Origin of the sequence: Thalassotalea sp. PS06, assembly GCF_007197775.1 — a bacterium.
Classification (GTDB): domain Bacteria; phylum Pseudomonadota; class Gammaproteobacteria; order Enterobacterales; family Alteromonadaceae; genus Thalassotalea_A.
In genome coordinates this window covers 1-57,671 of the sequence record NZ_CP041638.1, presented here as the reverse complement: position 1 = coordinate 57,671, position 57,671 = coordinate 1, and the positions used below count along the sequence as shown (strand labels likewise).

Here is a 57,671-nt window from a genome sequence, read left to right as displayed (position 1 = left end):
AAGGTTTCGTTATTCTCTAACGCCAGCAGCTCTTGCTCTAATTCCTGATGGTTATCGACCACACGAATTGCAGCGATAGCTGGCTCTTGCTTTGACGGCTTCGGCTCAGGTTTAGGATGAGAAACTTGTTCGACGCCCAATGCAATTGGCTTCTTGCTACCCAAACGCGGATCGCGATTACCACCGGAAGATTGAGACTTGGATGACTTATTGGCATCTAGCGCCTGGCGGGTACCAGGCTTGTTACCCGTTTTTTTACGGATACGTTTTTCTTTTTCAACTTTAGGCGTGCGTTTCGGCAAAATTGCCTTCATTAACGCGCCTTCTTTGCGAGATTTTTTTGAGCGAGCCATATCGATAGATAAATAATGTAAAGTGCTCTTATTTTAATGCAAAGCGCCTGAAAACCCCAGACTATCCTTTGCTTAGCTTCGCATTTACCTAATTTCAGGCGAAAAAAAAGCGATAGGGTTAACTATCGCTTTTCCAAAGCTCTTAACAAGCTCTTTTTCTTGTTGGCACTCCAGCCTGAATATATCCCTATCAACTATCCATATATTCGTATCGTTTCCATACATTATTTTTTCTTTTCGGTCGTCCTGACGCCTTATAGGCTATCCATAACCTCAAAGAGGCAACATTGCTATTCCTAAGCAAGTAAGCCATCCATGCTTAACGGGTAATCCTTACCTGAGTGTCCATCCAGCATCCTTACTGAAATTCCATAATTTGATTTCTAATTTAGCCACTCCGTGTAGCTGTTATTAAGTGTACTAGGGTTACACTTGGTTACAATCGAGAAATCAGCGTTTGTCATAGAGCTTAGATCACAAAAACCATTAATCAACTGTTTTTATTGAGTTTTTTAATTTTAATGTACGAAATTATCCGTTTTAACCGCAACTACCAATGGTCAATGTCTCACACAGGAGGAGAAAAAATGGACAGTTCTTCGATTACATTCTCCTGCTATTACAGGGGTGCAGCGGCATTTATCGTGGAAAGAGCTAGTTAATGGCTTGTAAAAGTTACTACCATTCTATTTCGATTGGGGTTCCGACTTCGACCAAAGCCATAAATTCATCCATTTCTTCATTGGTCAGGGCAATACAGCCATCGGTCCAGTTATATCGTTGAGTAATCGGGGCGAGATCTTCCATACCGTTTTTTTGGCCATGAACCATGATAAATCCGCCGGCTGATACACCTCGAGCCTTGGCATTTGCCAGGTCTTCATCATTGGGGTAACTGATATGCATGGCCCTATAAAAAGACGAGTCTTCTTTTTTGTAATCTAAGTAATATCTGCCTTCAGGCGTACGCTCGTCGCCTTGTTGCTGTTTATGTCCTTTGGGGTTTTCACCAAGAGCAATATGATATTGACGGACAACGTCGCCTTGCCAAAGTAAGAACATGAGGTTTTCGGACTTATCGACTCTCACCAAATCAACATTGGCAAAACAGCTAAACGGTAAGAATAAAAAGCAGATAAAAAAGCGCATTTGACTGGCCTCTTCGATTATTGTTATTGGTATTCCAAAACCGCAAGAAACCAGATGAAGCAAACATGAATTTGCTTGAATATCTATTAAGACTAGTAGATGTTGAGAGAAATTCTGCTGTTACTTACTGATCATTTTGTTCAACAATCCAAAGACACCGCGAACAAAGGTTGCGCTGGTCAACATCTTCACAATTGCGGACGCCGAAGAAGATGATTTTTTGGTTGTCGCAGGTTTATTATCTTCACGTTGTTTCGCCGTTGCTGCGGCATTCGCAAGTTTTTCATTGAGGATTTCATAGGCGCTTTCGCGGTTGAGTTTCTCATTATACTTATCGCTAATTGGCGACTGGGAAACCAAAGTGCTTACCTCGGTATCGGTAAGCACTCCCATTCTGCTTTGGGGAGCACGTAGTAATGTGGTTACCAAGGGTGTGGGCACACTTTTTTTATCCAAAGCGGTAACGATAGCCTCGCCAACTCCCAGGTTGGTTAACGCATCCGTCGCGTCATAAAACTCTGAATCCGGCAGGTTTTCTACTGATTGCTTTAAGGCTTTTCTATCTTTGGCGGTAAAGGCACGAACCGCATGCTGTATTTTCAATCCTAGCTGCGACAATACGCCGGGAGAAATATCGGTCGCATTCTGGGTAACAAAAAATAAGCCAACCCCTTTCGAACGAATTAACTTCACCATGGATTCTAACTGACTTGCCAACTCTGGCGACTGGCCAGAAAAAATCAAATGGGCTTCATCAATGAAAATCACCAGCTTCGGCTTATCAACCTCACCAACTTCGGGAAACCATTGATAAGCTTCGCCCAGCAGCTGCAGCATAAAAGTAGAGAACAACATAGGTTTTGACTGGATATCCGCTAGGCGCAATATGGAAACTAATCCGGCATTCGAATTTGCAGACAATAAATCTTCAATAGCAAATGAACGCTCTGCAAAGCAACGATCAGCGCCTTGTTGCTCTAGCGCAATCAGTTTTCTTAAAATGGCGCCAGTAGACGCGTTAGAAAAACGTCCGTACTCGCTACTGAATTCCTCTTTACCTTCATTGGATATGTATTGCAGTAGCTTTTTCAGGTCATCCAGGTCGACCACCGGATATTGCTTATCGTCACAATACTGAAATAGCATCGCCAGCAGGCCTTTTTGCGCATCGCTCAGGGTCAATATTCTGGCAAGTAAATCAGGACCGAACTCGGCTACCGTTGCCTTTAGCTGAATGCCAAGCTCGCTGGATAAGGTTAACAGTGAAACCGGATAGGGTTTTGCAGCAAAGTCCAAACCGATTTGTTGGTGCCTTTTATTTATCGATTCATTTGCCTCGCCAGGCATGCCAAGGCCACTCAAATCGCCTTTCATATCCATCAGCAGCACATTTACGCCCTGCTCGCTTAATTGCTCCGCCAGCACCTGGATGGTTTTGGTTTTACCAGTACCGGTTGCGCCGGTAATCAGACCGTGGCGAGATAAGGAAGATAGGGATAAGTGTATGGGTAAATCCGCGAATACCTGGTCGGCAAGCTTTGCGGCGCCAATAGTCATTGAAGGCCCGTCAACGCTATAGCCTTCTACCATAAGCTGCTTAAATTTATCTAGATTCGCTTCTGACATACATACCCTCAAAGATACAAAATAAGCTTTGCACAGAAATGGAAAATTGGTACTTAGAAACGTAAAAAACCGCTATGCGGTTAAGCGATAGCGGTTTGGGGAGAGTTAGGTATCGTTAGTTTTAAACGGTTAAAAGCTTTTAAAGGCCTCTTTAGGCACGATGGCTCCTGGGTGCTGAATTACTTCACCAGCAACGCTTGCCGCGAGCCTGGTGGCATCTGGCAGAGATTTTCCAGCAATTCTCGCCCCTAAATAAGCACCGTTAAAGGAATCGCCCGCCGAAGTAGTATCAACAACATTAGTGACAGGTTGCACGTCAATTTCATGACTCTCGTCTGGCGTCATAACGATAATGTTTTTCTCGCCATTTTTAATCACTAGCTCGGTGTATTCATATTCCTGGAAAAATTCGATTACCGTATGTACTGGCTCCATTGCATCATTGCATAAGGATGGATACATTTGCTGAAAGTCATCAACACCAGGAATTAAGATATCGGCAACCCGATAAGCATTGGCAAACTGCTGCTGCGCATCTTCAAGAGTTGACCATAATCGCGCACGGTAATTAAGATCGAAAGCAATTTTTACACCTTGCTGTTTTAAGTCGTTTACTAACGACCAGAATTTTTCACGATGGGATTTTTCCAGGATAGCCAAAGATATCCCGGTGAAGAAAAACACATCGCCAGCACTTAGATTTAGCGTCTCGCTACCGTCAACAAATTGCATAACCTGACGAGCAGCAGCGCTTTCACGCCAATATAAGAATGAGCGCTCCCCCTGATCGTCAGTTTGTACCAGGTAAATGCCAGGCAAACGCTCAGCATCGCGAAACACCAAGGGATTATTTAAGCCTTCACTGCTAAATGTCGAGAGCATGGCATCACTCATACTGTCGGTGCCAATTGCGGTTAATAACTGGGTATCAATGTTAGGAAACAAACGCTTTAAATAAACCGCAGAATTATAGACATCGCCAGCAAACGATTGACCGGCAATCTGACCGGTCTGCTTGTTTTGCAGCAGTTCAATCATACATTCGCCCATTAATACGATTTTATTCATTTGAAACAATTTCCTTCAGGAGTAGATAAACGATTATCGGTAACTAAGATGCGGGACAAGCTAATATGTCCCGCGTTAGATTTATTGTTGCAGCAGTTAATTATTCGAAGATTACTGTTGCGACAGTAGCGCATACTGGCCACTAAATTTGTATTGCTGACCTTGATAAGAGAACTGATACTCTTGCTCTGTTTTACCTTCCGGCGCAAACGCAAGGATCATCGCTGGTGAGCCCTGCAGCTTAAAGCTAACGACCTGCACATCACCCTCTGTGGTGTAATCAAGACCTTCAAGCTGGGAATGCGCTTCTAAGGTGAATTCTTTGCTCGGGTTGTACTCACCATGCACCTCTAACAAGCTGACAAAATCAACGTCTTTGGCTTTATCCAAGCGGTAAATAAAGGCTTTGTCTTCGCGCAGATTGAAATCCGGATCATTAGCACCAGTGCGGGTGAATAACAGCTTCATACCATCGAGCGTTTTTGTGCTCATGGTGTAGAAGCGATCATCATTCAACCATGTTACTTTACTTAGCGGTTGCTCAGGCTTAGCTTCTGCAGTTAACCACAAATGTTGGTAACCATCTCTGCTACCAAGTGGTGCCAATGACGTTGTATTGGATTTCAATGTTGCCGTCGTATCCATTAAATGGCCGTTGAAGTGAAGCGGCAGATCATATTGACGCTTTTTATCACCACGTACGTTAAACACATCAATCACTACCGGCAAGTCACGCCCTTCAACAGAAACTAAGGCTTGTGTACGGCGCATCGCCACCCCTTTATAAGCGGTATCAATGAATGCCGAAGAAATCGAAAGATTTTCATCGGTATCAAACAAGGTCACCTCAGGTGAATACTGGTTACCTCGTTTGGTGTTGCCTTTAAAGTGACTGCGCTCAGCAACTACTAGTGTGTTATGGGCAATTGTCTGTTTCGCGTAGCTCTTGTTTTCTTTTAAGTAGTGACCACCATATTTGGCTTCTACATTAAGGAAACGGGCAGCACCGTAATCACTAACAACTTCATGACCATTGTCGTAGAAAATCCAATTGAGTTTGTCGAAATGGCCGTGGCCCATACCTTGAGCGGTGGCTTTGAAAACTACAGCCTGATGCTTCTCAGGTGCGGTTTTATCATCTTGATTGGCGCGCATGACAACAAGCGCTCCCTGCTTGCCATCCTGGCCGTCACCAAACTCTTTACTGGCAAAGTGATATGGCTGTGCTTTACCAGCATCAATCGCCTGAGCGACATTTAGCCCGTCACCGGTTAGCAATACCTGGTCCTGTTGCTTAGCGATATCCAGCAATTGCGCATTGTTAGTCAAGCCATAAGCGATAGTAACGCCGTAAACCAGTTCAACGGTATCGATACCTTTGTCTTTGATTGCATCATTAATCGGGAAGAACAAACGGTCATAACTAAGTTGGATGGTGGTATCGATAGCTTTTAGCAAAATGCTATCGCGATATTCGAAAATCTTACGTTCCGGCTGATTTACCTCAACAGATTTTGCAAACAGCACAAAAGGCATTAGCGCATAACGTTGATAATAAGGACCTTCTGTGTAATAGCCTTGCGGAGAAAACAGCTCGTCCAGCTGACGCATGAAACCGCCAGTACCGGATTTATCCAATCCATAAAGTGCTTGTTCAACCCACTCATCTTCACCAAGAACCAGGCCAGTCATACCAACGGCGGCAGTTGCCCAGGTACCATGGTTGTGGATCTTATCGAAGGTTTGTGGTGAATCAGAAGACAGGAACTTCGCGATTGGGCGAAACAGGCCATTTTCAATGGTTTCACGCTGCGCTTTGCTCGCATAATCATATACGAAATCATAACCCTGGATGGTATAAACCAAAAATACCGCTTCGTTCAGGCTTTGCCAGAATAAACGCCCTGGCGCCTGCTCTTTTTGCTTTGGATGCAATGGCAAATCCGGATACATCTTCGCGTAGCCTTCCAACATCGCGATGGCATGGTCGGCGTATTTTTTGTCCTGAGTTAACTGAAATAAGATCCCCGCATCATGCATCAAACGATAGTTGCGCTTGTGCTGTTCGTGGGTAAAACCACCACCGGCATCGTTTGGGACCGGGATATTGATAGCGTGTTGTAGCTGACTATCAACCTGAGATTTTAATGCGGTAAAGGCCTGTTGAAAGCTACCCGCCTGCTCAATCGCTTTTTGCATCTGAGGGACATCCGATGCACTGACCACAAGCCTCGGATGAGCATTGTTATCGGCGGCTTTTGCAACGCCCTGAACACTCATAAAAACTGCCAATACGGCGAACAGGCCAATCCCTTTGGCACCTTTAATACTGGCACCTTTAATAAGACGGCCAATCGATTGAAAACTAGATAACAAACGGGAATACAACACTTTCTTTATTCCTTATTTCTTGGCCGCAGCCTGATAATGATTATCTTCCAGGGTGGCAGTAATTTCTCCCGGGAAGTTTAACTCTTCAACACTTACTTTTGGTGTCGCGGTAAAGTTATTGGATTTAACCAAGGTTTGCGGTTCACCAACGGTATGTTCGATACGGATACCTGCACTTTGAGAAAACTCATTTTCTTCGATATCACTTACCTGCACACCATGTAAATAAAGGGAAGCTTTGTACTTATTACGCTTACCTTTGCCGGTGTTAATCACCTGGTTATTGTTGAAGGTAAAATGTGGGCCAAAAGTACTTTCATCAGTACCACCACGGTACAACTTGATAACCGCACCCTGAATAGAATCAAAGATATTCTCATTCAGTGTCACGTACTCTGCATTGTAAATACCTAAGTCATCCATCTCTTTATCCAGACGAAGGATGTCACCGGTAACCTTGCTAAAGTGGCTATTGGTGATGGAAATTTCGTTGGCAAATGAACGATTGCCGGCATCAAAAAAGTGGAATGAATGATTGATATCAAGATTGCTCACTTTAAGCTTGCTAGCGACAAATCGATAGTTGGCCAGCATTGGAATTTTCGAGGTGCGAATGACTGCATTACCAGCACTATCCGGCGCATATTCGCCGTCAATTACAAGGTTTTCCAGCTTCAGATTACCACCGTCATGAATATCAAAGGTAGTTGAGCGAGATACTTTTAATACCGCTGGGTTTGCACTTTCCTCGGAAACGAAAGTAATGGTTTTGGATAGAGGAATAATTTTATCAAGAATGTATTCACCCGGAGCCAGGCTGATCACGTCAGATGATGCTGAGTTTTCAATCGCAACATACAGACTCTTGGCATCTGCTACTTTATGGGTTTTGCCTTGATCAAAATCGACAACGCGGCCCGGCTTTTGGTACCAGGAAACACCGGTGTCGGCTTTATCTAGAACCTTAAGATCTTTACTTACACCAACATTGGCAGCAGCGTCTTTTGCATATAACAAGCCATTAGACGCTTTTGCTAAGCCTACCTTTTTATCAGTAAAGCCATCGGTTAACGCTGGCTCATACACTTTCGAGCGAAGGTTATTACGAAACTCAATACCCGAAACATCGTCAAATACACTGAAATTATCTTTATCGGTGTCATTAACAATTAGATTGTTGGCGAACACAGAATCAACCGGTACCGCTTGTCGCTCTTTATCACTGCCAGCCGCCAGATGGATGTGATCAACATTGATCAGGGTATTATTTTCAATCAATGCATTTTCAACCTGATGGTAACGATTGATAGGTGAGTTAATCACCCCGTTCATAACCGTAAAGCCGCTACCGAAACGATAACCGGTCAAACCTTCCAGGTAGTTATTGCGAATTGTCTGGTCGCCATTGATAACGCGAATACCACCGGTGTGATCAACGCCATTACCGAAAAACACATTATTCTCTACCAGGTTACCGCTGCCGTGGCGCAGGGTTAAAGTACCGCGAGACTCAAAAAATACATTTCCACGGAATTCATTTTTACCGGACTTGTTGGAGATAATTTCAACTTCGCCGTTACAACGGTCGAAATAATTGTTCTCAACGATGGTAAATGAATCGGTTAAAGAATAGTGACTGGTGCCAATGCGCAGGGTTTCGCCGCCGTTGGAGCCTAAAATTGGGCGTGGGCCAAAATAGTTGTGGTCAATTCGATGATGATTTTCCTGGCTAGCCTCAGTATTTAAGCGCACCGCCATGGTAACACCAGCATTGCTCTTACCGACAAGATGAGAGTGATCGAAGCGATTGTGCTTACCATACATCACCACCCATTTATCCGATTCAAACTTGTCCGGATTGCTGTAATGGTCAATAACGACTTCGGTCACCCGAGTATGGGACGCAAGATCGTCTTTATTACGACGAAATGAGATAACTTCACCGGTTGGCGAATAGCCGTCTTTAAATACTAAGCCTTTTACGATGAGGTATTCACCGGCAATGCGCAGATTAGATTGACCGGAAAGAACCGTCTTTCCTGAGGTTTGGGCTTGTAAGGTAATCGGTTTATCTTTAGTACCCTTGGCTTTGAATACAATTTCAAAATCCTGCCAAACCTTATCGGCGAGGATGATGCTGTCGCCCGGCTGAACCTGTTTAAGCGCTTTTGAATACTGTTCCTGAGAAGAAACTTTGAATTGCTTGGCAGCAACCGCATTGCTTAACAATGACAGGCTTATCGCTACCAGAGGGAGAAACGTTTTGACTAGTTTTAACTTACGAACCATGTTGTCACTCATTTTTCCGTTGTCTAGAAAAGGGTGAAGCTCTCTAATATGTGCAGTAAAAGAGAGCTTCAGGAAATCCTAATGTTTGGGAGTTACATCAGGACCAATTGGCCCCGAAGGGCCAAATTTCTTTCTAAAGTTGCTAAACCTTAGAATTTCGCTTTAACACCTAAGTAGAACTTGGCGCCTGAACGAGAGTAATCGGCGATAGTCGTATCATTACCACGCGTCATAACCTGAGGTTCATCAAGCAAGTTCAAGGCTTTAAGCGAAACCGAAACGTTTTTGGCAATCTTGTACTTAGCAGCAAAGTCTAAGTAATCCTGATCCTGTACGTAACGGTGTGAACGTGTTGGGAACGGTAAGTTGTTCGGCTGGAAGTACTTAGAACGGTACTTATAAAGCACGCGCACCGAGAACTTATCGCCTTCCCAGTAAACAGACGCAGAACCTACGTTGTTTGAGAAACCAAATAGGTTGGCGTCTGGCACTAAGCCTGGGCTACCTACTTCTTCGGTTACGAAATCAGAATCCGCATAGTTATACGCAACACTCGCACCTAAACCGTTAAACGGGTAAGGAAGCATTGAGAAATGCTGATTCGCAGTAAATTCAATACCGGTAATAGTTGATTCATCATCAGCCGTTTGTACAGCACTGTGCGAAACATTCGGATAAACCGTATCTACACCATCAAGATTTACAATAATGTCACGGTCTTCAAATACATCTTCGTAACCGCCAGTAAAGTCTTTGTAGTATGCCGCTAGCGTCAATGCTGAATCTTCACTTGGATAGTATTCCAATGATAAATCATAGTTGGTCGACATATAAGGATTCATGTGGTTACCATTAGCACGACCACTCTGCACTACCTGCGAGTAATCGGTATTGGTGTTTTCATCACACTGACTTTCATCATCAACGTCTTCACAGATTTCATAGCTTACACCGGCAGACATTGCATTCAGCTGAAAACGAGACATCGCACGATATGCTGCGGCACGAAGGTATAACTCGTTACCCAAATCAAAGCGTAAGTTTAAGCTTGGTAGGTACTTGGTATAACTTGAGTCTAGTGTTACGCGCTCAATTTCATCCGTAGGGTTAACGTCAGCGCTGAATGTGCCATCTGCATTTGAGGTAATATAAACCTTGTCACCCCAGCCACGAGAATGGGTTTTGGTTTTAACTGCACGAACACCAATATTACCGGTTACTGGAATATCACCAAACTCGGTATCGATAGTCGCCATCACGTAAGCCGCTAGGATATCTTCGTCGACATCACGGTCAGCACCGTCACGACCGTCCATACGTTCGCCGATATCGTAGAATTCTGTGCTGCCATTGTTACCCGCAATTTGCCCTTGCATCTGGCCAATAAAACACTTGGCATCATAGGTAACAAACTGTCCTGAACCACCACCTTCTTGATTGAATAGGTTACCGTTGTAATGGCCATTCAGACAGTTATTAACAATACCCTGAGTTAGCATCATGTGAGCTTCTGGGTTTTCGTCATCCCAGTCAAAATCAGCGGTATCTGTTGCAGTCGTTCTTTCTTCACCAGCAAATGTGGTTGATACATCATTGGTTTGATAATCAAGAAGATGTTCCATTGAGTAACGAACACCAGCTTTAACAGAGCTGAAGAATTCGTTGTCCAACACGTATTCTGCATCAAGTTTCAATGCCCAGATATCATCTTCACGTTCTTCGTGAGTACGACGATACTCTGCATAAGCAACGCCATCATGGATAAAGGAGTTGATATCGTTAGAGTCAAAAGCTTGATCTGCGTTAAAACCGGCATCCATTGGACCGTTACGATCATCATCTAACCAGGTTAACGTTGGTACATTGTTACCACGATAATCTAATGCGTATTGATATCGGTCGTCAGAGCGGAACTTAGAACGATGACGCAAGCGATAGCGGTAAGAGCGAGAGTAAGATAGATCAGAGGTAATTGTTAAATCGTCATTTGGCGTGAATTCCAGATTTAGACCAAAACCATCATAATCATCCACCTGGTTACGATCTTCACCTAGTAATTGCGGGCGCGCTTCACCTTTTGCATATAGCAAGGTGTAATCGTCGCCAATAATATGGTCAGACAATGCACGTCGGCGTGAATCCAGGCCCAACTCCATACGTTTTTCGGTATATTCAAGGCGAGAATATTCGTAGTCGAAGTTGAAGTTTAACTCGTCGTTAGGAATCCATTGGAAAGTACCTACGATACTGGTACGGGTATCTTCATCTTCACCGGTACGCCAGTAGGCATCGTTAGGAACATAGAAAATCGAAGACTGGTCGTAGATAGATACATCAAAATCTTCATCATCGGTGCGAGGGTTACGACCTACACGACCAGCACTAATCGCCTGCTCATTTGAGCTGCTAGTGCTAGTACAGTCACCACCATTGTCAGACAATGGCGTACCATCGGCTAAACGTGTTGCACAGATACCCATTTGTGAACTACCACCGTAGTTTTCTTCTGGGTTAGAATCATCTGAATGCACAAGACCTAAGGTAAAACCAAAATCGCCCATGTTGTCGGTTTCAAAGTTTTGCACCGTCGAAGCGGTAATTTTTGCGCCCCAAGGTGACACGTCGTCGCCATCAACGTCACTGTAGTAATCGTTGTAAATACCCGTTACTTCGATTCTTGATTCATCTTTGCCGTAATCAACAGCGCGTAAGGAAGATACTTCAATCGTACCAGACGTACCACCTTCTACCAGATCAGCAGATTGTGATTTATAAATGAAAACGCCATCGACTAACTCGGACGGGAACTTTTTAAAATTAACCGCACGGCCAGGGCCGGCATTGGTAATCGTACGACCATTAAATGTTGCATAGCCCCAGTAAGATCCAAGGCCACGTATAGAAATTTCGTTTTGGCTACCTTTAAATCGGTGGCCAGAAGCACCAGCGATATTTTCAATAACGTCAGATAATGATAGACCTGGTAATTCACCAAAGTCTGCTGCAGAAATACCATCACCAATAACCGTTGCGGTTTTCTTGATATCCAGGGATTTGGTCATAGTACGACGGTTAGTACCGACGACTTCAATAACTTCTACATCTTGCTGGGCAGCTTGTTGAGCCTGTGTCGCTTCTTCTTCCGCTAGCGCAGGCGCAGATAGCAGTCCCATAAATGCTGACGCGCAAACCAGCGAAGAAGTACGTTTGGCTTTTTTGCTATTAAGAAGTGCCAACGCAATCTTATTGAGTTTTATTGTTGTGAACATTATTGTTTTCTCACTTGGTTTTATTATTTTGTTGCAATGCTTAAATTCATACCAATTCCATTAAATTTTTTTGCAACTCAGAGTTAGGGCGTTTATCCTGCGTTGCTGATTTTGACAATGGAGTAAACCGTTCTCTGCAATCAAAGCCTTGCCTAAAAGCCTTTAAATTCTCACTGAGTGGGAAAACACTTAGTGGCATTGGTATCTATTCATGTACAGACAATTTAATGTAACCAATACCGCAGACAATTGTCAAACACTAACCAGCAGAATTGCCAATTTTGTTATTACCAATTGTAAGACAATTCTGTCACCATATATTACCAATTTGACAGCATCGGAAAACTTGGGATAGAATGATTTTTGGCCTAATTTAAATACAGGCCTTAATTAGACTGAGGTTTGACCTCAACACCACAAATAAACTTTGTGTTATATAGGAAATACAACATGAAAAATCGTCGATTGTTTTGGCAAATCGTGGATCAGATTGAAGAACAGATTGATGCCGGAGCCTACCCTGTCGGTAGTCGTTTACCGCCAGAGCGTGTGCTTGCTGAAACTTTTAGCGTAAGTCGCCCCACCATTCGTGAAGCCATTATCGCTTTAGAGGTAAGAGGCAGAGTGGAAGTTAAAACCAGTTCTGGTGTCTATGTTCTGGAAAGTCGTAATGACAAACACGACGGACCAAACATCAGTGCTTTCGAATTGACACAAGCTCGCGCGCTTGTTGAAGGTGAAGCAGCAGCATTAGCAGCATCAACCATAACCGATGAAGAACTCGATCGTCTTAATCAAACTCTTATCCAAATGGGTTCAGGTGACAACCCAGAACAAGCGGATAAGGAATTCCATGTGATTATTTCCAGTGCAACCCGCAACAATGCGTTGCAGCTGACGATTGCCGGACTTTGGGAGCAAAGAGAAACAAATCTTGATATTCAGGCAGCCTACAAGGGGGTTTGTAGTCAAAGTGATGCGGAACGTTTGCGGGAACACACGAGTATTTATCAAGCGCTTAAAAATCGTGACTCACAAGGTGCAAGAGCGGCAATGCATGAGCACTTTAATCGCTTAATCAACTCTCTGTTTGAAGCAAGTGAGGCAAGAGCTTTGGAAGAAGTTCGCCGTAAAACCAGCGAGACTCGTGATTTGTATTCATTAAACCACTTGGTGAAGAGTTAATCTGGCAATTCACCAGATTAACTCTCTTTTAAAGATTAGCGAATCGTTAAGCGTATCGATTTACACATTTTAAGTCTGCAAAAGCCTGTTCGAGGCGTTTAACCATCGAGGTTTCCCCCTCGCGCAACCAGACCCTAGGGTCGTAGTACTTCTTATTCGGCTTATCATTTCCTTCAGGATTACCAATCTGGCTCTGCAGGTAACCCTTATTTTCCTGTTGATAACGGTTAACGCCATCCCACATTGCCCATTGAGTATCGGTGTCGATATTCATTTTAACCGCGCCATAATCGATAGCCCGATGAATATCATCCAATTCAGAACCAGAACCGCCATGGAATACAAAGTTTACTGGCTTATCTGATAACGAAAACTCTTCTGCCACATGCTCTTGCGAGCGTTTCAGAATCTCGGGTGTCAATTGAACGTTACCCGGTTTATAAACACCGTGAACATTGCCAAAAGAAGCGGCAATGGTGAATCTTGGGCTGATAGCTGATAACTGTTTCCAGGCCAGAGCTACGTCTTCTGGCTGGGTATAAAGCATGCTGTTGTCGAGATGAGAGTTATCGATACCGTCTTCCTCGCCACCAGTACAACCTAACTCTATCTCCAACGTCATATCCATCTCGGCCATTTCGCGTAGGTAGTTACAGCAAATATCCAGGTTCTTTTGCAGTGGCTCTGCGGATAAATCAATCATATGGGAGCTAAAAAGCGGATTACCGGTAATAGACATATGTTCTTTAGAAGCGGCAAGCATGCCATCAATCCATGGAAGCAAAGGCAGATTGGCATGATCAGTGTGCAAAATTACTGGTACCTGATAATGCTCGGCTACCTGATTTACATAGGTAGCTGCAGCGATCGCGCCTTGAATTGACTGCTGCATTTTTTCTAATGGCGAGCCCTTACCAATGAAAAAACCGGCTCCGCCGTGGGATAATTGAATAATCACCGGCGAGTTTAACTTATTGGCAGCTTCCAGTGCAGCATTTACTGATTGCGTTCCAGTCACGTTTATTGCAGGAATGGCATAGCCATTATTCCTGGCATGATCTAAAAGTTCAGTAACCTGATTGCCGAAAACAACGCCTGGCTTAATTGATTGTTTTAATCCGCTCATGGTGTTTAAGACCTATTGATTTGCTTCGATACAGGCATCAGTTATCTTTTGCCATTCTCCGTTTGCCACCCATTCTGGTTTTGCCATCCAAGTGCCGCCAACAGCAAATACATTAGGCAAATTTAGGTAATCATCTTTGTTTCCAGCATGGATGCCGCCGGTTGGACAAAAACTAATTCCTGCGAAAACCGACGAAATCGATTTAATAAATGGTGCACCACCTTTTTGTTCTGCCGGGAAAAACTTAAGTTCGCTAAAACCATGCTCTCTTGCCATTAACACTTCTGATCCTGATGCAACACCAGGCAACGCAGGGATATTGGATTCAGCCAGGGCTTTTAAAAGCTTTGGCGTGCTCGCCGGGGTAACAATGAAATCTGCACCCGCCTTGATAACGGCATCTATCATGCCTTCGTCTAACACGGTACCTGCGCCGACCTTAAGATCAGGAAGCTGTTCTTTAATTGCCGTTATCGTAGCTAACGCTTGTTCTGTGCGAAGAACGACTTCAACTGCTTTTAAGTTTGCAGCTTGCATGGCTTTGGCGATTTCAACGCCCTGTTCCGGTGTATTGGCCTGAACGATAGGTAAAATGGTTTGATCACCCATCATTGAAGAGAAAGTTGGCATGTTTAGCCCCTTGTTGATTGTCCTCAAGGTTTAAAAGAAAACTGATGACACTAAAGTTAATATCCATTCAGCGAGCGGGTTAAATATTACCAAAAAAGATCGTTTTGTAAACCAATTATATTACATTTGGTATTACAATTAGGTTTAGGGTGTAAAAAAACCACTCCAGTGAGTGGTTTTTTATTTAATCGATGCTGTTAGCTTATGAGAACAATAAGCCACCGTTGATGTCGACATTATTACCTGTCATATACGATGAAGCATCACTAGCCAGGAAAGTTACCAGTTTAGCAACCTCTTCTGACGTACCTTCACGCTTTGCACAGGTAGCACCTGCAACATTTTTACGTACCTGGTCGGCAGTAAAGGTATCGTGAAATCCTGTTGCTATCATGCCAGGGCAAACACTGTTAACGCGAATGTCAGGGCCAAGCTCTTTGGCTAAGCCACGAGTAAAGGTCATAACCGCACCTTTTGAAGCTGCATACGCAACCGCACCAGGGCCACCTCCGTCTCGACCCGCCTGAGAGGCGAATGTAACAATTGTGCTGCCTGTCGACATATGAGGGATCACTTCATGACACATCATAAACAAAGACGTCAGGTTAACGTCCATTACTTTATTCCAGTGGCTCATCGACATCTCAGAAATCTTCACCCGATCGACTAGACCGCCAGAAACATGCACCAAGCAATCTATCTTTCCCATAGATTCAATGGCTTTATTTACCACCATTGACACCTGAACCTGGTCAGTAAGATCGGCCTTAATCGCTATCGCTTTGACACCTAAAGCTTCAATTTCTTTTACAGCACTTTGCGCGGTTTCTTCGCTTGAATGGTATGTAAGGACAATATTAGCCCCTTTACTCGCTAAATCTAATGCGCATGCACGGCCGATATCCCTGCCCCCACCAGCAACAATAGCTACTTTATCTTTCATTGACATAAACTATCTCCAAAAGTCCTATTTTTTAATTTTTAGAAGGTTAGTATCTGATCCCGCACAACCAAGTAGCTAACTTTTAAAAAATTAACCAACGCAACCAACATTGTCAACCTAATTGTCTGACCAAAACGACTTATCAAAAAATTTTAGATTATTTTCAAATTTTTTTAGAGGGAGTTAAGGCAAGCCTTAAAGGTTTTGGTCATGGATGACCTAGGGATGAGGATTGCATCGGTGAAGACGTTGTCGAAGGCAGCGTTGCCGTAGTGTTATAAAGAGCATTTTGTGAAGATGTTATCAAACTTTCGACGGAGTCCTCAGCGAATAGGGTTTCCTATTCGTCACCCAAAAATACGACGCAGGGAGTATTTTATCCACCTTCGTAAGACTCCCTCAAACGCAAAAAGCCCGCTCGTTAGAGCGGGCTTTTCAACTTAATGATGGTGGAGGGAGGTGGATGATAAAATACCTCCATGTATTTAACCCTAAAGGGACGCTAGAGCGTTCAAAATAGTTCCCTACTATTTTGTCGAACCACGGTTCTCTTCCACTCCCTGTAGAAAACAAAAAAGCCTGCACGTAGCAGGCTTTTGTAATGATGGTGGAGGGAGGTGGATTCGAACCACCGAAGGCAGAGCCGTCAGATTTACAGTCTGATCCCTTTGGCCACTCGGGAACCCCTCCAGACGAAAAACCCGCGATTAGCGGGTTTTCCTTTAATTAGGAGCCTAGCGATGACCTACTCTCACATGGGAACTCCCACACTACCATCGGCGCTATTGCGTTTCACTTCTGAGTTCGGCATGGGATCAGGTGGTTCCACAACGCTATTGTCGCTAGACAAAAATCGTACGCTAGAAGATTTTTGCCCCGTTGGCGAACGGGGCCTCCTGATGCGTTCTGAGTGTTGTTTACTCCGCTATCAAGACGCTTCTAACTTTAATTCGAAAAGCTGTATCAATATAAATTCTTACTCTATCTATTTGACTGCGTAGCATGTCAAACAACACAATTTTCTTTGGTGTTGTATGGTTAAGCCTCACGGGCAATTAGTATCAGTTAGCTCAATGCCTCGCAGCACTTACACACCTGACCTATCAACGTTGTAGTCTCCAACGACCCTTTAGGGAGCTTAAAGCTCCAGTGAGAACTCATCTCAAAGCCTGCTTCCCGCTTAGATGCTTTCAGCGGTTATCAGTTCCGAACATAGCTACCCGGCAATGCCACTGGCGTGACAACCGGAACACCAGAGGTTCGTCCACTCCGGTCCTCTCGTACTAGGAGCAGCCCTCTTCAATTCTCAAACGCCCACGGCAGATAGGGACCGAACTGTCTCACGACGTTCTAAACCCAGCTCGCGTACCACTTTAAATGGCGAACAGCCATACCCTTGGGACCGACTTCAGCCCCAGGATGTGATGAGCCGACATCGAGGTGCCAAACACCGCCGTCGATATGAACTCTTGGGCGGTATCAGCCTGTTATCCCCGGAGTACCTTTTATCCGTTGAGCGATGGCCCTTCCATACAGAACCACCGGATCACTATGACCTACTTTCGTACCTGCTCGACGTGTCTGTCTCGCAGTTAAGCTGGCTTATGCCATTGCACTAACCGTATGATGTCCGACCATACTTAGCCAACCTTCGTGCTCCTCCGTTACGCTTTGGGAGGAGACCGCCCCAGTCAAACTACCCACCAGACAGTGTCCCCAAGCCCGATTAGGGCCCCAGGTTAGAACATCACGCATACAAGGGTGGTATTTCAAGATTGGCTCCACTCTATCTGGCGACAAAGTTTCAAAGCCTCCCACCTATCCTACACATGTAGGAGCAATGTTCACTGTCAAGCTATAGTAAAGGTTCACGGGGTCTTTCCGTCTAGCCGCGGGTATACGGCATCTTAACCGCAAATTCAATTTCACTGAGTCTCGGGTGGAGACAGTGTGGCCATGATTACGCCATTCGTGCAGGTCGGAACTTACCCGACAAGGAATTTCGCTACCTTAGGACCGTTATAGTTACGGCCGCCGTTTACCGGGGCTTCGATCATGAGCTTCGCTTACGCTAACCCAATCAATTAACCTTCCGGCACCGGGCAGGCGTCACACCGTATACGTCATCTTTCGATTTTGCACAGTGCTGTGTTTTTAATAAACAGTTCCAGCCACCTGGTTACTTCGACCGACCGAGGCTTAGAGAGCAAGTCTCATCACCCTAGCCGGCGTACCTTCTCCCGAAGTTACGGTACTATTTTGCCTAGTTCCTTCACCCGAGTTCTCTCAAGCGCCTTAGTATTCTCTACCTAACCACCTGTGTCGGTTTGGGGTACGGTTCCTTATAATCTGATGCTTAGAAGCTTTTCCTGGAAGTAGGGCATCAACAACTTCAGCTCCGTAGAGCCTCGTCTCGTATCTCAGCCTTAAGAAGAACCGGATTTACCTAATTCTTCAGCCTACATACTTTCACATGGACAACCAACGCCATGCTTGCCTAGCCTGCTCCGTCCCTCCTTCGCAATTATAAGAAGTACAGAAATATTAATCTGTTTCCCATCGACTACGCGTTTCCGCCTCGCCTTAGGGGCCGACTTACCCTGCCCTGATTAACATGGGACAGGAAACCTTGGTCTTTCGGCGTGGGGGTTTTTCACCCCCATTATCGTTACTCATGTCAGCATTCGCACTTCTGATACCTCCAGCAAACTTCTCAGTTCACCTTCAACGGCTTACAGAACGCTCCCCTACCACTGGAGCATATCCTAAAATCATCTCTATCCGCACAGCCCATCGACTGTTTGGGGACGCTTGAGTGTTTTCTCTTCATTTATCAAAAAGAAGAAAACACAGAAGTCGTTCAAATAACTTTAGTGATATGCTCCAATCCGCAGCTTCGGTGCATAGTTTAGCCCCGTTACATCTTCCGCGCAGACCGACTCGACTAGTGAGCTATTACGCTTTCTTTAAAGGGTGGCTGCTTCTAAGCCAACCTCCTAGCTGTCTATGCCTTTCCACATCGTTTCCCACTTAACTATGACTTTGGGACCTTAGCTGGCGGTCTGGGTTGTTTCCCTTTCCACTATGGACGTTAGCACCCATAGTGTGTCTCCCGGATAGCACTCATTGGTATTCGGAGTTTGCAAAGGGTTGGTAAGTCGGGATGACCCCCTAGCCTTAACAGTGCTCTACCCCCAATGGTGTTCGTCCGAGGCTCTACCTAAATAGATTTCGGGGAGAACCAGCTATCTCCCGGCTTGATTAGCCTTTCACTCCGACCCACAGGTCATCACCGCATTTTTCAACATACGTGTGTTCGGTCCTCCAGTTGATGTTACTCAACCTTCAACCTGCCCATGGGTAGATCGCCGGGTTTCGGGTCTATGCCCTGCAACTAAACGCGCAGTTAACACTCGCTTTCGCTACGGCTCCCCTATTCGGTTAACCTAGCTACAGAACATAAGTCGCTGACCCATTATACAAAAGGTACGCAGTCACCCCGAAGGGCTTCCACTGCTTGTACGTATGCGGTTTCAGGTTCTATTTCACTCCCCTCACAGGGGTTCTTTTCGCCTTTCCCTCACGGTACTGGTTCACTATCGGTCAGTTAGGAGTATTTAGCCTTGGAGGATGGTCCCCCCATATTCAGTCAAGATTTCTCGTGTCCCGACCTACTCGATTTCACGGTAAGTTCATTTTCGTGTACGGGGCTATCACCCTGTATCGCTGAGCTTTCCAGCTCATTCCACTAACTTACAAACCGCTTAAGGGCTAATTCCCGTTCGCTCGCCGCTACTAAGGAAATCTCGGTTGATTTCTTTTCCTCGGGGTACTTAGATGTTTCAGTTCTCCCGGTTCGCCTCGTTAAGCTATGAATTCACTTAACGATACCCGCCTGATGACGGGTGGGTTTCCCCATTCGGACATCTGAGCCTATAACGCCTTTTATCGGCTTAACTCAGCTTTTCGCAGATTAACACGTCCTTCATCGCCTCTAACTGCCAAGGCATCCACCACATACGCTTAGTCACTTAACCATACAACCCAAAGAAAACTCACGAAGAAGTATCTTCAAGACGACAGATGGCAGAATTCAGAAAGCAGAATCTGCTTGCTGTGCTCTGTGCACTGTTGTCTTTCGTTGTATGTCTGACATTTCCCTGATTTTGTTCCAGACAAAATTCAGGATACACCCCATCCTTGGAGATAACGCAATCTAATAGATTACTTGAGTAAGAATTAATAATCATAAAGATTATTAGCCGGATAACTTACGTTATCCGTTTTGGTATTTATATTTGGCCAACACCTCGCGCGACACGAGTTGTTGAATATAAACACCGGGTTTAATATCAGCTTTCCAAATTGTTAAAGAACAGGTTTCTAAAGATAGAAACTAAAGATAAAAACTCGCCAATTAAGCTTAGCTCTTATCTTTAATTTCTTGATGACAATGTAATTTCGGTTTTATCAAGGCGTTTTGACGCGACGTTTATTTTTCAATAAACGAGTGGCAAAACAACGCAGAGAAAATCGAAATTGGTAGGTCTGAGTAGACTTGAACTACCGACCTCACCCTTATCAGGGGTGCGCTCTAACCAGCTGAGCTACAGACCTACAGTATTTTCAAACCTGTCAGTCGTAAAATGGTGGAGCTAAGCAGGATCGAACTGCTGACCTCCTGCGTGCAAGGCAGGCGCTCTCCCAGCTGAGCTATAGCCCCATAATTCTGACGTACAGGGTCATCGTCTTTATTCGTTATCAAAGCAATTTGTGTGAACACTCAAGAAAGTTGTTTTACTTAAGGTAAGGAGGTGATCCAACCCCAGGTTCCCCTAGGGTTACCTTGTTACGACTTCACCCCAGTCATGAATCACAAAGTGGTAACCGTCCCCCCGAAGGTTAAACTAGCTACTTCTTTTGCAACCCACTCCCATGGTGTGACGGGCGGTGTGTACAAGGCCCGGGAACGTATTCACCGTGGCATTCTGATCCACGATTACTAGCGATTCCGACTTCATGGAGTCGAGTTGCAGACTCCAATCCGGACTACGACAGACTTTGTGGGATTCGCTCCACCTCGCGGTCTCGCTGCCCTCTGTATCTGCCATTGTAGCACGTGTGTAGCCCATCCCGTAAGGGCCATGATGACTTGACGTCGTCCCCACCTTCCTCCGGTTTATCACCGGCAGTCTCCTTAAAGTTCCCGCCATAACGCGCTGGCAAATAAGGATAGGGGTTGCGCTCGTTGCGGGACTTAACCCAACATTTCACAACACGAGCTGACGACAGCCATGCAGCACCTGTCTCAGAGTTCCCGAAGGCACTAATCTATCTCTAGAAAATTCTCTGGATGTCAAGGGATGGTAAGGTTCTTCGCGTTGCATCGAATTAAACCACATGCTCCACCGCTTGTGCGGGCCCCCGTCAATTCATTTGAGTTTTAACCTTGCGGCCGTACTCCCCAGGCGGTCAACTTAGTGCGTTAGCTGCGCTACCCACGGATCAAGTCCACAGACAGCTAGTTGACATCGTTTACGGCGTGGACTACCAGGGTATCTAATCCTGTTTGCTCCCCACGCTTTCGTGCCTCAGCGTCAGTTTTTGTCCAGGTGGCCGCCTTCGCCACTGATGTTCCTTCCAATCTCTACGCATTTCACCGCTACACTGGAAATTCCACCACCCTCTACAAAACTCTAGTCATACAGTTCGAAATGCAGTTCCCAGGTTAAGCCCGGGGCTTTCACATCTCGCTTATACAACCGCCTACGCACGCTTTACGCCCAGTAATTCCGATTAACGCTCGCACCCTCCGTATTACCGCGGCTGCTGGCACGGAGTTAGCCGGTGCTTCTTCTGCGAGTAACGTCACAGATGCACGGTATTAACGTACACCCTTTCCTCCTCGCTGAAAGTGCTTTACAACCCGAAGGCCTTCTTCACACACGCGGCATGGCTGCATCAGGGTTTCCCCCATTGTGCAATATTCCCCACTGCTGCCTCCCGTAGGAGTCTGGGCCGTGTCTCAGTCCCAGTGTGGCTGATCATCCTCTCAAACCAGCTAGAGATCGTCGCCTTGGTAGGCCATTACCCCACCAACTAGCTAATCTCACTTGGGCTAATCAAAAGGCGAAAGGTCCGAAGATCCCCTCCTTTGGTCCGTAGACATTATGCGGTATTAGCAGTCGTTTCCAACTGTTGTCCCCCACCTTAAGGCATATTCCCAAGCATTACTCACCCGTCCGCCGCTCGACGCCAGAAGAACAAGTTCTTCTTCGTTTCCGCTCGACTTGCATGTGTTAAGCCTGCCGCCAGCGTTCAATCTGAGCCATGATCAAACTCTTCAATTAAAAAGTTGTCTTGGTGTATCCGAAGATACTGCTCAATGAATCACTTGTTACCAATTAAGGTAACTGACATATAAACGTATTATTAAATAAATTAATAAAGACTCATGTGTCACAAATCATTAAGACTTTTCTATTTGCTCTTACGAGCTAATGGTAAAATCAATCTTAACGTGAGTGCCCACACAAATTGCTTGATAACTAATTGTTAAAGAACTACTTCTTGCGAAGTTAACCAAACATCTCATTTGTGTTTGGTGTTTGCTCTGTCGTTCAGAGCGGATGCGCATTCTACGCCATCCAGTTTTGATGTCAACCGTTTTTCGTAAATTAATTTGAAAAGTTTGTTTTCAAATCTTACCGTTTCGGTTGCTATAACTGTGACTCTCGTCTTTAGTTATCTTCTCAAAACACTTCGTAGGGATGTCCCGTGGAAGTGGATGCGCATTTTAGGGATTTTGAATTTCACGTCAACTGTTTTTTTGAAAAAAATCGAAAAACTCGTTTATTTGCACAAATTCCGTACAAGCCATATATATTAAGCGGTTCAACGATTACCTATAATTGCCATCTCCTCTTTGAGTATTAAGAAAACTCCTCACATATAATCAATAACTTAATGGTGTTTTTTAAGTTTTTGGGATGTAAATCGCAATTTAATTAACAATTTTTTTAACGTTTTAGCCTTTCTTTGTTAAATTTATACTCAAATCGTCAAATAAAGTAATTATCCTTATGCCTGCTAAGCACCCTTCAACCCGTTCATATAAAAATATCAGCCCTACATTAGGCAAAAATGTCTACATTGATTCTTCGAGTGTAATCGTCGGTGATATTCATATCGGCGAAGATAGTAGTATTTGGCCTCTTGTTGCAGCACGAGGTGATGTCAATATTATTCGTATCGGCAAACGTACCAATGTTCAGGATGGCACGGTTTTACATGTAACTCGAAAAACCCCGTACAACCCTGATGGTCATCCTCTTATTATTGGCGACGATGTAACCATAGGACACAAAGCTATGCTGCATGGATGTCAACTAGGAAGTCGAATACTGGTCGGCATGGGTGCGATTATTATGGATGGAGCTAAGGTTGAAGATGATGTGATTATTGGTGCCGGTACCTTGGTACCACCTAACAAGGTTTTAGAATCTGGCTACCTTTACTTTGGCAATCCGATGAAAAAGGCTCGAGAGTTAAATGACGCTGAAATTCAGTTTCTGGCAAAATCTGCCGAGAACTACGTGCTATTAAAGGACGAATATCTCGCGGAAACTGAATAAAAAACGTTAGTAACTCAAGCTGATCTCGGTAACATCATCGAGATCATTATCTTCGGTCCACTCTTCCACCAGTGCTTCCAAATCGAACTTTAACTCCTGGCTAATCGCACCAGGCTTGGGTAGTGCATTCGGTTTGAAGTTAACGACTATAACAACCTTTCTTCCGGATGCCATGCCACTAAATCGAACCAGAGATTGATCAACAAGCACCTCAAAATCATCATTGAATAAAAGTGACTGATTCATTTATTTCCCCTGAATAAGCAAACGTCTCAGCTCTTCAATTACCGGATCGATATCCGGCATGGTGCCAAACCAGATAGAGAAGCTTTTTGCCGCCTGCCCTACCAGCATACCCAGACCATCAATGCATTGGCTGGCGCCATGATCGTGACACCATGTCATAAACCCCGTAGGTTTAGCCTGATACACCATGTCATAGCAAATCGTATTGGCGCCAATAATAGATGAACTCACATCTGGACGCTGCTGAGCAAGACCCGCCGAGGTTGCATTAATAATGACATCGAAACTACCGGCTTGCAGTTCATCAAACCCACAGGCGAGAATTCTTGAGTCACTGAAATGATTTTGCAGATTATGAGCTTTCGATGCGGTGCGATTGGCAATCGTCAATGATTTTGGATTTTCACTTAATAGTGCGGGGATCACTCCCCTTGCAGCGCCACCGGCACCTAACAACAATATTTTTGCATCGATTAACTGCACCTGTTGTCGGTGTAGATCTGCCACTAAGCCAAAACCATCGGTGTTATCGCCGCAAAGTTTATCCCTCTCTAAATAAAGGGTGTTCACTGCACCACTAGCTTTGGCCGTCGTAGATAAACTATCACACAATTGCCAGGCTTGTTCTTTAAACGGTGCGGTTACATTCGCTCCTTCACCGCCAGCAGCAACAAACGATTTAAAAGCATCGGCAAATCCATCCTCAGGTGCAAGCCTAGCCTGATAATCAATATTGATATTTAGCTGACTTGCAAATTGTTGATGTATCCAAGGAGAACGGGATTGTTTGATAGGGTTACCGAACACGCAATATTGCCGGGAATTCATAGCATTACTTTATTTAAGAGTTGATATCTGGTCATCCTATCGAATTGAATAAACGAATGGAATTAAAAAAGCAGCGCCAGAAACGCTGCTTTTATACAAGTTGGCTATTAGTTAAACCTTGAGGTTCAATTAAAACTTATAACCTAACATCAGTGAGTAAACCATAGGGTCTATCTCGACATTGGACGAACCAGGTATGTCACCAATATTGAAGTCTGCGTCCGTTTCGATATCAATATAACGAGCCGATGCGTTTACTAGCCAATTATCGGTAAAGTAAAAATCTAATCCGATCTGGGCTGAGTAACCCCAGGAATCATCTAACTCTAAGTCGTTAAAGCCAAGAGCATCTGGATCCGACTTGAATTTCTCTTCAAAGAATGTGGTGTAATTTAAACCCAGACCAACATAAGGCTGAAAACTGCCAGCGGATGTAAAGTAATACAATACACTCAATGTTGGTGGTAAGTGTTTTACCTCGGCCAAGGTTGCACCATCGACGGGCACACCGAAGATGCCAGGTGCTATACCTTCAGGATCATTGATGATTACGTCATGTTGAAACGGCGTTGCCGCAAGTAATTCAATGGCCCAGTTTGGGCTGAAGAAATAAGCGAAATTAAGACCCAACTGTGTATCGTCTTCAACGGACAGGGATAATGGTGTATCCCCACCTAACGCTTCGACAAATACACCTGAATTACCACTATCAGGATCTACATTGGTTGCACCGGCTCTGATTACCCAGTCACCGGCTTCATTGGCATGCACAGCCCCACTTAACAGGGCTGTTGCTATCGCCAGAGTTACGATTTGTTTTTTCATACTTCTCTCCCTCAGAGAACAAATCACAAAAGAACTACTCAAGATAAGTACAGGACTTCAAGGCGTTCTCCGCTTTAGCCTTAAGTACAAATCCGACCAGCACTAAAAGTTTAGTCGATAACCGGGTGGGTGCTTGTTGATTTGCATCAAACTGAAGGTTAATAAATTGACAAAATCGGCAAAACTTTAGCCATTGTCTATAGTTAGGTTTTGTTACCTGGCATTGCCAGTCGTGTTCAATTTATGCGTTTGAGATGATCTCATTGGGATTTAATTAGCATTTTATGAATATTGATATTTCAGTCGTGGTTCCGGCAAAAAATGAACAGGACAATATCGAACCACTCATACGGGAAATAAATCAGGCACTGTCTGGGAACTATGAATATGAAATCATCTACGTTGATGATGGTAGCGAAGATGAGACCTTACAACGGTTACTGCAGATGCAAAAGTCACAGGATAATCTGCACATCGTTCGCCATAAATCCAGTGTTGGTCAAAGTACGGCTGTCTTTAACGGCGTTAAACATAGTAACGGCAGTTTGATAGCCACCTTAGATGCCGATGGTCAAAACGACCCTGCGGATTTACCAAAACTCATTGAAATTGCGATGGCACAACCTCAATACAGCCACTTTTGTATTGCCGGCTATCGAAAGAACCGTGTTGGTGACAATTCCTGGAAGCGTTGGCAATCGAAAATAGCTAACAAGATTCGTCAGGCCTTTCTCAATGATGATACCCCTGATACCGGATGCGGTATCAAGGTCATCCCGAAAGCTACCTATACCCTACTACCCTATTTCGATCATATGCATCGTTTTCTACCCGCACTGATAAAGCGACTTGGCGGACATATTGAAGTGGTTGAAGTTAACCACCGCGAGCGCTTAAGTGGCAGCTCAAATTACTCATTTCGAAATCGGGCGTTTGTCGGTCTGGTCGACTTGTTTGGTGTATTTTGGCTAACCAGGCGTTGCAAACGTGCCGATATCATTGAAACAAACCATGAATAGAGTCACGGATGTAAAAATTAAAAAGCATGTTGCCAAGGCCGTCCTTAGCTTTGCGCTGTTTATTGGTATTGCATTATTCCTGCAGCGATATGTTTTCGATGGGCTGTTGAGTCAATCCTTTTGGACCACCCTGGAGCCTTCATCATTCAGTGTGCAGCTTGCGTTTATAGCCATTGCAGCACTGAGCACCATGTTTGGCTTTCCGCGTCAGGTAATCGCGTTCCTTGCGGGTTATAGCTTAGGTTTTTGGTACGGAACGTTTATCGCAACCTTTGCGGTTTTGTTAGGTTGTATGCTCTGTTATGGGTTCGCAATTAAGCTGTCAGAACGACATCAGTTACGAGCCAATTTTGACTTAATTAATCGCTTAAGTGCCTTTCTCTCTACAAACGTTTTTTACAAGACACTGATCATTCGTCTTTTTCCAATCGGAAGTAACCTATTAACTAACCTTGCTGCTGGGGTTAGTCAGGTTAACAAAAGCCAATTTTTCGCAGCTTCATTCATTGGCTATCTGCCACAAATGATCATTTTCTCACTCAGCGGCAGTGGTGTCAGTATGCAGTCTAAATTTCAATTGATACTTAGTGGCGTATTATTGTGCATTAGTCTTGCTCTTAGTTTGTGGCTGTATAAAAAAGAGCGCAATCAACCCTTGTCCAATCCTTTCCTTCAGCAAAAATAATGGAATCATCCTACATGGCAACCTTAGGGTTGAGAAAACGCCTGTTTTTTCTTATCGGTATTCTTATCGCTATCATCGCAATTGTTGCCCTTTATATCCCAGGTATGGATACGATTTGGTTATACCATGAAGAAACCCGCAGAGCGCTGGTGGCCAGAGAAATGGCACAAAATGGTACTTGGTTAACTCCCACCATCAATCAGCAAGCCTATTGGGCTAAACCTCCCTTGTTCAACTGGACAATTATCCTGACTAGTAGCTTTACCGGCGGCGAAATCAATGAGCTATCCGCCCGACTGCCATCCTTGCTATTCACTTTCGCGGGTATCATTTCTCTGTTCCTGTTTACTCGAAGATACTTGAGTTTGCGAGTGCAAGTATGGCTAATGTTGATGGTGCTATTTACCCCCGAGCTTGCTCGCAAAGCGACGTCTGCCGAGCTTGATACGGTATTTATGGTGCTGGTAAACCTATCATTGTTTACCTGGTTTTATTATTGGCAGAAACAACAATCCAAGACCGCCTGGGTTGTGTCCATGACGTGTCTGGGTCTCGCCTATTTATGCAAACGAGAAGCAGCACTTCTCTGCTACTTTTTAACCATTTTTGGCTTTCTCACCTATTGCCGGCTGTGGCCCAAGGTAAATAAAACTGTACTGCTAAGTACATTATTGATCCCGATAATATTCGCTGCCCTTTGGTGGCTGCCAATGTTAGTGAAATTTGGTTTGCAGTCATCTGTGGAACTGAATCAGGCAGAAATGGCAGCGAGACAAAATAAAGGCAGTACTATCGAGTATCTGCTGGGGGTCATCAAATATCCGTTCGAAGTCTGGTTGGCATTACTTCCAGCAAGTCTTTTATTACCTGTGCTGCTGGCTAAATCATTGCGAATGCGCCTTAAGGAAAATTATGGTGACCTGTATCTTTTTTGCTTAGTGGGGATAGTGCTAAACCTGCTGCCAGTTATGTTGATCGGCGACAGTAATGTCCGCTATTTCATGCCGATGTTTATTCTAGCGTTACTTTTAAGTGCGATGATTATTGATCTCTGGATTAACGACCAGTTAAAGGCGGGTAATTGGCTGGCCAGGTATCAAAAAAATCTGGGTAAAAGCATTCCAATGGTATTTTATAGTTTGTTAATTGTCGCGTGCGCCGTCGTTATGGTGATGGCGCCTGTATCCTGGCAAAGTAATATCGGCTTGCTGGTCATTCTGTCTATTTCTGTTTATCTGGCAGTCCGTCAATGGCAATTACCCAAAGCAGATAAAGCCATTGAGCAAGGCAAATCGTTTTTACAGTTTTCGATCATACTTGTGCTCTTAGTGCGTTTGTTCGATTTAAGTTACAGCTTGCCCTATCGGGACAAAAGTCTGCATGAATATCGAGACATAGAGGGTTCGCTTCAACAAATAAAAGCGATTAAAGAGAAAGTGGTAGTAAATTCTCCGACCGCAACCGACATTAGAACCACTTCCGTGTATGGCGATCACAACCTATCCCACGGTATATATTTTTACGATGAGGAGCGTTTAGTAACGCCGGTTGACTGTAAAACCTTTACCACCAAGCAAGCGGCGATTTGGTTATTTCTATTAGAAAATGGAGAGTCGCTAGAATTGGGAAATGGCGATGTGTTATTAGCGCAATTTCCCTACACTAAAAAACATCGCCTGCATCTGGTTAACACCAAGGACCCGGAGCAATATTGCCGCTAGAAACTGGATTAGAGCTCTTTAAGCCAATCTCTCGGTGTCAGGTAATCCGTAAGTTTTGCTTCTGCACTTTGTGCTTCTGGTTGGAAGTTATATTGCCATCTAGCCAATGGCGGCATCGACATCAGGATGGATTCGGTTCGGCCACCACTTTGTAGGCCAAATAAAGTTCCCCGGTCGAATACCAGATTAAATTCTACATAGCGACCACGACGGTATAGCTGAAACTGACGGTGATTATCATCATAAGGATGGTTCTTGCGACGCTCGATAATTGGTACATAGGCATCGATAAAGCCTTGGCCAACCGCCTTGATGTAATCAAAACACTGCTGAAAATCCCATTCATTTAAATCATCGAAAAACAAACCGCCGACACCACGGGTTTCATTACGATGTTTCAGATAAAAATAATCATCACACCAGGCTTTATGTTTGTCATAAACCTCATCACCAAATGGCTGACACAGATCGAGAGCTACCTGATGCCAATGCTTAACATCTTCATCGAACGGATAAAACGGTGTTAAATCAAAGCCACCGCCAAACCACCATACCGGATCTTCACCTTCTTTTTCGGCAACAAAAAAGCGGACATTGGCATGGGAAGTTGGAATAAATGGATTTTTAGGGTGGATAACCAAGGATACCCCACAGGCGCGCCAGGTACGTCCTGCCAGTTCAGGACGATGTGCTGTGGCCGAAGGCGGTAACTTATTACCACTGACCAGAGAGTAATTGACGCCGCCTTGTTCAATAACCGCACCTTCGGTTAAAACTCGCGTGCGACCACCGCCGCCCTCTTCGCGTTGCCACTTATCTTCGACAAATTTGCCCTTACCATCTGCTAACTCAAGCTGCTGACAAATGTTATCCTGAAGCTGAGTTAAAAAATCTACTACGGGTTGAATATCTACCTGACTCATTGGCGAAATGTTTCTCCGGTTAACGCATCGATGATGGTTGAAGGTTTGGTGAACCCTAAGGTTTCACCTTTAATAATAAAATCTACCTGCTCTGATAGCTGCTGTTCGACCTCTTGCCAGGTCTTCGCAGGCGGCTCGCCAGTCAGGTTTGCGCTGGTCGAAACGATAGGTTTGCCAGTTTGCTCGCATAACGCAACTACATCTGGTTGACTGGTTACGCGTATCGCAATTGTCGTAAATTGTCCGGTTAGGTAATCCGATAAACCGGGTTTTGCAGGAAACACCTGAGTAATACCATCGGGCCATCTCGAAAACACGCTAAAGCGTTTGTCTTGAGGGATTGCACTGTCATCAACGTACGGCAATAACTGCGAGTAATTACCCGCCAGCAATATCAATCCCTTTTCCTTTGGGCGCTGCTTTATGGTCAACAGCTTTTCAATTGCCTGCTCATTATCCGGATCACAACCAAGACCAAATACGGCTTCGGTCGGGTAAGCTATAATTCCACCCTCAGAAAAGATATCAACAGCGGTAGGTTCAGACGCGTTTGACACAATAGTTCCTGCTAAACGATAAATAAGGCTAATTTTAACAAGTGTTGCCACCGACAAACAAACTTTGTGTCATGTTTTTGCAACAAATTCTTCGTCATTAGGAAAATCCCTACCATGATTGTTTTGGGATTTAGTTAAAGATAGGTATAATTGCCGCTTATTTTTCGACCTCAGAGGCAAACTCTGGGGTTTCCTTATTTTTTATTGGTTTGATAAATAGGCGCGTAACATGAAAGTCGGCATTATCATGGGGTCAAAGTCCGATTGGCCAACGATGAAACATGCAGCAGAGATGCTGGATTCCTTAAACGTTAGTTATGAAACAAAAGTCGTTTCTGCACACCGTACTCCTCACTTGCTTGCCGAATACGCTGAAGCTGCCAAAGATCGTGGCATTAAAGTCATTATTGCCGGTGCTGGTGGTGCCGCGCACCTTCCGGGTATGACAGCAGCATTCACCCCTCTTCCGGTTCTTGGTGTACCGGTACAATCCAAGGCATTATCCGGACAGGATTCATTACTATCCATCGTGCAGATGCCAAAAGGCATCGCTGTAGGTACCTTAGCCATCGGTACCGCTGGTGCAGCTAACGCAGGTCTATTAGCTGCGCAGATCCTGGCAACCCATGACGAAACAGTAATGGCCGCTATCGAATCATTCCGTCAGACACAAACCCAAACTATCCTGGATAATCCAGATCCTCAGGAGCCATAAACGCTAATGAATGTTCTCGTGTTAGGTGCTGGCCAACTCGCACGCATGATGGCGCTGGCAAGTAAACCTCTTAACATTGCGATTCGTGCCTATGATGTCGGCAGCAAAACCGTTGTTGACCCGTTAGCACCTGAGCTTACCTTTGGCGATTTAGATCAGGGTATTGAGTTTGCTGACGTAATCACCGCGGAGTTTGAGCATATTGATCACCAGACTCTGGCGGTATGCGAAGCTTCAGGTAAATTACGCCCATCGAGCCAGGCCATTAAAACTGGCGGCGATCGCCGTTTAGAGAAAGCATTACTGGATAAAGCCGGTGTTGCCAACGCGCCTTATAAGGTTATTGAAAGCAAAGACGACCTGCTTCAGGCCATTGAACACCTAAATGTACCTTTGGTACTGAAAAGTGCGCTAGAGGGATACGATGGCAAGGGCCAATGGCGTATTAAAGCAGACAGCAATGTTAATTTGATTTGGGACGATATCGCTGCATTTCTAGAGCAAGCTAAAGGCCGTGTTGCTCAGGGAATCATTGCCGAGCAGATGATTCCTTTTGACCGCGAAGTTTCCATGGTTGGTGTGCGTGATATTGACGGTAATACTTTCGCCTACCCATTAACGGAAAATCATCACAGCAATGGTGTTCTTAGTGTTTCTCTAGCTACTGGTGAACATCAGGGCTTACAACAACAAGCCGCCGATGCCTTTGCCAAAGTTGCTGATGCTCTAGAATACGCTGGCGTGCTAGCGATCGAATTCTTCCAGGTTGGCGACAAATTACTGGTTAATGAAATTGCGCCACGGGTTCATAACTCAGGTCACTGGACTCAACAAGGCGCAGATACCTGTCAGTTTGCCAATCATATTCGCGCCGTTAGCGGATTGCCTGTGGGTAGCACAGAGCTGGTTCGCCCAACAGCAATGATTAACATTCTCGGCGCCGATACGGTGCCCGATGAAATCCTGGCTGTTACAGGTACACAGCTGCACTGGTACGGCAAAAGTAAACGACCAGGCCGCAAGATGGGTCACATCAATGTGTGTGGTACAGATAAAGCCGAGTTGTTAGCAAGATTGACAAAAATTACTGAGATACTGCCGGAGCAAGACTTCCCGGGTGTTAAACAGTACGTCAGCGACATTAGCTAAATAAAAAAGCGCCTGAGGGTGCTTTTTTATTGTCTGTAAATCTGGTTTGCGTAGCAACGTATTCTCCGGTAGTTTAAATGAGCGGCCAACGGCCGTGATTAGAACAGCAGTCATTGGTTATATCATCCAATATTTACTAAAATGACCGCTCTTCCTGACCGAGAATAACTGTCATTATGTTCAGGTTTGAGCAGTTGCCCTAATAGTCAGAAAAAGTACTATTTGTTCGTAATTACAATTATATATTTACATCACACGAAGGAGTAATAGTGAGAAAATTATTGTTAGCCTTAGGGGTTGCATTTTTTTGTGCATCTTCGATTGCATCTGAATTTACAGAAATCTTTGCGCTAAATGGCAAAGTATCAATTCAAGCTCCAAAAGAATTTGGTCCCATGCCAGCTAATATTTTGGAGATCAAATATCCAGCGTCTACGAGGCCCACTGAAGTTCTGAGCGATGCAACAGGTGAAGTGACGCTGGCATTCAACCATACTAACAATGCTATGTCGCCTGCGCAGGTAGAGAGAGCTCATGCATCAATCTCAAAGATGTTTCACAACATGTACGCTTCAGCAACTTGGCTGAGGGATGAAGTTATTGAGCAAAATGGACAAAAGTTCATGGTAATGGAATTGATTACCCCTGCAGCTGATACCCAAATTCACAACATCATGTATGGAACATCTGTCGATGGACGTTTTCTTCTAGCTGCGTTTAACACTACGGAAGAACAGTCAGAGAAATGGCTACCAATAGGTAAGAAAATAATGGAATCCTTGGCTATTTCTAAGTAAATATAACGAAAAAATCAAGTGAATTGCCTGACTCAAGGCGATCAAGGACACCACGGCAAGCACTTCTATTTGCGCTGCTTTGGTGTCTGTTTTTCAGGGGCAAAAACTTAAAATTAACCTAATCATAGCAATCGCTATCGGACTGTTCCTGGCACATTTGAGTCATTCGGCCCTAGCTAGGATTCCCTGTAGTATCAGGGAATGACGCAAGGTTTTTTGATGCATTCTTCCACCAGCGAAGCTTACCTCACTCGAAGCGACGTTTTTTGTCGCGTACCCGGAACAATCTTTGATTGTGTACTCGAAGTGGCGCTTTACGTCACGTACCCGGAGTATCGTTTGCGATACGTACTCAGGGAGTTTTAACTCCCGCTGTTGGCACACCAGAGACATTCGGCCCAGGCCAAGATTCCCTGTAGTATCAGGGAATGACGCAAGGTTTTTTGCTTTTCACTCGAAGCGACGTTTTCTGTCGCGGGTACAGAATTTCGGTTCCAGACAAATTCTGCATACCAACATCCATGTCGGTAACCCGGAACAATCTTTGATTGTGTGCTCGAAGTGGCGTTTTCCGTCACGTACCCGAAGTATCGTTTACGATACGTACTATGGGAGCTTAAGCTCCCGTTTATTGAAACTTTCCGCACTTTCTATCCGCACATTGCAGCTTTTCACCAGCCGCCATATTGCGCTTCAATAACAGCGGAAAGCCACATTCTTTGCAATCTTGCGCGACCGGTGGATGGTTTACCGCATATTTGCATTTCGGATAGGTATCGCAGGCATAAAAGGTTTTGCCAAAGCGACTGCTCTTTTCTCGTAAGTGCCCCTTCTTGCAACTTGGGCATTGCACATCAAGGGTTTCTTCCTGCTCCTGCTCAATATGATCGCAAGCCGGAAAATTACTGCAGCCAATAAACATACCATAACGCCCCTGCTTTACCGCCAGGGAGTCGCCGCATTTTGGACATTCGCTACCCGGAAGCAATTGTTCTTCAAACTTAGAAGTTTCTTTTACCGGGCGGGTGTAATCACACTTAGGATATTGGCTACAGCCCCAAAAGCTTCCGGCTTTTGAATGCTTGATTTGCAATGGCGCGTCACAAACCGGACAAGTTTCATTGGCCTTTTGTAGCGCATGCTCATGCAAAGAGAACAATGATTTATCGGATTTTGACATGCTAACGCACCCCAAAGATGAAATGAAGGCTCTATTATGACACAGAAAGTTTGCACACCAAACTTTACGTCCGTCGTTTATACCATGAGCAGCTTATCTTTATGGTCTTTTTGTTAGGAGTTTTTTTTGGCTAAATTATTCTATTGCTGATTGCACCCAGAAAAATTCAATGAACCTAGTGCAACGGACCTTCGCATTCGTCAAAAATGAGATCTTCCATTTGCGAATAAGCAGATTCTTTCCCCGGCACATTGAATAGCACCATCAATACAACCCACTTAAGATCGTCGATATTAAAGTCTTTAGTATCTAGCTCCAGAACCCTGTCGATTACCATTTCGCGGGTTGCGAAATCGAGCACATTAACGTTTTCAAGAAACATTAGAAAACCGCGACATTCGGTATCTAAAAACGTGGTTTCCTGAGGCGTATAAATACGAACCGATTGTTGTGGACGCTTGGTCAGAAAATTATAAGCGTCAGTATTTTGTAGATTGGCAAGTTTCTCTAACCATGAAAGGGCTTTGTAGATTTCATCTTGATGGAATCCAGCTCGGGTCAATTCATCGGTCAGGACATCATGATCGACCATTACCTCGGCTTCACTATGAATATAGTTCTCAAAAAGGTACATAAGAATATCGAACATAACTATCCCCTATTTTTGTTTTAGGAAGCCACCTGGTACCGCAACAACCAGCCCTCTTAGCTCCAGAATGGTAAGCCGGGTTAACACTTCTTCTACAGGAAGTTTACACCGGGAAGCAACCACATCTGCGGGCGTTGCTTCATAGTCCACACTAGCTAACAATGGATCGAGAAACAAGTCTTGTGATTCGATTTTTTTGATTTTTTTAGATTTTTTTTGAGCTTGTAAATTTGATGTAAATGTCGTCAGCACAGACGTTATATCTTCGTTACTTTCCGCTAAATGAGCGCCCGATTTTATTAACTGGTGACATCCCCTGGCATTGGGATTATTAATCGACCCCGGGACGGCAAAAACTTCGCGGTTTTGCTCCATCGCTAATCTGGCAGAAATCAGGCTACCACTTTTTAACGCCGCTTCAATCACCAAAGTCGCAAGACTCAAGCCGGTGATAATGCGATTGCGTTTTGGGAAGTGGCCTGCTCTTGGCGGCGTTCCAGGAACATATTCGGAAACGATAGCGCCATTGTTTTCAAGAATCTGTGTAGCTAACGGTCTATTACGCTTTGGATACACCTGTTCCAGACCTGTAGCGACGACAGCAATGGTATTACCGTGACAGCGCAGCGCTCCCTGATGGGCCGCACTATCAATACCAAGTGCCATTCCTGAGGTTATTGTAAAACCAGCTTCAATCAATCCTTGAGCGAACTCCTTAGCATGATCAACCGCAGAATAACTGGCCATTCGGGGACCGACGATAGCTACTTGCGGGGTTTTCAGCAAATCAGGATTTCCCTGTACGAATAACAACAACGGTGGATCTGGGATTTGTTGCAGCAATACGGGATAATCGCTGTCACTGTAAGCAACGCATGAAATACCTAGCTGTTCACATTGCTCTAATATATGTTCCGCCTGGTTTAACTGATTAACCGATAATCCTGAAGCCTGGCGATAAGACAAGCCAAGAGAAGATAACTCAGAGCTATCTAAAGTGAATAGTTGTTGTATGGAATACTTTTCCGTAAGCAACAATTTTTGTTGGGTAGTGATACCGGTTAACGTATGCAGCGCCAGCCAGTAAAGTGTGTCGTTTGGCATATTCTCATCCTGAGGTTCTGCCAAAATAAAAAAGGGCCCGTAGGCCCTTCTTTTAACTGCTTATGGGGCAGTAACCATATCGGTTAGTCTTACCGGTTTGGTGGTAGCTAATACTACGGCAAAACTGGTTTTTTCCTGAACTTTGAAAACCACAAGATGACCAATGTTTTCAATCGGCATCTGATATCTATCTTTCGAATCATCGCCTTTGGTTAGACGATACCAACGTGACGCATCTTCTTCGTAGATAGGACCATCTTCGGTATCAATCACTTCTGGGCTTTGGCGATCAATCGCATAAACCTCACCTTCCTGAATATTGGCATTCGCACCTTTGTTCAGAAGTACGATTTCAAACTTACCAAATTCGCGAACATTGTTGTGGTTGCTAATGAACTGGGCCTGAATATCATTACTCTGAGCATTACGCATTGCATAAAACGCAGGTAGCAACTGGTCTTCGTTCACTTCAAGAATAACATCGCCAGCACGAATTTCACGGCGGGAGTTCTCCAGCATTAACGACGCAGGAATACGATCGGCGAGACTACCATCACGCAAGCCGCGTGCGGTACCAGCAAGAATTGCATAATGGCCAAGTTGTTCTCCGGTCTCCGGATCTATTATTGGCCCACCCTTCTTGTAAATCGCATAACTTTTACCTGCCTGTAAATCTCCTTTGGCATACAAAATTGCACCTTCAACATGAGATTTATATTTTTCGTCAGCACCTAATACAACCGCGGCGTCATCTAAAATATCTTTAGTTAACACGTTGGAGTAGTTCAGCAGAGGCGCTAATTCTTCAAGAGGTAAGATGGTAATAGGATTCGCATCCTTGATTTGTTTACGAATTTGCGGTGACCATTTGTATTCAGGTTTACCACTGGATTCAGAATTATCTTTCACCAGAATTGGCTGACCGTGTTCGTCAAACGCTAATCGCAGCTCATCGCCCGGATAAATTAAGTGGGGGTTATTAATTTCCGGGTTCCAACGCCATAATTTTGGCCATAACCAAGGCTCTTCCAGATACATAGCTGAAATATCCCAAAGGGTATCCCCTTTTTTGACCACATAGGTTTTTGGCGCATCATCTTTAAGCGTAAGCTGATCAGCCAATACCAACGCGGAGGTCAGAATGCAGAAAGTGGTTATTAGTATTTTTTTTAGCATTTAGTTGGTTCCATTTTAAGCAAACGCAGCCGCAGACTTACAAAGTTCCCCTACAAGTTGCTGGCCACTTTACTATGCCAAGTTAAAGCCCGATTTCAGTGAGAAATAAAGGCATAATAAACATATCACTGTCGCGACAAAATAACTAGAGCCTGAAAGCGTCTGTTGAATCGAACCAGGATTTTCAACAATTCAATTATCAGTCCCGTAAACCGAGAAGGCGAATATCTTTTTAATTCGAAAACGGCTAGAATTAGCCCTATTAACCCTAAGTTAGATATGACCAACCTCTTTCATAACCATGACTATTTTAAACGTATTAAGATTTCCGGATGAACGATTAAGAACCGTTGCCGAGCCAGTAACCGAAGTAACTGACGAAACCCGTAAGATTATTGATGACATGTTCGAAACCATGTATGACGAAAATGGTGTTGGACTGGCGGCAACCCAGGTAAATATCCATCAGCGTATCGTGGTAATGGACGTTAGCGATGATCGCTCTGAGCCAATTGTACTGGTGAATCCTGAAATTATTGAACGCAATGACGACATTATGATCAATGAAGAAGGTTGCCTGTCAGTTCCAGGCTGTTATGCCAAGGTTGAGCGAAACACAGAAGTTACGGTTAAAGCGCTGGATAAGAATGGCGATGAATTTACACTTGATGCCTCTGAGTTGATGGCTATCTGTATCCAGCATGAGCTGGATCACTTGAAAGGTGTGTTGTTCGTCGATTACTTATCGCCACTGAAGCGACAACGGATCAAATCCAAACTTGAAAAAGAAGCTCGCCTGCAAAAGCGCGCTAGCTAACCTGAATCACTACAATATCGCTGGAACATACCTTGTCGACACCACTTAAAATAATTTTTGCCGGTACACCGGATTTTGCTGCCCGTCATTTACAAGCCTTAATCGACTCTGAACATGAGATAGTCGCAGTTTACTGCCCACCAGACAAACCCTCTGGTCGTGGTAAAAAGCTTACCCCTTGTGCAGTAAAACAGCTGGCGATGGATCACCAATTGACCATTGAACAACCCATAAACTTCAAAGATTTGGCCGACCAACAAACCTTGGCGGAATTTGATGCCGATTTGATGGTGGTGGTAGCCTATGGCTTGTTGCTACCTAAAGCCATCCTTGATACTCCAAGACTTGGCTGCATTAATGTTCACGGCTCGCTGCTACCTCGGTGGCGTGGCGCGGCCCCGATCCAACGGGCTGTTGAAGCTGGCGATGCGCAAACTGGGGTGACCATTATGCAAATGGACGAAGGCCTGGACACCGGCGATATGATCGCCAAAGCAAGTTGTGATATCAGTAACGACGAAACCAGTAGCAGTTTATATGACAAGCTTGCTTTATTGGGACCGAAAGCGCTGACAGATACCATTGCCAAAATGGCAGATGGTTCAGCTACCGCTACGCCGCAAAATGATGCCGAAGCTAATTACGCCCACAAACTCAACAAAGATGAGGCGATTATTGATTGGAACCTAAAAGCAAAAGTGCTCGAGCGAAAAATTCGTGCTTATCAGCCCTGGCCATTTGCGCAAATTCATTTCGAAGATGAAAAGCAACAATTACAGCGCATTAAAGTTTGGCAAGCTGACGTTATTGAAAGTAATTCCGATTTGGCGCCGGGTACCATTCTCCAGGCAGATAAAAACGGTATCACCGTTCAGTGCGCTGATGGCGCACTATCTCTTACGCAATTACAACTTCCGGGGAAAAAACCTTTAGCAGTCGCAGATATTCTTAATGGTCGGGCTGATTGGTTTGAGCCAGGCACACAGATTTGCGGAAATAAATAGTGATGAGCGCTACTGACGCAAACAAAGATACTGCTAACAATGGCAAGCCGAATAAGCCCAAGAACCTTCGTGCTCTTGCCGCGAAAGTGTTATTTCAGGTAGTCGATAAAGGCCGCTCGCTTGGTGATGAATTGCCAAACGCGCAGGACAAACTTGCCAACCCTAAAGACAAAGGGTTATTGCAGGAAATTTGTTATGGGGTTTTACGGTATCTTCCACAGTTAGAATATCAATCACGACAATTTATCAATAAGCCGCTAACCGGTAAGCAGCGGGTTTTTCATTTTTTAATTTTGGTAGGTATCTATCAACTACGACACACCCGCATTCCCGATCACGCCGCTATTAGTGAGACTGTTGCCGCTTGTGACACCTTAAAAAGCAGGCACATGAAGGGCCTGACTAATGGTGTGCTACGCAACGTACAGCGTGATGAAACCAGTGAAGAAGAGCCGCTAAAAGATGCAAACGATGCGGTTAAATATAATCATCCAGGATGGTTATTAAAGACCTTACAAGCCGCCTACCCTGACGACTGGCAATCCATCGTTGATGCCAATATGCAGCGGCCACCTATGTGGCTTAGAGTTAACCAAAGCAAAATTTCCGTAGACGATTATATTAAGCTACTAAACGCGGAAGAAATCGAAGTTTCCCATAGGGACAAACACTCGCAGGCGATTCGATTAGCAAATGCACGTGACGTTAACACCCTGCCCGGCTTTTCCGATGGTTTCGTTTCCATTCAGGATGGTGCCGCGCAGCATGCGGCCGTGTTTCTTCAAGGACAAGAGAATGAACATATTCTCGATGCCTGTGCAGCGCCTGGCGGCAAAACCTGCCATATTCTCGAATTAACCAATAACAACAGCAAGGTAACAGCTCTTGATGTTGAGCAGCATCGTTTGAATCGAGTTGCTGACAATCTGCAGCGACTCAAGTTATCTGCTGACATAGTTTGTGCTGACGCCAGTGACACCAATGCCTGGTGGGATGGGCAACAATTTGATCGCATATTACTCGATGCCCCCTGCTCCGGCACTGGCGTTATTCGCAAGCATCCGGATATAAAATGGTTACGTCGCAGCAGTGATATCGATAAATTGGTAGAGCTGCAACAGCAGATTCTACAAGCCGTCTGGTCTACGCTAAAACCGGGTGGTACCATGATTTATGCTACCTGTTCGATTTTACCGCAGGAAAATCGCCAGCAAGTTGAGAAGTTCGTCGCCAACACCGACGATGCCGAATGGCTTCAACTGGGTGCGGGGCATGGTAATGACTGGCAAATATTACCCGGTCAGGACTCGAAGGATGGTTTTTATTATGCCAGACTAGGCAAAAAAGCTAATTAAGCGTAAATTAAAAGAATAACAAGACGTTAAGTAAAGACGATGAAAATTATCATACTCGGTGCAGGTCAGGTCGGCGGTACATTAGCGGAGAATCTGGTTGGTGAACAAAATGATATCACCCTGGTAGATTTAGACTCCGATAAACTGCGGGAGTTACAGGATAAAATGGATTTGCAGGTGGTTACCGGACACGGTAGTCACCCGGATGTACTGGCAAAAGCCGGTGCAGAAGATGCGGATATGTTAATTGCTGTAACTAGTGATGATGCTACCAATATGCTGGCTTGCCAGATAGCATTCACCGTCTTCGATACACCAACCAAAATTGCCAGGATCCGCTCCGAGCAAATTCTTAAATACAAAAAGAAGCTGTTCCACAACCAGGACATTCCGGTTGATCACATTATTGCACCAGAGCAACTGGTGACCAAAGATATTGCCCGTCTGATTAACTACCCTGGCGCCTTGCAGGTGCGTGAATTTGCTGGCGGTAAGATTTCACTGGTTGGCATCAAAGCCTATTATGGCGGCCTGCTAGTAGGCCATGCCCTATCGACGATTCGCGATCACATTCCTAATATTGATACCCGGGTGGCAGCAATTTACCGTAACGGTAAGCCCATTCGACCTTTAGGTACAACCGTTATTGAAGCCGATGATGAAGTATTCTTCCTGGCGGCAACTAATCATATTCGCGCGGTAATGAGCGAGTTGCAAAAATTAGAATCCGCCTACAAGCGAATTATGATCGCCGGCGGAGGACATATCGGCACAGGTTTGGCTCGGATGCTGGAAGATAATCATCAGGTAAAAATTATTGAGCGCAATCCGAAACGCGCCGAATTAATTGCCAACGATCTCGATGAAACTTTGGTATTTGTCGGAGATTCCTCGGATACCGAGTTGCTATTAGAAGAGCATATCGATCAGATGGATGTGTTTATTGCTGTTACCAATGATGATGAAGCCAATATTATGTCGGCTTTGCTGGCGAAAAAATTAGGCGCCAGAAAAACTATCGTTTTGGTACAGCGCGGGGCGTACCATGATTTGATTCATGGTAGTGATCTGGATATCGCCGTTTCTCCGCAGCAAGCAACGATTTCGGCCCTTCTTACCCATGTTCGTAAAGGCGATATCGTTAATGTATACAGTTTGCGCCGTGGTGCGGCAGAAGCGATTGAAGCGGTTGCTCATGGTGATGAGCAATCATCAAAAGTGGTTGGCCGTGAGATCCAGGATATCAAATTACCACCTGGGACCACTATCGGTGCCATCGTTCGCGGCGATCAGGTATTAATAGCCCACTCCACAACCGTGATTCAATCGGACGATCACGTCATTCTGTTTCTTGTAGACAAGAAATATATTCACCAGGTAGAGAAGCTGTTCGCGGTTAGCGCAATATTCTTCTAACAAAACCCCGACAAGTTGCTGGCATAAATCATTATCGCCAGCAATATCATCAAGATTCTTTATTGAAATTAATCACGCCAGAATGAAGGCAGGAATAATACCAGTAAAGTAAAGATTTCCAGTCGTCCAAACAACATGGCGATAATCAATACCCACTTTGAAAAGTCATTGATACTGGAGAAGTTCGATGCCACCTCACCTAAACCAGGGCCTAAGTTATTTAAGCAGGCAGCGACCGCAGTAAACGCCGTAAATTCGTCAATGCCACTCGCTATCAGTAACAGCATGCAAATAATAAATATCGCCGCATAGGCACTGAAAAAACCCCAGATAGCATCAACGACACGGTCCGGTAGAGCTTTGCGACCAAGTTTAATATTGATAATGGCTTTAGGGTGAATCAAACGACTGAGCTCTCGGATACCCTGCAGGTATAACAGAATTACCCGCACAACTTTCATACCACCACCGGTACTACCAGCACAGCCACCGATAAAGCTGGCAAAAATAAGCATTAACGGCAATAGGGTTGGCCAGTCGGAAAAGTTTGTGGTAGCAAAACCTGCGGTAGTACTGATAGAAACCGCCTGGAATAATGCATCATCAAAGGCTTTTTCATAACTTTGGCTGTAACCCGATGCTATAAGAACGACAAAACAAGTCAGGGTTAGAATGACCTGAATCGAAATGAAAATCTTAAACTCAGGGTCAAAGATATAGGTTCGTATACTCTTACTCTGAATCGCCGCATAGTGCAGTGCAAAGTTAATACCGGCAACAATTAGGAAGAAGACACAGACTAGGTTAATCATCGGATTATTAAAATAACCGATACTGGCATCATGGGTGGAGAAGCCACCGATAGCAATGGTTGAGAATGAATGGGCAATGGCATCAAACGGACTCATTCCAGCAAGCCAATAAGCCAGGGCACATAAAATCGTTAAGCTCAGATAGATATACCACAAATGCTTAGCGGTATCAGCGATCCTGGGGGTCATTTTTGAATCTTTAACCGGCCCCGGAGTCTCCGCCCGATAAAGCTGCATGCCACCAACACCTAGCATAGGTAATACTGCGACCGCTAAAACAATGATCCCCATACCACCTAACCACTGTAGTTGTTGACGATAAAAGAGCACCGCATGGGGCAAGCCGTCAATATGGGTAAGAATCGTGGCACCGGTTGTTGTCAGGCCGGAGAATGCCTCAAAGAAAGCATCGGTCGTGGTTAACGATGGATTATCCAGCAGCATCAAAGGCACCGCTGAGAAGCTTGCCAATACGGTCCAGAACAGGACCACAATCAAGAAACCTTCACGAGCCCTTAACTCACCCTTTTCATTACGATTTGGGTACCAAAAGGCAAAGCCGGTCACCAAACAAAGGAAAAATGCCATCAAAAACGCGACACCGCCCCCATCCCGATAGATCAGGGAAACCAATGCAGGCGGCAACATGGTAACACTAAGAATGGTTACCAAAAGGCCAAGAATTCGGATGATGTTTAAATACTGCATGGCTTAATTGTTGTTGTTATCGGGCAAATACATAACTAGCTTTAAAATGATTGTATGCCTAACCCGTTGAAATAGAAAGAAGGAGAAGGAGAATTGTTATACCTTCATCAATATAGAATGACTATATCAATGAAATCTATGTTGTAACTAAACCTCTGCCCTAACTCTGAGTTGTGCACAAACTTAGTGTGATTGGTATTACCTATTCTTCGGCGAATTGGATCTGGCCACTGCTTAGTTCAATAACTTCACGTTTGAACGTTGGTGCTTTATCCATAGGAAGAGAAACCGTTAGCAATATAGACTCGGCAAATTCCTGGGAAACGATTCGGCCGGTATTGAGTTTCAAACAATGCTCAACGTCTTTTAGATGTTGATACGAGCACTCAAACTCAATGTCGATACTTGGAACAATTAATTGCGTGGTTAAATGCTGCAATGCTTCACGCACACTGCCACCATAGGCTCGCTGCAATCCACCAGTGCCAAGTTTAGTGCCACCGAAATAACGGGTAACCACGGCACAAATCTCGCCGACTTCCGTCCCTTGCAAAACCGCGAGCATCGGACGACCAGCGGTACCACTCGGTTCACCATCATCACTAAACCCGTAACTTTGGCTATTTTCAGGGCGATCATAAACAAAAGCCACACAATGATGAGAAGCGTCTGGGTATTTCTCCCGGACCGAGGCGATGAATTGTTTACACTCTTCGGCGCTCTGGCACCTGGCAAGCGCACAGATAAATTGGCTTTTTAGCACTTCGGTGGTGTGTTCAATGGAATCACTGGGAACCAGATAGGGTTTTGAATTCATTGGTGCCTGATGGTGTATTTAACAAAGTGATAAGTGATGGAATCTAGATTTCCATCACTTGTATCAACAGGTATTACGACAAATAGACAATAAGGTTTAAGCGAGATTTAAATCACGAGTCATATTTTCAATACCGTCATCATGGACAATGACGTTATCTTCGATTCGAATGCCACCAAACTTTTTCATCTCGTCAATTAAAGACCAGTTGATTGCTGAATTTACGTCACTTTTCGACAAGTTCGTTAAAAACTCATCAATAAAGTAAAGGCCAGGCTCAATAGTAAACACTTGCTTACTCTCGATTCCACGAGTGGTACGTAAGAAAGGATGCTGTTCAGGAGCAGCTACGGTGTTACCATTCTCGTCACTCATAAACCCACCCATATCATGAACCTGAAGACCAAGATGATGACCTAATCCATGGGGATAAAAGTAACGCGTAACGCCCTGTTCGAACACCTGATCTGCAGATAAACGAACAAAATCGAAATCGACGAGGAGCTGCGCCAACTGGCGATGGTTTTCAATATGCAGGTCAACATAGCTGGCACCGGGTTTTAATCTGGTCACTAAACGTTTTTGCATCTCATCCATCGCCGTAATCAACTCAGCAAACTTGTTTTGTGCAAACGCATAGGTGCGGGTGATATCCGCAGCATATCCGTGAAAGCTGGCTCCGGCATCAATCAAAAAAGAGTGATATTTCTGAGGCTTTTGTTTCTCTAATACCGTGTAGTGAAGAATTGCCGCGTTCTCATTTAAGGCGATGATATTGCCATAGGGCACATCGTTTTCACCGTGCCCTGTCGCATTCAAATACGCCAGTTGAATATCAAATTCAGAACCCTGCTCATAAAAACAGTTTTTCGCCGCAATGTGACCTGCTACCGCCAACTTATTGGCCTGGCGCATACATTCAAGTTCATAATCGGTTTTATAAGCTCGATGATAATGTAAGTAATCAAGCACAGGCTGCGCATTAAACTGGCTAAAGCCCAGCGCTTTCGCCAGCTCTTCATGGGCACCGATATAAACCGCACCGCTTAAATCAGCAGGCAATAAGGATTTTATCTCATCAGGTTTGCTGATCACTTTAATATCAAAATGGCTGTTCCAGAAGTCTTCTTTAAGTGGCGTTACTTTGTGCCAGAAATCCAGCGGCTGATAAAATACCAAGGTTGGTTTGTCTTCGCCGTTGGCAATTACCCAACAATTTGGTGTTTCGGTTATTGGCAGCCAATGCTTAAAGTGTGGATTACATTTAAACGGATAGTTCATGTCATCAAGGAAAATTCTGCCTGGTTGCCCAGAATGAATCACTAATGATGAAGCACCATGACGCTTTAACGCGGTCGCAGTACGTTTTTGCAGTTCAGCAATATGTTGCGGGTATAAACTGGCAAATGATGACATAGATGTTAATCCTTTCATGCTCTGGTGAAAACTCGTTTTGGGCGGTGATGTTAACATAGCTTATCGTCTGGGATAAACAACCGACCATAATATGACCCTCTATTTACTGTATGTTCTGGGTGATTAAATCGAGAAATGGATTGTTGGTTTTCTCCTGACGATGACGATAGATCTCAGTGTAAGCGAGAACACTTTTCACATAATCCCGGGTTTCCCGGTATGGAATTGATTCCACCCAGACATCGGCTGGCAAAGACTGATTATTCTCAAGCCAACGCACTACTTTTTCAGGTCCGGCATTGTAAGCGGCAGTAGCTAGCAAGACATTTTGGTCAAAACGTTCCATCAGGTAATTAAGATAGTTAAAACCAATATCGACATTGGTATCGACATCGAGTAATTGCCAACTACTAAATCCACTGGCAGATTTGCGTAAAAAGTTAGCCGTCATCGGCCTTACCTGCATCAAACCGAAAGCGCCTGCGCTTGATGCCGCATCACTCATAAACAGACTTTCCTTGCGGGCAATCGCATAAGCCCATGCTTCATCGACTTCATACTGCTCAGAAGCTTCGGTAAATACACTGGCAAACGGCATTGGAAAACGAATTTCGATGTCGTTTAAACTGCCTAGTTGCGACAACGAGTAAATACTGCGATCGTACCAGCCCTGCTCATAAGCGATTCGTGCGGCAATGAGCTTTTGCTCTTCATCTAAATCCCGCATCCAGTAATACCACTCCCGTCTCGCTAATATGTATTGATCGAGATGAAATAGCTCTAAGGCTCGCTGACCCGGCTCATCGGTAAGTAAATCTTCTTTGTCGCGATCATCAATAACTAAGGGTTGATGATTAATCTGACTGGAATTACCCAAACGGACTGCGGCTAGAAAACCGTAGTAACTGCGTTTTCTGGCAAGTTCACGATAGATGATTCGCGCCTCGCCTTTACGACCAAGCTCCTGCAAACTGCGGGCGCGCCAATATTGCCATTGATTTTTTGCCTGAATATCAGGTCTTAGAAGATTAATCTCATCAAGAATGCCTTCGTAGTTTTTACTTCGCAGCAGATAAGCAATGCGCCATTGCAACGCCCCATCATTGATATATTGACGGTCAAGGTTTGCATACCAGGTTGTCGCTTCTTCATGTTCAGAACGGGCCAATGCCGTCACTAATGGGCTTAATACTTTTTTACGCTGCTGTTCGGTTAATCGCTGCTGCTGATCCGCTTTATCAAAAATCGCCATAGTGGCAACTTCATCGTCCCAGACCATACGCGTTAATGCATAAACAATGACGTCCCCTTCCTGCTCATTGCGTTTGGTTAGCGCACTAAAGTCAGCAATGGTTTTTGGTTCGATTTTAGCCTTTCGAAATACTTCGAGCAGATAATCCTGTTCGTCCGTTAACTGGCGCTGTAAATATGCTGAAAGCTTAGGCTGGGAAGTACCTTCTGCCAGCAGTATTCGTCGCCACAGTAATTCATCGGTTCTAAAACCGGCCTGTTTCCAGGTTTTAAATAGTGGGTCACAGGCTTTCGGTTGTGAACGCCCCTTTAACCAAAGTTTTTCAACATTGGTTAACACTTGTTCAGGATCTACTCCCTGCTCTAATTGGAAACGATAAAACTGACAGGTAAGAGTGGCATCACTGGTTGGACGGAAATATTCAATGTATTTTTCCCCCGCCCCTTGCCTTGCCAAATACCCCAACCAGGCGCGACGCAATGTCCAGTCTAATGGTGAGTTTTGATATTCATCGAGAAAAGCAGCTACGTGCTTTTCGTTTTTTAATGACAGGTTTTTGGTAATTTGATTGCGAACAAAATAAGGTTGCAGCGGATAATCTTCGAGCTCCTTCAATGCTTTTTCATAGGCTTTAGAATCAAGCTTGAACTTTTTCTTTATCAATGTGGAATAAGTATCACGTTTTTCAAGCCACTCGGGATTAGTCGTAGATGTGGTTGCATAAACCAGAGAACTTGTCGCCGTTAACAGGGAAAAACTACATACTGAGATAAGGGGAAAATATTTTGATATAAACTTCATACTACAGACACGCAAAAATACTACTTATACCAATCACATTAAATTATTGCTCACTCAGTGAGAATTTAAAGGCGTTTAGACAAGGCTTTGATTGCAGAGAATGGTTACTCCATTGTCAAAGTCAGTAACGCAGGATAAACGCCTTTAAAACTCACCCATAGGGCCGTAAATGAACCTCTGCCCTAACTCTGAGTTGTGCACAAACTTAGTGTGATTGGTATTAACACAGGGTCAATGAAACTAACAAAGCAACTCTAGACTAGTTCAAATCTGGTTAACAAGGTAGCTTAATTTGTAAGAATAAAGTGTTAATCTGGATTTAAAACCGATTAACACGTGCATTCGTATAGATAGACATTAAAATACGCGAATAATTTCGTTTTTCTGTGAAAAAAGATGACTGAATCAGCTTTTAACTCGGCTTTTGATAAGGCCAATCATACCCTCGACGCTCTGGGGCTTCGGTGCCCGGAACCGGTGATGATGGTACGGATGAATATCCGCAAAATAGATACCGGCGAGACCCTGTTGGTCATCGCTGACGACCCTTCTACAACCAGAGATATACCAAGCTTTTGTGAGTTTATGGAACACGAGTTAGTTGCGAAGGAAGTGGAAGGTGCGCCCTACCGATATCTGATCCGAAAAAAGTAACCAAGTAAGTTAAAGCTCAAAGGTTTCGACCTAAGCGATGGCAACCAAGAAGATCTATCAGACATAAAAAAAGCACCTTGAAGGTGCTTTTTTTGTTCGTGGCTCAGTATTATTGGAGCAAAGAAATATCGGCGATATTAAAAAAGCTCTCGCGAATCTGGCTCAGTAACGTCAAACGATTGACTTTAATCGCTTCATCATCAGCCATAACCATTACATTATCAAAGAACGCATCAACAGGCTCGCGTAGGCTTGATAACAGCGCTAATGCTTGTTGGTAGTCTTTGTTTGCAAATAACGACTCTAGCTGGCCGTTCAGGGCGTTAAATTCTGATGCTAACGCCTGTTCCTGAGCTTCAGTTGCAAGTTCCGCTTTAAATGCTGGATACAATTCGCCATCGAATTTCGCCAGGATATTACCAACACGTTTGTTCGCCGCTGCTAGCGCTGCAGCTTCAGGTAATGCTTTAAAGTGGCTTACCGCTTTGATGCGCTGTTCAAAATCAAGAGGCGCTGTTGGTTTCTTAGCAAGTACCGCCTGAATAACATCAACACTGATGCCCTGCTCCTGATAATAAGCACGGAAACGGCCCATGATGAAATCAATCACATCAGCAGCGGTATTTTCATTTACCAGTTTATCGCCATAGGCGGCGATGCTGTCTGCAATTAACTCTTTAATATCCAGGGTTAATTGTTTTTCAATGATGATACGGATTAACCCGATAGCAGCACGACGTAAAGCAAACGGGTCTTTGTCACCTTTTGGTGGCTGGTTAATACCGAAGATACCTACTAAAGAATCGACTTTATCGGCGATTGCCACACAGCAGCCCGTTACCCCTTCCGGCAACGTATCACCAGAGAACTTAGGACGGTACTGATCTTCTAATGCCTGAGCGACCGCTTCAGCTTCACCATCATGACGCGCGTAGTATTTACCCATAGTGCCCTGCACTTCTGGGAATTCTAAAACCATTTCCGTCATCAAATCGGTCTTACTTAACAAACCAGCACGAAACGCTTCGTCGCCACTAATCTGATTGCCCTGTACTTTTTCAGCAACTGAACGGCTCAATGCAGCAATACGCTCAGACTTGTCTTTCAACGTACCTAGCTGCTTCTGGAACAGTACGCTGGCAAGACTTTCTAAACGAGACTCAAGGCTTACTTTCTTATCGGTTTTGAAGAAGAACTCAGCATCGGCCAGGCGCGGACGAATAACCTTCTCATTACCTTTTACAATCTCTTGAGGTTGCTTCGATTCGATATTAGTAACGAAAATAAACTTATTAATCAGGTTGCCGTCTTTGTCCTGAACCGGAAAATACTTCTGGTGATCCTTCATCGAATAAATCAAAGGTTCCGCCGGAACCTGCAAAAACTCTTCATCAAAGGTACCAACAAGGACTGTTGGCCATTCGTTGATTGCAGTGACTTCATCAAGCAGGTCATCATCAAGCAGCGCTTCTGCATTCATGTCCGCAGCAGCAGCAAGAATTTGCTTAGAGATATTGTCACGACGTACTTCAAAGTCAGCAATAACATACGCTGATTCTAATGCTGAAAGATAATTATCGGCACTATCTAAGGTCACTAAGCCCTGATGGTGGAAACGGTGCCCAAGTAATTGGTTTGATGATGCAACACCAAGCACTTCACCCGGGATGATTTCGCTACCATACATCATAGTGATGGTGTGCACTGGACGGATGAACTGGATACGGCTACTACCCCATCGCATAGGCTTAGGGATAGGAAGTTTACTCACCGCCTGATTGACCATCACAGGAATCAATTCCTGTACAGACTTACCAGGTTGGCTGGCGATGTGTAATAACCATTCGCCTTTATCCGTAGTAAGACGCTCAGCCTGGTCTACGGTAATACCATTGGAACGTGCCCAACCTTGAGCAGCTTTAGTCGCATTGCCATCGGCATCAAAGGCAACATTTACCGCAGGACCACGCTTTTCTACGGTTTTATCCGCTTGCTTGTCAATAAGACCTGAAACCTGCAACGCTAAACGACGAGGAGAGGCAAACCATTTAGCATCATCAAAAGATAACTCAGCGGCATTTAGCTGATCCGTTACCTGTTGATAGAAAGCTGTAGCTAATTTTTTAAGTGACTTTGGTGGTAACTCTTCGGTTCCCAATTCAATCAGGAGAGTATTAGTAGACATCATATTTCTCCTCTGCTGCTTGCGCGTTTTTACATAATGGGAAACCTAGCTCTTCACGAGCCGCGTAGTACGCTTCTGCACAAGCTTTCGCTAATGTACGCACTCGTAGGATATAACGCTGACGTTCGGTCACAGAAATGGCGTGACGGGCATCTAACAGATTGAATGCATGGCTAGCTTTCATCACCTGCTCATAAGCGGGAAGTGGAAGACCTAATTCGATCAGTTTGGCACTTTCACGTTCGCAAACATCGAACTGATTAAATAGCGCATCGACATCAGCATGCTCGAAGTTGTAAGCAGACTGCTCTACTTCGTTCTGATGAAAGACATCACGATAATAAATTTTACCCATAGGACCATCGGTCCATACCAGGTCATAGATACTATCAACGTTCTGAATGTACATAGCTAAGCGCTCAAGACCATAAGTGATCTCTCCGGTTACCGGTGCACATTCTAAACCACCTACCTGCTGGAAATAGGTAAATTGGGTGATCTCCATACCATTTAACCAAACTTCCCAACCAAGTCCCCAGGCACCAAGTGTTGGTGATTCCCAGTTATCTTCAACGAAGCGGATATCATGCACTAATAAGTCCAGGCCTAGCTCCTGCAAAGAACCAAGATATAGATCCTGAATGTTCTTCGGAGATGGTTTTAGAACTACCTGGAACTGATAATAATGCTGTAGGCGATTCGGGTTTTCACCATAACGACCATCGGTCGGACGACGACAAGGTTGCACATAAGCACTGCTCATTGGCTCAGGACCAATAGAGCGTAAAAATGTCATGGGGTGAAATGTCCCTGCTCCAACTTCCAAATCCAGCGGTTGTACGATTACACAACCTTGTTTAGACCAATATTCCTGAAGCTTCAGAATTAGTCCCTGGAAAGTTTTGATATCAAATGTGCTTGTGCTCATGTATCCAGAAAACCTATATAGAACGTTTAGTATTTGAAAATGGCGGTAATTATAACGGTAAGCCCTACTTTAGCCTAGGGGCAGTCGCCCTTTTCTAGACAATTTTTGTTCAATATTTTTGGAAGTTAGGACTATATACAAAAAAAGCCCGGAAAACCGGGCTTTTTGAAAGAGGCAGTCTGGAAGTATCTACACGTCCAGGTTTGCTACATTAAGAGCGTTGTCTTCGATGAAGTTACGACGTGGTTCAACATGATCACCCATCAAGGTGGTAAACAACTGATCAGCAGCAATTGCATCTTCAATGGTAACCTGAAGCATACGACGAGTTTCCGGATCCATCGTCGTTTCCCAAAGTTGCTCTGGGTTCATCTCACCCAAACCTTTATAACGTTGGATATATTGACCACGCTCAGATTCTTTCATCAACCAGGCACGGGCTTCAACAAATGAACTCACCGGATGAACTTTCTCACCACGCTTCACATAAGCACCCTCTTCCATTAAGCCGTTAATCGCTTTGTTTAGCTCCATAATGGCTTTAAATTCTGAAGAGTGGATGACGTCATAACCTAGGTTATAAACGCTATCAATACCGTGCATACGAACCGTAATTGCCGGGTAGTAGATATTGCGCTCGTTATCTTTAACAACTTCAGCGCTGTACAAAGAGCCCTTATCACCATTTTCTTCTAACAACTCGATTAGGCTTTCGGTCCAACTTTCAGCTTTGCTTTGCTCGGCAAAATCACCCTGTTCAGCAATTGGTGCATACACTAATTGCTGAAGGATGCTCTCAGGGATCTGGCGAGATACGCGGCTAATAATCGCCTGGGTATCGCGGTACTGATTAAATAGTTGCTCTAACGCCACACCAGATAAGCCAGGCGCATTTTCATTCACGTGGATAGAAGAGTTTTCTAGGGCCAAGGTAGTGAAGTATGCTTCTTTTTGCTCATCATCTTTAAGATAACGTTCCTGCTTACCTTTTTTCACTTTATAAAGTGGTGGCTGGGCAATGTAGATGTAACCACGCTCAATCACTTCTGGCATTTGACGATAGAAGAAGGTCAACAGCAAGGTACGAATGTGCGAGCCATCGACATCAGCATCGGTCATGATTACGATTGAGTGGTAGCGCATCTTATCAGGATCGTATTCATCACGGCCAATACCACAACCTAGTGCCGTGATTAATGTGCCAACTTCCTGAGAAGAAATCATCTTATCAAAACGTGCTTTTTCTACGTTAAGAATTTTACCTTTAAGTGGCAAAATTGCCTGGTTCTTACGATTACGCCCCTGCTTGGCTGAACCACCCGCAGAGTCACCCTCCACAATATATAGTTCGGAAAGTGCTGGGTCTTTCTCCTGACAGTCCGCCAGCTTACCCGGCAAACCGGCGATATCTAATGCACCTTTACGGCGAGTCATTTCACGGGCTTTACGAGCAGCTTCACGAGCACGCGCTGCATCAATAATCTTCATAATAATGGTTTTTGCCGTCGCAGGGTTTTCAAGAAGGTATTCACCTAGCTTCTCACCCATGGCTTGTTCTACTGCAGTTTTTACTTCAGAAGAAACTAGCTTATCTTTGGTCTGTGAAGAGAATTTCGGATCAGGTACTTTTACTGAGATAACGGCAGTCAGACCTTCACGGGCGTCATCACCGCTGGCATTGGTTTCACCACCACCTTTAGCTTTCTTGTTCAAGCCTTCTTTGGTCATGTAGGTATTCAGAGTACGGGTAAGAGCCGTTCTGAAACCACTTAAGTGCGTACCACCGTCACGTTGTGGAATGTTATTGGTGAAACAGTAGATGTTTTCCTGGAAACCATCGTTCCACTGCATCGCCACTTCCACCACAATGCCGTCTTCGCGTGCTAAATCAAAATAGAAAACTTCTTCATTAACAGGTGTTTTGTTAGTGTTCAAGTAATCAACAAACGCCTGAATACCACCTTCATAATGGAAGTGGTCTTCTTTACCATCACGCTCATCAACTAAGCGAATAGAGACACCTGAGTTCAGGAAGGATAATTCACGAATACGTTTGGCAAGAATGTCATAATGAAAGACGGTATCGCTAAAGGTTTCTGCGCTTGGCCAGAAACGAACCTGGGTACCCGTTTTCTCAGTTTCACCAATAACCTTTAGCGGCTTATCAGGAACACCCATTGAGTAAGATTGCTCATGCACCTGACCCGCACGGCGGATGGTTAGCTCAAGCTTGGAACTCAATGCATTAACAACAGAAATACCAACACCGTGAAGACCACCGGAAACTTTATAACCAGAATCTTCACCACCGAATTTACCACCGGCGTGAAGTACGGTCATGATGACTTCCGCTGCAGACACCCCCTCTTCCGGGTGAATATCCGTAGGAATACCACGACCATCATCTTTAACGGAAACCGAGTTGTCACCGTGAATGGTTACAACAATATCACTACAATGTCCGGCCAATGCCTCATCGATAGAGTTATCTAAAACCTCAAATACCATGTGGTGCAAACCGGTACCATCGTCGGTATCACCGATATACATCCCTGGTCTTTTACGTACCGCATCGAGACCTTTTAAGACCTTAATACTGGACGAATCATAACTTTGTTCTGTCATTCTAATTGCCTATGTTATTGCCAGGGCAAATGCTCTGGAACTTCGTAGTGTTCGAATTTTAATTACCGAGCAAGCGGTTTTTAAACTTCGCTTATTATGCCATGTTTCACGTGAAACATTTTATATTTATTGTGTTTGGGAAATATGGGTTCCAAAGCACTTTTTTCAATAGCCGTGATAAACACCTGGCATTGTAATTCTTCGATAGCTGCGGCTAAACGTTGCCGCGAGCCTATATCTAATTCAGCACCTATGTCGTCGATTAAAATAATCGGTCTAACCTGTTGCTGGTTAAAAATCAGTGTTGCCTGAGCAACCGTTAACGCCATCAGGAACATTTTTTGTTGCCCTCGGGACAACACCTGTTCTATCGACATTCTTTGATAATGAAACTTCACATCAAACTTTTGTGCGCCATAGCTGCTGTAACCGTATTGGCGTTCTTTATCTTCAGCATCTACCAGCAAATCCGCTAGCTGATATTTATCACTCCAGCCTTTGCTGTAATGAAGAGCTATGCCTTCGGATAATTCAGGAAGCAATATTTTCAGCCAAATCTGTAACTCATTATTGAGTTGTTCGATGTAGCTTTGCCTCATTTGCGCAAGCGTTTCTGACTGTTCTACAAAAAGCTGGGTCCAGTAATCGTATTGCTGCCCTCTTACGCCATTTTTTAAACAGGCATTGCGCTGTAACAACACTCTTCGAAATTCACGCCACAGTTCTACAAACATATGTTCCACGTGAAACATTCCAAGATCGACGAAGCGTCTTCGCTCCTTCGGGCCACCAAAAAACAGTTTAAACGTTTCCGGCGTGATAATTTGTACGGCAATGTGTTTTGCCAGTTCCGACAACCTGTGCTCGGGTGCACCATTTACTTTAATGGTACATTTGCCATCGCGATAACGGCTTACCCCTAATTGTGAGTCCCGGTCATCTTTTATGGATACGGTAAAATTATCCGCATCGCTATTTACTAAATTTTCTAGTTTCGTAGTACGAAACGATTTGCCATGCCCCAGAAAGAAGATGCTTTCTAACAGGCTACTTTTGCCGCTGCCATTGTCACCCAGGACAAAATTTAGGGCAGGTTCAAATTCACTGTTCTGAATACTTAAATTGCGAAAATTCTCGACATAAAGTTTCTTGATACTCATTACAGGCGCATTGGCATAATCACATAAAGTGCTTCGCCGGACTCTTGTCCTTCGATGACTACACTTGAGTTAGCGTCAGAAAGAGTAAACTTAATCCCCTCTTCCTTAACCGCATTTAATACGTCAAGGATGTAGCTTACGTTAAAACCGATTTCTAATTCTTCGTATGGAAAATCAATTTCCAGGTATTCTTCCGCTTGTTCCTGCTCTGGGTTGTTCGCCGTGATCTTTAATTCGTTACTACCAAAATTAAGACGAACGCCTTTGAATTTTTCATTGGAGAGAATCGATGCACGCGACAACACTTGCTTTAGCTCATCACGCTGCGCCAATAATACTTTATCGCCATTACGCGGCAGTACACGACGGTAATCCGGGAAGCGACCATCGACTAACTTCGAGGTGAATGAAAACTCAGTATCAACAATACGGATATGATTTGAACCAAGATAGATTTTTACTGGCTCATCGACGGGGTCGAGCAAGCGAATTATCTCTAAAATACCTTTTCTAGGCACGATAACCTGTCGAGTTGGTAACTGTAAGTTGTCATCGGCGATTTTACAGATCGCCAGGCGATGACCATCGGTGGCAACAGAACGGATCTCATTGCCTTCGGTTTCGATAGACATACCGTTTAGGTAATAGCGAACGTCCTGGTTAGCCATTGAAAAGTGCGTACTTTCAATCAAACGCAATAATTGTGATTTGTTGATATCAAATTCAATGTCGCCCTGCCATTGTTCAATGTTTGGGAAATCATTGGCAGGAAGTGTGGCTAGAGAGTATTTACTGCGTCCGCAGTGAATGATGATATTGTCACCCTCAAGCTCGAAAGTAATGGTTGATTGATCAGGGAGGCTCTTACAAATATCGAGTAGTTTTTTAGCCGGAATGGTTACTTTACCATCACCGCCTTGGTTATCTATTTGCGTTTGCGCAACCATTTCAAGTTCTAAGTCCGTAGCGATCAAGGTAAGTAATTGCCCACTTACATCCAAAAGTATATTGCTTAAGATAGGTAATGTGCTTTTTCGTTCGACAGCACCCGAAACCAATAAAAGTGGCTTAAGCAATACATCTCGATTTAATGAAAACTTCATTCTGATCTCCCTGCTACGATGATAGCGTTCTTATTAAATTTGAATAGTCTTCTTTTATATCATGACTTTCTTCACGAAGGGCCTTCACTTTTCTACACGCATGCAGAACCGTCGTGTGATCCCTTCCACCAAAAGCGTCACCAATTTCCGGTAAGCTATGGCTAGTTAATTCTTTCGCCAATGCCATGGCTATCTGCCGTGGTCTAGCGACAGAACGATTGCGACGTTTCGATAAGATGTCTGCCACCTTAATTTTGTAGTACTCAGCAACCGTTCTTTGGATATTGTCTATGGTAACGAGTTTATCCTGTAATGCCAGCAAATCTCGCAGCGCTTCACGAACAAAGTCGATGGTAATTGGGCGACCAGTAAAATTAGCATTTGCAATAACCCGGTTTAATGCGCCTTCGAGCTCACGGACGTTAGAACGAAGACGCTTAGCGATGAAAAAAGCAACCTCATCGGCAAGGTTAATCTGACTTTCCTGAGCCTTGCGTTTTAATATCGCCACCCGGGTCTCTAACTCTGGTGGCTCAATTGCAAGGGTTAAGCCCCAACCAAATCGGGATTTTAGTCTGTCTTCGACGCCGGTAATTTCTTTGGGATAACGGTCACTGGTAAGAATGATTTGTTGATTACCCTCTAATAGGGCATTAAAGGTGTGGAAAAACTCTTCCTGAGTTCGTTCTTTATTGGCAAAAAACTGAATATCATCGATAAGCAAAGCATCAACACTTCGGTAATACTGCTTAAACTTTTCAATCTCATTATTCTGCAGAGCTTTTACCATATCCTGCACAAATCGCTCTGAGTGCATATACGCAATCTTGGCATTCGGCTTATTCCTCAATATACCATTTCCAACAGCATGCAATAAGTGTGTCTTTCCTAACCCTGTGCCACCGTAAATAAATAGTGGGTTATAAGCCTGTCCTGGGTTATCTGCTACCTGAGATGCGGCGGCACGCGCAAGTTGGTTTGATTTACCTTCAACGAAGTTATCGAAGGTATATTTATCGCGGACATTGGTGGATTTGGGAATATTGGGTACAACAGCGCCTGAAGAGCTTGCAACACCAGCGGATAGCCCTGCCGGCGCAGGCACTGGATTCTGATTAACCACAGGCTTCGCTGCAGCAGGTTTACTACCTACATCGAAACGCACTTCTGGCGGATTAGGGTTTTGTAAAGCTACTAATTGGGTTATCCGGCCAAGATATTTTTCTCTAACCCAATCTAAAACAAATCGATTTGGTGCGTAGAGCGTCATCACGTTGCCTGCAACTTCACACTGCAGTGGACGGATCCACATACTAAATTGTTGAGCTGGTAATTCTTCTTCGAGAATTGATAAACAGCTTTGCCAGAGGGAATCTTCCAC

42 protein-coding genes, 3 tRNA genes and 3 rRNA genes (1 of these 48 running past the window's edge) are annotated in these 57,671 nt (G+C 44.4%); 13 read left to right on the top strand and 35 right to left on the bottom strand.

Translation table 11 applies throughout. From position 1 onward, the window contains the following. The 7 genes from yihI to FNC98_RS00210 all read right to left on the bottom strand — a co-directional run. Positions 1–353, bottom strand: partial view of a Der GTPase-activating protein YihI gene (gene yihI / locus FNC98_RS00240; protein ID WP_143579376.1) — the 5' portion only. The gene continues 223 nt to the left of window position 1, outside the view; only the first 353 of its 576 coding nucleotides appear in the window; the start codon lies at positions 351–353; the stop codon falls past the left edge of the window. Positions 354–1,031: 678 nt separating this feature from the next. Beyond that, on the bottom strand, positions 1,032–1,502 hold the full coding sequence (locus tag FNC98_RS00235; protein ID WP_143579375.1) for a murein L,D-transpeptidase family protein: 471 nt from the start codon (positions 1,500–1,502) through the stop codon (positions 1,032–1,034). A gap of 120 nt (positions 1,503–1,622) precedes the next feature. After that, positions 1,623–3,128 (bottom strand): helicase HerA-like domain-containing protein, encoded by a 1,506-nt coding sequence (locus tag FNC98_RS00230; protein WP_143579374.1) that lies wholly within the window; start codon positions 3,126–3,128, stop codon positions 1,623–1,625. A 129-nt stretch (positions 3,129–3,257) separates the two neighbouring features. After that, positions 3,258–4,196, bottom strand: a complete 939-nt coding sequence (locus FNC98_RS00225; RefSeq protein ID WP_143579373.1) for a sugar kinase — start codon at positions 4,194–4,196, stop codon at positions 3,258–3,260. A gap of 111 nt (positions 4,197–4,307) precedes the next feature. Continuing rightward, the gene (locus FNC98_RS00220; protein ID WP_144035394.1) at positions 4,308–6,476 is read right to left on the bottom strand and encodes an alginate lyase family protein; all 2,169 of its coding nucleotides are present in this window, start codon (positions 6,474–6,476) and stop codon (positions 4,308–4,310) included. Between the two features lie 123 nt (positions 6,477–6,599). Then, positions 6,600–8,888, bottom strand: coding sequence for a polysaccharide lyase 6 family protein (locus FNC98_RS00215; protein ID WP_260680395.1), 2,289 nt, complete (start codon positions 8,886–8,888; stop codon positions 6,600–6,602). Positions 8,889–9,025: 137 nt separating this feature from the next. Then, positions 9,026–12,145: a TonB-dependent receptor gene (locus tag FNC98_RS00210; protein WP_143579372.1), complete on the bottom strand. Its 3,120-nt coding sequence runs from the start codon at positions 12,143–12,145 to the stop codon at positions 9,026–9,028. A gap of 450 nt (positions 12,146–12,595) precedes the next feature. Here FNC98_RS00210 and FNC98_RS00205 point away from each other — a divergent pair, with 450 nt between their 5' ends. Continuing rightward, positions 12,596–13,330, top strand: coding sequence for a FadR/GntR family transcriptional regulator (locus FNC98_RS00205; RefSeq protein WP_143579371.1), 735 nt, complete (start codon positions 12,596–12,598; stop codon positions 13,328–13,330). A 46-nt stretch (positions 13,331–13,376) separates the two neighbouring features. On the opposite strand, the gene fbaA is transcribed toward FNC98_RS00205, so the two are convergent. The 9 genes from fbaA to FNC98_RS00160 all read right to left on the bottom strand — a co-directional run bounded on the left by fbaA (position 13,377) and on the right by FNC98_RS00160 (position 22,379). Continuing rightward, positions 13,377–14,456 (bottom strand): class II fructose-bisphosphate aldolase, encoded by a 1,080-nt coding sequence (gene fbaA / locus FNC98_RS00200; RefSeq protein WP_143579370.1) that lies wholly within the window; start codon positions 14,454–14,456, stop codon positions 13,377–13,379. Positions 14,457–14,468: 12 nt separating this feature from the next. Next, entirely contained in the window at positions 14,469–15,086 is a 618-nt protein-coding gene (eda, locus tag FNC98_RS00195) for a bifunctional 4-hydroxy-2-oxoglutarate aldolase/2-dehydro-3-deoxy-phosphogluconate aldolase (RefSeq protein ID WP_143579369.1), read from the bottom strand. A gap of 202 nt (positions 15,087–15,288) precedes the next feature. Then, positions 15,289–16,035, bottom strand: coding sequence for an SDR family NAD(P)-dependent oxidoreductase (locus FNC98_RS00190; RefSeq protein ID WP_143579368.1), 747 nt, complete (start codon positions 16,033–16,035; stop codon positions 15,289–15,291). A gap of 599 nt (positions 16,036–16,634) precedes the next feature. Further along, positions 16,635–16,719 (bottom strand) — tRNA-Tyr (locus tag FNC98_RS00185). A 42-nt stretch (positions 16,720–16,761) separates the two neighbouring features. Next, positions 16,762–16,876 (bottom strand): 5S ribosomal RNA (gene rrf / locus FNC98_RS00180). Positions 16,877–17,063: 187 nt separating this feature from the next. Then, positions 17,064–20,066, bottom strand: a 23S ribosomal RNA gene (locus tag FNC98_RS00175). Between the two features lie 503 nt (positions 20,067–20,569). Beyond that, a tRNA-Ile gene (locus FNC98_RS00170) sits at positions 20,570–20,646 on the bottom strand. Between the two features lie 30 nt (positions 20,647–20,676). Continuing rightward, positions 20,677–20,752 (bottom strand) — tRNA-Ala (locus FNC98_RS00165). 84 nt (positions 20,753–20,836) lie between these two features. Continuing rightward, positions 20,837–22,379: ribosomal RNA gene (locus FNC98_RS00160) — 16S ribosomal RNA — on the bottom strand. Together the 16S, 23S and 5S rRNA genes with 3 tRNA genes alongside form the textbook arrangement of a ribosomal RNA operon. 732 nt (positions 22,380–23,111) lie before the next feature. Here FNC98_RS00160 and FNC98_RS00155 point away from each other — a divergent pair. Further along, positions 23,112–23,663: a gamma carbonic anhydrase family protein gene (locus tag FNC98_RS00155; RefSeq protein WP_143579367.1), complete on the top strand. Its 552-nt coding sequence runs from the start codon at positions 23,112–23,114 to the stop codon at positions 23,661–23,663. Positions 23,664–23,669: 6 nt separating this feature from the next. On the opposite strand, the gene FNC98_RS00150 is transcribed toward FNC98_RS00155, so the two are convergent. The 3 genes from FNC98_RS00150 to FNC98_RS00140 all read right to left on the bottom strand — a co-directional run bounded on the left by FNC98_RS00150 (position 23,670) and on the right by FNC98_RS00140 (position 25,562). After that, a complete protein-coding gene (locus FNC98_RS00150) occupies positions 23,670–23,909 on the bottom strand; it encodes a hypothetical protein (protein ID WP_143579366.1) in 240 nt (79 codons plus the stop codon). Next, positions 23,910–24,737, bottom strand: a complete 828-nt coding sequence (gene aroE / locus FNC98_RS00145) for a shikimate dehydrogenase (protein WP_143579365.1) — start codon at positions 24,735–24,737, stop codon at positions 23,910–23,912. Between the two features lie 129 nt (positions 24,738–24,866). Further along, entirely contained in the window at positions 24,867–25,562 is a 696-nt protein-coding gene (locus FNC98_RS00140; RefSeq protein WP_143579364.1) for an OmpW/AlkL family protein, read from the bottom strand. Positions 25,563–25,852: 290 nt separating this feature from the next. Between FNC98_RS00140 and FNC98_RS00135 the strand changes: the two genes are divergently transcribed. Genes FNC98_RS00135 through FNC98_RS00125 form a run of 3 tightly spaced genes read left to right on the top strand, consistent with a single transcriptional unit; the run spans position 25,853 to position 28,987 of the window. Continuing rightward, positions 25,853–26,581, top strand: coding sequence for a glycosyltransferase family 2 protein (locus FNC98_RS00135; protein WP_221932935.1), 729 nt, complete (start codon positions 25,853–25,855; stop codon positions 26,579–26,581). Continuing rightward, positions 26,574–27,266: a TVP38/TMEM64 family protein gene (locus FNC98_RS00130; RefSeq protein WP_143579362.1), complete on the top strand. Its 693-nt coding sequence runs from the start codon at positions 26,574–26,576 to the stop codon at positions 27,264–27,266. The genes FNC98_RS00135 and FNC98_RS00130 overlap by 8 nt, the downstream gene beginning before the upstream one ends. Beyond that, positions 27,266–28,987: an ArnT family glycosyltransferase gene (locus tag FNC98_RS00125; RefSeq protein WP_143579361.1), complete on the top strand. Its 1,722-nt coding sequence runs from the start codon at positions 27,266–27,268 to the stop codon at positions 28,985–28,987. Before FNC98_RS00130 ends, FNC98_RS00125 begins: the two co-directional genes overlap by 1 nt. Positions 28,988–28,995: 8 nt before the next feature. On the opposite strand, the gene hemF is transcribed toward FNC98_RS00125, so the two are convergent. Both hemF and FNC98_RS00115 read right to left on the bottom strand, forming a co-directional pair. Beyond that, positions 28,996–29,910 carry an oxygen-dependent coproporphyrinogen oxidase gene (gene hemF / locus FNC98_RS00120; RefSeq protein ID WP_143579360.1) on the bottom strand — a complete coding sequence of 305 codons (915 nt, stop codon included), beginning with the start codon at positions 29,908–29,910 and terminating at the stop codon, positions 28,996–28,998. Further along, a complete protein-coding gene (locus tag FNC98_RS00115) occupies positions 29,907–30,470 on the bottom strand; it encodes an L-threonylcarbamoyladenylate synthase (RefSeq protein ID WP_409574588.1) in 564 nt (187 codons plus the stop codon). Before FNC98_RS00115 ends, hemF begins: the two co-directional genes overlap by 4 nt. A 226-nt stretch (positions 30,471–30,696) precedes the next feature. Here FNC98_RS00115 and purE point away from each other — a divergent pair, with 226 nt between their 5' ends. The 3 genes from purE to FNC98_RS00100 all read left to right on the top strand — a co-directional run bounded on the left by purE (position 30,697) and on the right by FNC98_RS00100 (position 33,128). Further along, complete coding sequence (purE, locus tag FNC98_RS00110; protein WP_143579358.1) at positions 30,697–31,182, top strand: 5-(carboxyamino)imidazole ribonucleotide mutase; 486 nt, start codon at positions 30,697–30,699, stop codon at positions 31,180–31,182. Between the two features lie 6 nt (positions 31,183–31,188). Next, positions 31,189–32,331: a 5-(carboxyamino)imidazole ribonucleotide synthase gene (locus FNC98_RS00105; protein WP_143579357.1), complete on the top strand. Its 1,143-nt coding sequence runs from the start codon at positions 31,189–31,191 to the stop codon at positions 32,329–32,331. Between the two features lie 269 nt (positions 32,332–32,600). Next, entirely contained in the window at positions 32,601–33,128 is a 528-nt protein-coding gene (locus tag FNC98_RS00100) for a hypothetical protein (RefSeq protein ID WP_143579356.1), read from the top strand. A 628-nt stretch (positions 33,129–33,756) separates the two neighbouring features. Here the strand turns inward: FNC98_RS00100 and FNC98_RS00095 are convergent. The 4 genes from FNC98_RS00095 to FNC98_RS00080 form a co-directional block, all read right to left on the bottom strand. Next, positions 33,757–34,308 (bottom strand): topoisomerase DNA-binding C4 zinc finger domain-containing protein, encoded by a 552-nt coding sequence (locus FNC98_RS00095; protein WP_143579355.1) that lies wholly within the window; start codon positions 34,306–34,308, stop codon positions 33,757–33,759. 175 nt (positions 34,309–34,483) lie between these two features. After that, positions 34,484–34,957, bottom strand: coding sequence for a DUF494 family protein (locus FNC98_RS00090; RefSeq protein ID WP_143579354.1), 474 nt, complete (start codon positions 34,955–34,957; stop codon positions 34,484–34,486). Positions 34,958–34,966: 9 nt separating this feature from the next. Beyond that, positions 34,967–36,061 carry a DNA-processing protein DprA gene (gene dprA / locus FNC98_RS00085; protein WP_143579353.1) on the bottom strand — a complete coding sequence of 365 codons (1,095 nt, stop codon included), beginning with the start codon at positions 36,059–36,061 and terminating at the stop codon, positions 34,967–34,969. 60 nt (positions 36,062–36,121) lie between these two features. Next, complete coding sequence (locus FNC98_RS00080) at positions 36,122–37,237, bottom strand: LysM peptidoglycan-binding domain-containing protein (protein ID WP_143579352.1); 1,116 nt, start codon at positions 37,235–37,237, stop codon at positions 36,122–36,124. 301 nt (positions 37,238–37,538) lie between these two features. On the opposite strand from FNC98_RS00080, the gene def reads away from it, so the two are divergent. From def to trkA, 4 genes are read left to right on the top strand one after another with little or no spacing between them, the layout of a single operon-like run. Further along, entirely contained in the window at positions 37,539–38,054 is a 516-nt protein-coding gene (gene def / locus FNC98_RS00075) for a peptide deformylase (protein ID WP_143579351.1), read from the top strand. Between the two features lie 32 nt (positions 38,055–38,086). Then, positions 38,087–39,058: a methionyl-tRNA formyltransferase gene (fmt, locus tag FNC98_RS00070; protein ID WP_143579350.1), complete on the top strand. Its 972-nt coding sequence runs from the start codon at positions 38,087–38,089 to the stop codon at positions 39,056–39,058. 2 nt (positions 39,059–39,060) lie between these two features. Further along, entirely contained in the window at positions 39,061–40,413 is a 1,353-nt protein-coding gene (gene rsmB, locus FNC98_RS00065; RefSeq protein ID WP_143579349.1) for a 16S rRNA (cytosine(967)-C(5))-methyltransferase RsmB, read from the top strand. A 39-nt stretch (positions 40,414–40,452) separates the two neighbouring features. Beyond that, the gene (trkA, locus tag FNC98_RS00060) at positions 40,453–41,829 is read left to right on the top strand and encodes a Trk system potassium transporter TrkA (protein ID WP_143579348.1); all 1,377 of its coding nucleotides are present in this window, start codon (positions 40,453–40,455) and stop codon (positions 41,827–41,829) included. Between the two features lie 68 nt (positions 41,830–41,897). Here trkA and FNC98_RS00055 read toward each other — a convergent pair whose 3' ends face one another. The 4 genes from FNC98_RS00055 to FNC98_RS00040 form a co-directional block, all read right to left on the bottom strand. Beyond that, a complete protein-coding gene (locus FNC98_RS00055; RefSeq protein WP_143579347.1) occupies positions 41,898–43,349 on the bottom strand; it encodes a TrkH family potassium uptake protein in 1,452 nt (483 codons plus the stop codon). Between the two features lie 202 nt (positions 43,350–43,551). After that, a complete protein-coding gene (locus FNC98_RS00050; RefSeq protein ID WP_143579346.1) occupies positions 43,552–44,166 on the bottom strand; it encodes a YigZ family protein in 615 nt (204 codons plus the stop codon). Between the two features lie 96 nt (positions 44,167–44,262). Continuing rightward, positions 44,263–45,582, bottom strand: coding sequence for a Xaa-Pro dipeptidase (gene pepQ, locus FNC98_RS00045; protein WP_143579345.1), 1,320 nt, complete (start codon positions 45,580–45,582; stop codon positions 44,263–44,265). 103 nt (positions 45,583–45,685) lie between these two features. Next, positions 45,686–47,635 (bottom strand): transglycosylase SLT domain-containing protein, encoded by a 1,950-nt coding sequence (locus tag FNC98_RS00040; RefSeq protein WP_143579344.1) that lies wholly within the window; start codon positions 47,633–47,635, stop codon positions 45,686–45,688. Positions 47,636–48,031: 396 nt separating this feature from the next. Between FNC98_RS00040 and tusA the strand changes: the two genes are divergently transcribed. Further along, positions 48,032–48,289, top strand: coding sequence for a sulfurtransferase TusA (tusA, locus tag FNC98_RS00035; RefSeq protein ID WP_143579343.1), 258 nt, complete (start codon positions 48,032–48,034; stop codon positions 48,287–48,289). A gap of 109 nt (positions 48,290–48,398) precedes the next feature. Here tusA and glyS read toward each other — a convergent pair whose 3' ends face one another. The 6 genes from glyS to dnaA form a co-directional block, all read right to left on the bottom strand. Further along, positions 48,399–50,474: a glycine--tRNA ligase subunit beta gene (glyS, locus tag FNC98_RS00030; RefSeq protein WP_144035392.1), complete on the bottom strand. Its 2,076-nt coding sequence runs from the start codon at positions 50,472–50,474 to the stop codon at positions 48,399–48,401. Then, the gene (glyQ, locus tag FNC98_RS00025; RefSeq protein ID WP_143579342.1) at positions 50,464–51,402 is read right to left on the bottom strand and encodes a glycine--tRNA ligase subunit alpha; all 939 of its coding nucleotides are present in this window, start codon (positions 51,400–51,402) and stop codon (positions 50,464–50,466) included. Before glyQ ends, glyS begins: the two co-directional genes overlap by 11 nt. Before the next feature lie 189 nt (positions 51,403–51,591). Beyond that, positions 51,592–54,027: a DNA topoisomerase (ATP-hydrolyzing) subunit B gene (gene gyrB, locus FNC98_RS00020; RefSeq protein WP_143579341.1), complete on the bottom strand. Its 2,436-nt coding sequence runs from the start codon at positions 54,025–54,027 to the stop codon at positions 51,592–51,594. Positions 54,028–54,107: 80 nt separating this feature from the next. Continuing rightward, positions 54,108–55,187 (bottom strand): DNA replication/repair protein RecF, encoded by a 1,080-nt coding sequence (gene recF / locus FNC98_RS00015; protein ID WP_143579340.1) that lies wholly within the window; start codon positions 55,185–55,187, stop codon positions 54,108–54,110. Continuing rightward, positions 55,187–56,290 carry a DNA polymerase III subunit beta gene (gene dnaN / locus FNC98_RS00010; RefSeq protein WP_143579339.1) on the bottom strand — a complete coding sequence of 368 codons (1,104 nt, stop codon included), beginning with the start codon at positions 56,288–56,290 and terminating at the stop codon, positions 55,187–55,189. The genes recF and dnaN overlap by 1 nt, the downstream gene beginning before the upstream one ends. 13 nt (positions 56,291–56,303) lie before the next feature. Continuing rightward, the gene (gene dnaA, locus FNC98_RS00005) at positions 56,304–57,671 is read right to left on the bottom strand and encodes a chromosomal replication initiator protein DnaA (protein ID WP_143579338.1); all 1,368 of its coding nucleotides are present in this window, start codon (positions 57,669–57,671) and stop codon (positions 56,304–56,306) included.

What these genes read in the sequence shown, in the direction of transcription:
- FNC98_RS00235 (WP_143579375.1), bottom strand. Translation starts at nt 1,502, where the DNA reads ATGCGCTTTTTTATCTGCTTTTTATTCTTACCGTTTAGCTGTTTTGCC.
- FNC98_RS00230 (WP_143579374.1), bottom strand. Translation starts at nt 3,128, where the DNA reads ATGTCAGAAGCGAATCTAGATAAATTTAAGCAGCTTATGGTAGAAGGC.
- FNC98_RS00225 (WP_143579373.1), bottom strand. Translation starts at nt 4,196, where the DNA reads ATGAATAAAATCGTATTAATGGGCGAATGTATGATTGAACTGCTGCAA.
- FNC98_RS00220 (WP_144035394.1), bottom strand. Translation starts at nt 6,476, where the DNA reads ATGAGTGTTCAGGGCGTTGCAAAAGCCGCCGATAACAATGCTCATCCG.
- FNC98_RS00215 (WP_260680395.1), bottom strand. Translation starts at nt 8,888, where the DNA reads ATGAGTGACAACATGGTTCGTAAGTTAAAACTAGTCAAAACGTTTCTC.
- FNC98_RS00210 (WP_143579372.1), bottom strand. Translation starts at nt 12,145, where the DNA reads ATGTTCACAACAATAAAACTCAATAAGATTGCGTTGGCACTTCTTAAT.
- FNC98_RS00205 (WP_143579371.1), top strand. Translation starts at nt 12,596, where the DNA reads ATGAAAAATCGTCGATTGTTTTGGCAAATCGTGGATCAGATTGAAGAA.
- fbaA (WP_143579370.1), bottom strand. Translation starts at nt 14,456, where the DNA reads ATGAGCGGATTAAAACAATCAATTAAGCCAGGCGTTGTTTTCGGCAAT.
- eda (WP_143579369.1), bottom strand. Translation starts at nt 15,086, where the DNA reads ATGCCAACTTTCTCTTCAATGATGGGTGATCAAACCATTTTACCTATC.
- FNC98_RS00190 (WP_143579368.1), bottom strand. Translation starts at nt 16,035, where the DNA reads ATGTCAATGAAAGATAAAGTAGCTATTGTTGCTGGTGGGGGCAGGGAT.
- FNC98_RS00155 (WP_143579367.1), top strand. Translation starts at nt 23,112, where the DNA reads ATGCCTGCTAAGCACCCTTCAACCCGTTCATATAAAAATATCAGCCCT.
- FNC98_RS00150 (WP_143579366.1), bottom strand. Translation starts at nt 23,909, where the DNA reads ATGAATCAGTCACTTTTATTCAATGATGATTTTGAGGTGCTTGTTGAT.
- aroE (WP_143579365.1), bottom strand. Translation starts at nt 24,737, where the DNA reads ATGAATTCCCGGCAATATTGCGTGTTCGGTAACCCTATCAAACAATCC.
- FNC98_RS00140 (WP_143579364.1), bottom strand. Translation starts at nt 25,562, where the DNA reads ATGAAAAAACAAATCGTAACTCTGGCGATAGCAACAGCCCTGTTAAGT.
- FNC98_RS00130 (WP_143579362.1), top strand. Translation starts at nt 26,574, where the DNA reads ATGAATAGAGTCACGGATGTAAAAATTAAAAAGCATGTTGCCAAGGCC.
- FNC98_RS00125 (WP_143579361.1), top strand. Translation starts at nt 27,266, where the DNA reads ATGGAATCATCCTACATGGCAACCTTAGGGTTGAGAAAACGCCTGTTT.
- hemF (WP_143579360.1), bottom strand. Translation starts at nt 29,910, where the DNA reads ATGAGTCAGGTAGATATTCAACCCGTAGTAGATTTTTTAACTCAGCTT.
- purE (WP_143579358.1), top strand. Translation starts at nt 30,697, where the DNA reads ATGAAAGTCGGCATTATCATGGGGTCAAAGTCCGATTGGCCAACGATG.
- FNC98_RS00105 (WP_143579357.1), top strand. Translation starts at nt 31,189, where the DNA reads ATGAATGTTCTCGTGTTAGGTGCTGGCCAACTCGCACGCATGATGGCG.
- FNC98_RS00095 (WP_143579355.1), bottom strand. Translation starts at nt 34,308, where the DNA reads ATGTCAAAATCCGATAAATCATTGTTCTCTTTGCATGAGCATGCGCTA.
- FNC98_RS00090 (WP_143579354.1), bottom strand. Translation starts at nt 34,957, where the DNA reads ATGTTCGATATTCTTATGTACCTTTTTGAGAACTATATTCATAGTGAA.
- dprA (WP_143579353.1), bottom strand. Translation starts at nt 36,061, where the DNA reads ATGCCAAACGACACACTTTACTGGCTGGCGCTGCATACGTTAACCGGT.
- FNC98_RS00080 (WP_143579352.1), bottom strand. Translation starts at nt 37,237, where the DNA reads ATGCTAAAAAAAATACTAATAACCACTTTCTGCATTCTGACCTCCGCG.
- def (WP_143579351.1), top strand. Translation starts at nt 37,539, where the DNA reads ATGACTATTTTAAACGTATTAAGATTTCCGGATGAACGATTAAGAACC.
- rsmB (WP_143579349.1), top strand. Translation starts at nt 39,061, where the DNA reads ATGAGCGCTACTGACGCAAACAAAGATACTGCTAACAATGGCAAGCCG.
- trkA (WP_143579348.1), top strand. Translation starts at nt 40,453, where the DNA reads ATGAAAATTATCATACTCGGTGCAGGTCAGGTCGGCGGTACATTAGCG.
- FNC98_RS00055 (WP_143579347.1), bottom strand. Translation starts at nt 43,349, where the DNA reads ATGCAGTATTTAAACATCATCCGAATTCTTGGCCTTTTGGTAACCATT.
- FNC98_RS00050 (WP_143579346.1), bottom strand. Translation starts at nt 44,166, where the DNA reads ATGAATTCAAAACCCTATCTGGTTCCCAGTGATTCCATTGAACACACC.
- pepQ (WP_143579345.1), bottom strand. Translation starts at nt 45,582, where the DNA reads ATGTCATCATTTGCCAGTTTATACCCGCAACATATTGCTGAACTGCAA.
- FNC98_RS00040 (WP_143579344.1), bottom strand. Translation starts at nt 47,635, where the DNA reads ATGAAGTTTATATCAAAATATTTTCCCCTTATCTCAGTATGTAGTTTT.
- tusA (WP_143579343.1), top strand. Translation starts at nt 48,032, where the DNA reads ATGACTGAATCAGCTTTTAACTCGGCTTTTGATAAGGCCAATCATACC.
- glyS (WP_144035392.1), bottom strand. Translation starts at nt 50,474, where the DNA reads ATGTCTACTAATACTCTCCTGATTGAATTGGGAACCGAAGAGTTACCA.
- glyQ (WP_143579342.1), bottom strand. Translation starts at nt 51,402, where the DNA reads ATGAGCACAAGCACATTTGATATCAAAACTTTCCAGGGACTAATTCTG.
- gyrB (WP_143579341.1), bottom strand. Translation starts at nt 54,027, where the DNA reads ATGACAGAACAAAGTTATGATTCGTCCAGTATTAAGGTCTTAAAAGGT.
- recF (WP_143579340.1), bottom strand. Translation starts at nt 55,187, where the DNA reads ATGAGTATCAAGAAACTTTATGTCGAGAATTTTCGCAATTTAAGTATT.
- dnaN (WP_143579339.1), bottom strand. Translation starts at nt 56,290, where the DNA reads ATGAAGTTTTCATTAAATCGAGATGTATTGCTTAAGCCACTTTTATTG.